Source organism: Stenotrophomonas maltophilia (assembly GCF_047497515.2).
In the GTDB taxonomy this organism is placed as follows: Bacteria; Pseudomonadota; Gammaproteobacteria; order Xanthomonadales; family Xanthomonadaceae; genus Stenotrophomonas.
Window position 1 is genome coordinate 1 of sequence record NZ_JAXAXL020000016.1, and the last position, 52979, is coordinate 52979.

45 protein-coding genes are annotated in these 52979 nt (G+C 67.4%); 26 read left to right on the forward strand and 19 right to left on the reverse strand.

Annotated features, from left to right (window positions below):
- Positions 1-157 precede the first annotated feature (157 nt).
- Complete coding sequence (locus ACMZPQ_RS18240; RefSeq protein ID WP_197584264.1) at positions 158-1093, reverse strand: TIGR03571 family LLM class oxidoreductase; 936 nt, start codon at positions 1091-1093, stop codon at positions 158-160.
- A gap of 66 nt (positions 1094-1159) precedes the next feature.
- Here ACMZPQ_RS18240 and ACMZPQ_RS18245 point away from each other — a divergent pair, with 66 nt between their 5' ends.
- Positions 1160-1609 carry a GNAT family N-acetyltransferase gene (locus tag ACMZPQ_RS18245; RefSeq protein WP_197584267.1) on the forward strand — a complete coding sequence of 150 codons (450 nt, stop codon included), beginning with the start codon at positions 1160-1162 and terminating at the stop codon, positions 1607-1609.
- Positions 1610-1621: 12 nt separating this feature from the next.
- Here ACMZPQ_RS18245 and ACMZPQ_RS18250 read toward each other — a convergent pair whose 3' ends face one another.
- Positions 1622-2386, reverse strand: a complete 765-nt coding sequence (locus ACMZPQ_RS18250; RefSeq protein WP_197584269.1) for an SDR family oxidoreductase — start codon at positions 2384-2386, stop codon at positions 1622-1624.
- A 38-nt stretch (positions 2387-2424) separates the two neighbouring features.
- Between ACMZPQ_RS18250 and ACMZPQ_RS18255 the strand changes: the two genes are divergently transcribed.
- From ACMZPQ_RS18255 to ACMZPQ_RS18275, 5 genes are all read left to right on the forward strand, one after another.
- Complete coding sequence (locus ACMZPQ_RS18255) at positions 2425-3399, forward strand: LysR family transcriptional regulator (protein WP_414486236.1); 975 nt, start codon at positions 2425-2427, stop codon at positions 3397-3399.
- 105 nt (positions 3400-3504) lie between these two features.
- Positions 3505-5028, forward strand: a complete 1524-nt coding sequence (locus tag ACMZPQ_RS18260) for a thioredoxin family protein (protein WP_197584274.1) — start codon at positions 3505-3507, stop codon at positions 5026-5028.
- Between the two features lie 165 nt (positions 5029-5193).
- Positions 5194-5823: a superoxide dismutase gene (locus ACMZPQ_RS18265; protein WP_197583657.1), complete on the forward strand. Its 630-nt coding sequence runs from the start codon at positions 5194-5196 to the stop codon at positions 5821-5823.
- Positions 5820-6395, forward strand: coding sequence for a flavin reductase family protein (locus ACMZPQ_RS18270; RefSeq protein ID WP_197583656.1), 576 nt, complete (start codon positions 5820-5822; stop codon positions 6393-6395). Before ACMZPQ_RS18265 ends, ACMZPQ_RS18270 begins: the two co-directional genes overlap by 4 nt.
- On the forward strand, positions 6395-6730 hold the full coding sequence (locus ACMZPQ_RS18275) for a tetratricopeptide repeat protein (RefSeq protein WP_197583655.1): 336 nt from the start codon (positions 6395-6397) through the stop codon (positions 6728-6730). The genes ACMZPQ_RS18270 and ACMZPQ_RS18275 overlap by 1 nt, the downstream gene beginning before the upstream one ends.
- Before the next feature lie 5 nt (positions 6731-6735).
- Here ACMZPQ_RS18275 and ACMZPQ_RS18280 read toward each other — a convergent pair whose 3' ends face one another.
- Together ACMZPQ_RS18280 and ACMZPQ_RS18285 are read right to left on the reverse strand one after the other, a co-directional pair.
- Positions 6736-7884, reverse strand: coding sequence for a fatty acid desaturase (locus ACMZPQ_RS18280; RefSeq protein WP_197583653.1), 1149 nt, complete (start codon positions 7882-7884; stop codon positions 6736-6738).
- 11 nt (positions 7885-7895) lie between these two features.
- Positions 7896-8966 (reverse strand): ferredoxin reductase, encoded by a 1071-nt coding sequence (locus tag ACMZPQ_RS18285; protein WP_197583652.1) that lies wholly within the window; start codon positions 8964-8966, stop codon positions 7896-7898.
- A gap of 92 nt (positions 8967-9058) precedes the next feature.
- Between ACMZPQ_RS18285 and fabR the strand changes: the two genes are divergently transcribed.
- The 3 genes from fabR (at position 9059) to ACMZPQ_RS18300 (ending at position 12626) form a co-directional block, all read left to right on the forward strand.
- Positions 9059-9715, forward strand: coding sequence for an HTH-type transcriptional repressor FabR (gene fabR / locus ACMZPQ_RS18290; protein ID WP_008267228.1), 657 nt, complete (start codon positions 9059-9061; stop codon positions 9713-9715).
- A gap of 216 nt (positions 9716-9931) precedes the next feature.
- Positions 9932-12091, forward strand: a complete 2160-nt coding sequence (locus tag ACMZPQ_RS18295) for a TonB-dependent receptor domain-containing protein (RefSeq protein ID WP_197583651.1) — start codon at positions 9932-9934, stop codon at positions 12089-12091.
- Entirely contained in the window at positions 12081-12626 is a 546-nt protein-coding gene (locus tag ACMZPQ_RS18300) for a thioredoxin-like domain-containing protein (protein WP_197583650.1), read from the forward strand. Before ACMZPQ_RS18295 ends, ACMZPQ_RS18300 begins: the two co-directional genes overlap by 11 nt.
- Positions 12627-12734: 108 nt before the next feature.
- Here ACMZPQ_RS18300 and mntR read toward each other — a convergent pair whose 3' ends face one another.
- Positions 12735-13199, reverse strand: a complete 465-nt coding sequence (mntR, locus tag ACMZPQ_RS18305; protein WP_197583648.1) for a manganese-binding transcriptional regulator MntR — start codon at positions 13197-13199, stop codon at positions 12735-12737.
- A 117-nt stretch (positions 13200-13316) separates the two neighbouring features.
- On the opposite strand from mntR, the gene ACMZPQ_RS18310 reads away from it, so the two are divergent.
- Positions 13317-14648, forward strand: a complete 1332-nt coding sequence (locus tag ACMZPQ_RS18310; protein WP_197583647.1) for an Nramp family divalent metal transporter — start codon at positions 13317-13319, stop codon at positions 14646-14648.
- A gap of 178 nt (positions 14649-14826) precedes the next feature.
- Here ACMZPQ_RS18310 and ACMZPQ_RS18315 read toward each other — a convergent pair whose 3' ends face one another.
- The 4 genes from ACMZPQ_RS18315 to ACMZPQ_RS18330 all read right to left on the reverse strand — a co-directional run bounded on the left by ACMZPQ_RS18315 (position 14827) and on the right by ACMZPQ_RS18330 (position 19083).
- Positions 14827-15153, reverse strand: a complete 327-nt coding sequence (locus tag ACMZPQ_RS18315; protein WP_197583645.1) for a thioredoxin fold domain-containing protein — start codon at positions 15151-15153, stop codon at positions 14827-14829.
- A complete protein-coding gene (locus ACMZPQ_RS18320) occupies positions 15125-15646 on the reverse strand; it encodes a flavodoxin (RefSeq protein ID WP_197583644.1) in 522 nt (173 codons plus the stop codon). The genes ACMZPQ_RS18315 and ACMZPQ_RS18320 overlap by 29 nt, the downstream gene beginning before the upstream one ends.
- Entirely contained in the window at positions 15618-16658 is a 1041-nt protein-coding gene (locus ACMZPQ_RS18325; RefSeq protein WP_197583643.1) for a ribonucleotide-diphosphate reductase subunit beta, read from the reverse strand. The genes ACMZPQ_RS18320 and ACMZPQ_RS18325 overlap by 29 nt, the downstream gene beginning before the upstream one ends.
- A gap of 61 nt (positions 16659-16719) precedes the next feature.
- On the reverse strand, positions 16720-19083 hold the full coding sequence (locus tag ACMZPQ_RS18330; protein ID WP_197581371.1) for a ribonucleoside-diphosphate reductase subunit alpha: 2364 nt from the start codon (positions 19081-19083) through the stop codon (positions 16720-16722).
- A 432-nt stretch (positions 19084-19515) separates the two neighbouring features.
- On the opposite strand from ACMZPQ_RS18330, the gene ACMZPQ_RS18335 reads away from it, so the two are divergent.
- Together ACMZPQ_RS18335 and ACMZPQ_RS18340 are read left to right on the forward strand one after the other, a co-directional pair.
- Entirely contained in the window at positions 19516-20493 is a 978-nt protein-coding gene (locus ACMZPQ_RS18335; RefSeq protein WP_197581368.1) for a zinc-binding dehydrogenase, read from the forward strand.
- A gap of 209 nt (positions 20494-20702) precedes the next feature.
- Complete coding sequence (locus tag ACMZPQ_RS18340; RefSeq protein ID WP_197581366.1) at positions 20703-23330, forward strand: TonB-dependent receptor domain-containing protein; 2628 nt, start codon at positions 20703-20705, stop codon at positions 23328-23330.
- Positions 23331-23387: 57 nt separating this feature from the next.
- Here the strand turns inward: ACMZPQ_RS18340 and betT are convergent, their stop codons facing one another.
- Both betT and ACMZPQ_RS18350 read right to left on the reverse strand, forming a co-directional pair.
- Positions 23388-25367: a choline BCCT transporter BetT gene (gene betT, locus ACMZPQ_RS18345; RefSeq protein ID WP_197581364.1), complete on the reverse strand. Its 1980-nt coding sequence runs from the start codon at positions 25365-25367 to the stop codon at positions 23388-23390.
- A gap of 146 nt (positions 25368-25513) precedes the next feature.
- Positions 25514-25894, reverse strand: coding sequence for a VOC family protein (locus tag ACMZPQ_RS18350; protein WP_197581362.1), 381 nt, complete (start codon positions 25892-25894; stop codon positions 25514-25516).
- Positions 25895-26043: 149 nt separating this feature from the next.
- On the opposite strand from ACMZPQ_RS18350, the gene ACMZPQ_RS18355 reads away from it, so the two are divergent.
- The 3 genes from ACMZPQ_RS18355 to ACMZPQ_RS18365 all read left to right on the forward strand — a co-directional run bounded on the left by ACMZPQ_RS18355 (position 26044) and on the right by ACMZPQ_RS18365 (position 30519).
- Entirely contained in the window at positions 26044-26562 is a 519-nt protein-coding gene (locus ACMZPQ_RS18355) for a sigma-70 family RNA polymerase sigma factor (RefSeq protein ID WP_101765637.1), read from the forward strand.
- Positions 26559-27503: a FecR family protein gene (locus tag ACMZPQ_RS18360; protein ID WP_414486117.1), complete on the forward strand. Its 945-nt coding sequence runs from the start codon at positions 26559-26561 to the stop codon at positions 27501-27503. The genes ACMZPQ_RS18355 and ACMZPQ_RS18360 overlap by 4 nt, the downstream gene beginning before the upstream one ends.
- A gap of 67 nt (positions 27504-27570) precedes the next feature.
- Positions 27571-30519 carry a TonB-dependent receptor domain-containing protein gene (locus tag ACMZPQ_RS18365; protein WP_197581357.1) on the forward strand — a complete coding sequence of 983 codons (2949 nt, stop codon included), beginning with the start codon at positions 27571-27573 and terminating at the stop codon, positions 30517-30519.
- 125 nt (positions 30520-30644) lie between these two features.
- On the opposite strand, the gene ACMZPQ_RS18370 is transcribed toward ACMZPQ_RS18365, so the two are convergent.
- Together ACMZPQ_RS18370 and ACMZPQ_RS18375 are read right to left on the reverse strand one after the other, a co-directional pair.
- The gene (locus ACMZPQ_RS18370; protein WP_197581354.1) at positions 30645-30968 is read right to left on the reverse strand and encodes a DMT family transporter; all 324 of its coding nucleotides are present in this window, start codon (positions 30966-30968) and stop codon (positions 30645-30647) included.
- A complete protein-coding gene (locus tag ACMZPQ_RS18375) occupies positions 30968-31321 on the reverse strand; it encodes an SMR family transporter (protein ID WP_006450325.1) in 354 nt (117 codons plus the stop codon). Before ACMZPQ_RS18375 ends, ACMZPQ_RS18370 begins: the two co-directional genes overlap by 1 nt.
- 160 nt (positions 31322-31481) lie before the next feature.
- Between ACMZPQ_RS18375 and ACMZPQ_RS18380 the strand changes: the two genes are divergently transcribed.
- Positions 31482-32333 (forward strand): LysR substrate-binding domain-containing protein, encoded by an 852-nt coding sequence (locus ACMZPQ_RS18380; RefSeq protein ID WP_197581351.1) that lies wholly within the window; start codon positions 31482-31484, stop codon positions 32331-32333.
- A 166-nt stretch (positions 32334-32499) separates the two neighbouring features.
- Here the strand turns inward: ACMZPQ_RS18380 and ACMZPQ_RS18385 are convergent, their stop codons facing one another.
- A complete protein-coding gene (locus ACMZPQ_RS18385; protein WP_197581348.1) occupies positions 32500-33420 on the reverse strand; it encodes a M14 family metallopeptidase in 921 nt (306 codons plus the stop codon).
- Between the two features lie 131 nt (positions 33421-33551).
- On the opposite strand from ACMZPQ_RS18385, the gene ACMZPQ_RS18390 reads away from it, so the two are divergent.
- The 3 genes from ACMZPQ_RS18390 (at position 33552) to ACMZPQ_RS18400 (ending at position 38287) form a co-directional block, all read left to right on the forward strand.
- The gene (locus ACMZPQ_RS18390; protein WP_197581346.1) at positions 33552-35633 is read left to right on the forward strand and encodes a TonB-dependent receptor family protein; all 2082 of its coding nucleotides are present in this window, start codon (positions 33552-33554) and stop codon (positions 35631-35633) included.
- Positions 35634-35695: 62 nt separating this feature from the next.
- Positions 35696-37468 (forward strand): chloride channel protein, encoded by a 1773-nt coding sequence (locus ACMZPQ_RS18395; RefSeq protein WP_414486116.1) that lies wholly within the window; start codon positions 35696-35698, stop codon positions 37466-37468.
- Between the two features lie 102 nt (positions 37469-37570).
- Positions 37571-38287 carry an MgtC/SapB family protein gene (locus ACMZPQ_RS18400; protein WP_024957423.1) on the forward strand — a complete coding sequence of 239 codons (717 nt, stop codon included), beginning with the start codon at positions 37571-37573 and terminating at the stop codon, positions 38285-38287.
- Positions 38288-38343: 56 nt separating this feature from the next.
- Here ACMZPQ_RS18400 and ACMZPQ_RS18405 read toward each other — a convergent pair whose 3' ends face one another.
- Entirely contained in the window at positions 38344-38751 is a 408-nt protein-coding gene (locus ACMZPQ_RS18405; protein ID WP_197581341.1) for a MerR family transcriptional regulator, read from the reverse strand.
- Between the two features lie 63 nt (positions 38752-38814).
- On the opposite strand from ACMZPQ_RS18405, the gene ACMZPQ_RS18410 reads away from it, so the two are divergent.
- On the forward strand, positions 38815-39642 hold the full coding sequence (locus ACMZPQ_RS18410) for a methyltransferase domain-containing protein (RefSeq protein ID WP_197581338.1): 828 nt from the start codon (positions 38815-38817) through the stop codon (positions 39640-39642).
- A gap of 77 nt (positions 39643-39719) precedes the next feature.
- On the opposite strand, the gene ACMZPQ_RS18415 is transcribed toward ACMZPQ_RS18410, so the two are convergent.
- From ACMZPQ_RS18415 to ACMZPQ_RS18430, 4 genes are all read right to left on the reverse strand, one after another.
- A complete protein-coding gene (locus ACMZPQ_RS18415) occupies positions 39720-39983 on the reverse strand; it encodes a DUF6959 family protein (protein ID WP_006450485.1) in 264 nt (87 codons plus the stop codon).
- Between the two features lie 148 nt (positions 39984-40131).
- Positions 40132-40977: an OmpA family protein gene (locus ACMZPQ_RS18420; protein WP_197581335.1), complete on the reverse strand. Its 846-nt coding sequence runs from the start codon at positions 40975-40977 to the stop codon at positions 40132-40134.
- A 61-nt stretch (positions 40978-41038) separates the two neighbouring features.
- The gene (locus ACMZPQ_RS18425; protein WP_197581332.1) at positions 41039-46099 is read right to left on the reverse strand and encodes a YadA-like family protein; all 5061 of its coding nucleotides are present in this window, start codon (positions 46097-46099) and stop codon (positions 41039-41041) included.
- A 235-nt stretch (positions 46100-46334) separates the two neighbouring features.
- Complete coding sequence (locus ACMZPQ_RS18430) at positions 46335-47315, reverse strand: helix-turn-helix domain-containing protein (RefSeq protein ID WP_197581330.1); 981 nt, start codon at positions 47313-47315, stop codon at positions 46335-46337.
- A 685-nt stretch (positions 47316-48000) separates the two neighbouring features.
- Between ACMZPQ_RS18430 and ACMZPQ_RS18435 the strand changes: the two genes are divergently transcribed.
- The 6 genes from ACMZPQ_RS18435 to ACMZPQ_RS18460 form a co-directional block, all read left to right on the forward strand.
- A complete protein-coding gene (locus ACMZPQ_RS18435) occupies positions 48001-48189 on the forward strand; it encodes a Flp family type IVb pilin (protein WP_197581327.1) in 189 nt (62 codons plus the stop codon).
- A 104-nt stretch (positions 48190-48293) separates the two neighbouring features.
- On the forward strand, positions 48294-48839 hold the full coding sequence (locus ACMZPQ_RS18440) for a prepilin peptidase (protein WP_197581324.1): 546 nt from the start codon (positions 48294-48296) through the stop codon (positions 48837-48839).
- Positions 48836-49312 carry a TadE/TadG family type IV pilus assembly protein gene (locus tag ACMZPQ_RS18445; protein ID WP_197581322.1) on the forward strand — a complete coding sequence of 159 codons (477 nt, stop codon included), beginning with the start codon at positions 48836-48838 and terminating at the stop codon, positions 49310-49312. The genes ACMZPQ_RS18440 and ACMZPQ_RS18445 overlap by 4 nt, the downstream gene beginning before the upstream one ends.
- Positions 49313-49335: 23 nt before the next feature.
- A complete protein-coding gene (gene cpaB, locus ACMZPQ_RS18450) occupies positions 49336-50376 on the forward strand; it encodes a Flp pilus assembly protein CpaB (protein ID WP_197581319.1) in 1041 nt (346 codons plus the stop codon).
- 18 nt (positions 50377-50394) lie between these two features.
- Positions 50395-51765, forward strand: coding sequence for a type II and III secretion system protein family protein (locus ACMZPQ_RS18455; RefSeq protein WP_197581316.1), 1371 nt, complete (start codon positions 50395-50397; stop codon positions 51763-51765).
- A gap of 27 nt (positions 51766-51792) precedes the next feature.
- Positions 51793-52979 (forward strand): CpaE/TadZ family protein (locus ACMZPQ_RS18460; protein ID WP_495495852.1); only part of this gene is annotated, 1187 nt, incomplete at its 3' end.

Consider the following 52979-nt stretch of genomic DNA (forward strand, 5'->3'; position numbering starts at 1 on the left):
GATCGAAAAGACCTAGAGCCGAACGGTCGTCCGCGCCGGGCTCTCGGCACCTAAGGTGCCAGAGTCGGAAGAGATAAGAGTCGAGCCACGCTCGACTGCTTCTGCTCGAAGGAAACATCGGCTGCAACGGCAATCTCGTGTCCACCAAGGTGGACACCTACCGAAGCAGGTCCGGCAGGACGTGCTCGCCGATCTCGCGCAACACGCGGCCCATCGGCCGCCCGTTGTCGACCAGGTTGAACATCACGTGCGCCACACCCTGTGCATGCACCCGCAGCAGATAGTCGCGCAGACCATCGCGCCCCACCTTCAGGCCCAGCGGCAGTGGCTCCGGCGGTGCCTTAGGGTCTGCCTGCAGGTCCAGCAGCATCGACTGCACGAATGGCTTGCCTGCCCCGCCGCCCTGCACGAGCGCCTGCTGCCACAGGCCGATGCGCCCTTCCTGCGCAGCCTCTTCGCGGTGATAGGTGGCCCAGCCTTCGGCCTCGCGCGCGATCCACTGCAGGCTCTGCCGCGCGGTGCCCACCACCAGCATCGGGATGCGCGTGGCCGGTGCCGGCAACACGTCAAAGCCGCCGGTCGCCCGCAGCACCTCGCTCCGCTCAGCGGCGTCGGGTGACAGCGCCGCGCGCAGCAGCGACCAGCGCTCACGGAACGTCGCCGCCCTGCCCTCCAGGTCTTCGCCGAACGCGGCGAATTCTTCAGGCCGATCGCCCGAACCCAGCCCCAGCACGAAGCGTCCATCGCTGATCCGATCCAGGCTCAATGCCGACTTCGCCACCTGCAACGGCTGCCGCAACGGCAGCACGATGGCCGCACTTCCAATCGCGATTCGCGGGGTTGCCGCAGCCAGCATGCCCAGCCACAGGAACGGATCGTCCAATGCGCTGGCGGTGGCATCCGGCCCTTGCGGCACCATCAGCGGCACGTCGCGCGTCCACAGCGCGGCGAAGCCAAGATCATCGGCCAGCCGTGCGCTGCGTCGTGCCGCGCCCGGATCGGCCAGCCCATGCGCAGCCACCGGCGTCATCAGGCCCAGGCTCAGGCCTTGCTTCGGAAATACCAACGCGTGCGCAGCATTGAATTCACTCATGCCGACAGCTTAGCGTGCAGGGCGGCGGCGGCGATGACGCGCCGGCCACCACAGGAAGAACACTGCATGCCGAGGATCCGCCCCGCCCACGTCGATGACCTGCCCGCGACCAGCGCGATATGCCTGGCCGCCTTCACTGCCGCGGTCGCGCCGTCACTCGGCAAGGCCGGCATCGCCACCTTCGAAAGCGTCGCGGCCGCCGATGCATTCGCTGCGCGCCTGCACGGCGACAACCACATCCTGGTGGCCGAGCACGAAAACCGCATCGTCGGCGTGGTCGAACTGAAGGAAGGCCGGCACCTGGCGATGCTGTTCGTCGACCCCGCCTGCCAGGGCCGGGGCATCGGCCATGCCCTGTTCGAGGCGATACTGTCGAAGGTGCGCGAACCGGTACTGACGGTACGCGCGTCGTTGAATGCCGTAGCCACCTACCAGCGCTACGGCTTCGTGCTGGACGGCGACGTCGGCGAGTTCAATGGCCTGGTGTACCAGCCCCTCAGCTACGCCGCGCCCTAGCAGCTGCGGCGATCAGACAAACATGCCACCGGAGGCTTCCACGCGCTGGCCGTTGACCCAGCTCGTGGACGGTGACAGCAGCGCCACCACCACCGGACCGATGTCATCGGGCCGGCCGGCACGACCCAGCGCGGTGATCGACGACACCATCGCATTGACCTGCGCATCGTCGCGCACGCGGCCACCACCGAAGTCGGTCTCGATGGCGCCCGGCGCCAGTGTGTTGGCGCTGATGCCACGCGCTCCCAGCTCCTTGGCCAGGTAACGGGTGAACACCTCGATGCCACCCTTCATCATCGCGTAGGCCGAGCTGCCCGGCAGCGAGAAGCGGGCCAGGCCGCTGGACACGTTGAGGATGCGGCCACCATCGGCGATCAAGGGCAGCAATGCCTGGGTGAGGAAGTACGGCCCCTTCAGATGCACGGCCACGGCATGGTCGAACTGCGCTTCGGTGGTGTCGGCGATGGGCGCGTACAGGCCCTCGCCGGCGTTGTTCAACAGCCCCTGCAAGCTGCCGGTGCCCCACGACTGCAGGGCATCACGCAGGCGGGCGGCAAATTCAGGGAACGCCGCGCTGTCGGCCATGTCCAGCGGCAGCGCCTGGGCACGACGGCCCAGCGCCTGCACCTGCTGCACCACCTCGGCCGCCGCCTCGGCCTGCGCGCGATAGGTGATCACGATATCGGCACCGTCGGCGGCCAGCGCCAGCGCGGCATTGCGGCCGAGGCCGCGGCTGCCGCCGGTGATGAGGACGACACGGGAAGAGGAAGCAGTCATGGCCAGGCACCTGGAAAAGAGAAGGTGCGGTCAGACTATTGGGATTGCAGGTGCGCATAAATCGCGCGATTCTGATTTTACTGTTCAATCCAAGCAAACAATCCATGGACCGCCTCGACACCCTGCGCGTGTTCCTGCGCGTCGCCGAACTGGGCTCCTTCACCCGCGCCGCAGACAGCCTGGGCCTGCCCAAGGCCAGCGTGTCGCAGGCGATTTCCCGGCTGGAGGCAGAGCTGGGCACCCAGCTGCTGCACCGGACCACCCGCCGCGTGCACTTGACCGCCGACGGAGCCCAGCTCCAGCAACGGGCGCACGACCTGCTCGACGACATGGACGAGGTGCAGAACCTGTTCCGCCGCCAGCCCAGCGAACTGAGCGGGCGCCTGCGGGTGGACATGCCCGGAAGCATGGCGCGCAACGTGGTGATCCCGCAGCTGCCGGCCTTCCTGGCCCTGCACCCGGGGCTGGAGATCGAACTGAGCGCCACCGACCAGCGCGTGGACGTGGTGCGCGAAGGCTTCGACTGCGTGCTGCGGGTGGGCACCCTGGACGACAGCAGCCTGGTCGCCCGGTTGCTCGGTCACATGCGCATCGTCAATGTCGCCAGCCCCGGCTACCTGGTAGCGCACGGCGTGCCGCGGGTGCTCGCCGACCTGGACCGCCACGCGCTGGTGCACTACGTCGGAACGCTCGGCCAGCGCTCGCCCGGTTTCGAGTATTTCGATGGCCAGCATTACCGCAACTGGCCGATGCAGGGGGCGCTGACCGTCAACAGCGCCGATGGCTACAGCGCCGCTGCACTGGCCGGGCTGGGCATCATCCAGGTGCCGGAAATGGGCGCGCGCGAAGCGCTGCGCAGCGGCACCCTGGTGGAAGTGCTGCCCGACTGCGTGGCTGAGCCGATGCCGGTCAGCCTGGTCTACGCGCAGCGCCGTCATCTGCCACGCCGCGTCGATGCGTTCATGACCTGGCTGGCCGGGCTGCTGGCCACGGAAATGCAGCGCCAGCCCTGAGAGAGACGCTCGGTCACATGCCGCGCGCCACGCCGCTCATAAGCAAATTGCATCAACACCCGGCACCGGCCTTCCTACAATGCCGGCTTGCCCCGCCTCTTCGAGATGCTGCCGATGCGCGCTGCCCTTCCCCTGTTGTTGCTGGCCACCGCACTGAGCGCCTGCTCCCCGGCCCCGGCACCGCTCGCCGCGGCAAAGGCTGCCGAGGCCGCGCCGGCCACCGCCATCGCCTGGCGCCAGGGCGACGTCGACGATGCCTTCGGCGAGGCGGCCGAGAGCGGCAAGCCGGTGTTGCTGTACTGGGGTGCGGTCTGGTGCCCGCCGTGCAACCAGCTCAAGGCCGGCCTGTTCAAGGACCCGGCCTTCATCGCGCTGACGAGCAAGTTCGTACCGGTCTACCTGGATGGCGATGAGGAAGGTGCGCAGGCCTGGGGCGAGCGCTTTGGCGTGCGCGGCTACCCGACCCTGATCGTGCTCGATCCACAGCGCAACGAAATCACCCGCGTGGCAGGCGGCAACGATGCCGCTGAACTGACCCGGGTGCTGACCGTGGCCGCCGGCCGCCGCAGCGCGGTTGCCGCCACGCTGGCCAGCGCACTGGCGACGCCGGACAAACTGACGTCCGACGACTGGCAGGTGCTGGGCGACTACGGCTGGGAAGTGGATGCCAACCGCCTGGCGGGCGAGCGCAAGAGCGAAGACGTGCTGCATCAGCTGTCCCGGAGCGCACCGGACGCGGCATTGAAACACCGCTTCGCGCTGCTGGCGCTGGCCACCGCAGAGAAGCCGAGCGCGTCGCCCACCGAAGTACGCCAGCTGCTGCAGGCGGTGCTGGCGCAACCGGCCGAGGTCCGCCGCAACCGCGAACTGCTCGGCTATGCCGGCGCCGCGCTGGTGAAACAGGCCAGCGCCGGCCCCGCCAGCACGCACTCGCTCGGCCAGCAGCTGCTGGTGGCGCTGGAGCGTGCAGATGCCGAACGTGGTGACCGCGCCGACGATGCGCTGTCGCGCGCACTGACCGAAGTGTCACTGGCCCGCGAAGCGCAACCGAAGGGCGCGCTGCCGGATGCGCTGGTGGCGCGGGTCAAGCAGCGCGTGGCCGCCGCCGACGCCGCCGCCAGCGACGCGCATGCGCGCCAGGCCACCATCAGCAGCGCGGTGTACGCGTTGCGCCAGGTCGGCGACGATGCGGGCGCCGAGGCGTTGCTGTTGGCCGAACTGAAGCGCAGCGAACAGCCCTACTACTACATGCCCGAGTTGGCCGAACTGGCCGAGCAGCGCGGCGACACCGCCGGTGCGCTGGAGTGGCTGAAGCGCGCCTACGACGGTGCGCAGGGCCCGGCCACCCGGGTGCAGTGGGGTGTGCTGTACGTGGAAGGCCTGCTGCGCCTGGCCCCGGAGGATGCCCCGCGCATCGAACAGGCCACCACCGCGCTGATCGCCGAACTGGACGCGCAGCCGTCCGGCTACCACCAGCGCACGCGGCAGCGTTTCGAGCGCTTGGCTGGCCAGTTGAAGACCTGGAGCGGAAAGCACCAGGGCGCGGAGACGCTGGCGCGGCTGCAGCAGCGGATGCAGCAGGCCTGCGGCGAGCAGGTCGATGGCGCGTGCAAGGAATGGCTGAGCTGATTGCGGTAGCGCCGGCCGCTGGCCGGCATCCCGACCCTCTCTGATTGCCGGCCAGCGGCCGGCACTACCACGCCTCCACGCCGCTCTTGACCTCAACCAATGTTGAGGTGCGATAACGATCTCCCCACGGCCAGCCCCCTGGCCTTCCCTACGGAGATCGTTTCAATGTCGTACTCGCTTCCCCCGCTCCCCTACGCCTATGACGCCCTCGAGCCGCACTTCGATGCGCGCACGATGGAGATCCATCACGGCAAGCACCACCAGACCTACGTCAACAACCTCAATGCCGCCCTCGAGCAAGCCGGCATCGCCGCACAACCGGTCGAGGCGCTGATCGCCAACCTCGATGCCGTGCCCGAAGCACAGCGCGGCGCGGTGCGCAACAATGGCGGTGGCCACGCCAACCACAGCCTGTTCTGGACCGTACTCAGCGCCAGTGGCGGCACCCCTGATGACGAACTCGGCGCGGCCATCGATCGCGATCTCGGCGGCTTCGATGCATTCAAGGAGGCCTTCAGCAAGGCCGCACAGACCCGCTTCGGCAGTGGCTGGGCATGGCTGACCACTGATCGCGATGGACGGCTGCAGGTTGAAAGCAGCGCCAACCAGGACAACCCGCTGATGGGCACCACGGTTGGCCTGTCCGGCAACACCCCGATCCTGGCGCTGGACGTCTGGGAGCACGCCTACTATCTGCATTACCAGAACCGTCGCCCGGACTACATTGGCGCCTTCTTCAACATCATCAACTGGGCCGAGGTCGGCCGGCGCTACCGCCAGGCCCGGGCCTCATGAGCGGCGAGACACTGCCGTATGCCGGGCCGTGGGCGGGGGTGTTCCCGGCCCCGGCCCCGGCGCCGTCGGTCGAGATGCCGCCGCGTGCACTGCGGCGGCTGCTCGGCCATTTCCCCACGGGGGTGGCGATCGTCTGCGCGCGCGATGCGCAGGGCAAACCGGTTGGCCTGACCATCAACTCGTTCGTGCCGGTATCACTGCATCCACCGCTGGTGCTGTGGAACCTGGCACTGCACGCGCAGAGCCTGTCCACCTTCCAGCGCGCCACCCGCTTTGCGATCAGTGTGCTGGCGGCCGACCAGGAAACGTTGGCACTGCGCTTCGCCGACCCACAGGTGCGCGACCGTTTCGACGGCCTGCCGTTGCTGGAGGATGACGTAGACGCCCCGCCGCGCATCGCCGGTGCGGTGGCCCACCTCACCTGTACCCGCCACGCGCAATGGCCGGTGGGCGATCACCTGCTGCTGGCCGGCCGCATCATCGATGTCAACGAGAACGGGGGCGCGCCCTTGCTGTTCCATCGCGGCCGTTTCCAGCCGGGACCGGAAGAACTGCTGCAGGAGGTGCGTTGATGAACATCGAGGCCCTGGAATGCATGCTGGCCAACGGCAAGGACGGCGCGCTGCTGCGCTTCGGCCTGGGCAAGGGCTGGCTGGATGCCGGCAACCCGCTGCGCGCGGCGACCCATCTGGGCCGCTGCGTGGTGCTCGATCCGCACTACTCGGCGGCCTGGAAGCTGCTGGGCAAGGCCTGGCTGGCCAGTGGCCAGCCGCAGGCGGCGCGCGAGGCGTGGCAGCGCGGGCTGAGCGTGGCCGGCAGCAAGGGTGACCAGCAGGCGCGCAAGGAAATGCAGGTGTTCCTGCGTCGCCTGGACCGCGAACAGGCGGCCCTGGCGAAGGCGGGCTGAGTGGATCAGCCCGCGTTGGCCGATGCCGGTGCGGACATGATGTCCGCCATCGGCAGGCGGCGCGGCTTGCTCGGGAACGCGTGGCGCAGGATGCGCCAGGCCACCTGGCCGAACTGGCGCGGCAGCGAGCCGTTGTTGTAGTGCTGGCCGTAGCGACGGCAGATGTCCTTCACTTCCTTGGCGATGGCTGCATAGCGGTTGGCCGGCAGGTCCGGGTAGAAGTGGTGCTCGATCTGGTGGCTGAGGTTGCCCGACAGCACGTTGATCAGGAAACCACCGCTGATGTTGGACGAGCCACGCAGCTGGCGCAGGTACCAGTGGCCGCGCGATTCATTGCGCAGGCATTCCTTCGGGAAGGTTTCCGATTCGGCGGTGAAGTGGCCGCAGAAGATGATGACGTAGGTCCAGATGTTGCGCAGGCCGTTGGCCACCATGTTGCCCAGCATCACGGTGAGGAAGAACGGGCCGGCCAGCAGCGGGAAGAACACGTAGTCCTTCAGCACCTGGCGGGCCATCTTGCGTGCCACCGGGCGGGTCTGCAGCCACATCGCGCGGGCACTCATGCGGCCCTTCAGCCAGCGGCCCAGGCGCAGGTCCTGCGCGGCCACGCCCCACTGGAACAGCAGTGCGAAGATCGGCGCGATGATCGGCTGCAGCAGGTAGAACGGCTTCCAGCGCTGTTCCGGGAAGATGCGCAGCAGGCCATAGCCGATGTCATCGTCCATGCCACGCACGTTGGTGTAGGTGTGATGGCGGAAATTGTGGGTCTTGCGCCAGTTGTCGGCGGTGGCAACGATATCCCACTCATAGGTGTTGCCATTGAGCTTGGGGTCGCCGGTCCAGTCGAACTGGCCGTGCATGACGTTGTGGCCGAGCTCCATGTTCTCCAGGATCTTCGACAGCGCCAGCAGCAGCGTGCCGGTGATCGCGGCCGGCCACAGCAGCGGCATCCAGAACAGCGGCGAGAACGCGGCCAGGAACAGCAGGCCACGGCCACCCACGCCAAACCAGCGCACGGCGGCGGCCACGCGGCGGATGTAACGGGTATCGGAGGCGCCCAAGCTGCCGATCACACGGTCGCGGATCGCGTCGAGCTCCTCGCCAAAGGCATGCATCTCGGCAGTACTCAGGGCACGGTCGGTAGCGCGGGTCATGGCAGGCGTCCTCAGAGATCCAGGGTCAGGTCGGTGGTCGGCGCACTCACGCAGATCCGCACCGGCTGCGCCGATTCGGACTGCAGGTCGCCGGTGCGCAGGTGGCGGGTAGCGCCACTGACGCGATCACAGGTGCAGGTGTTGCAGATACCCATGCGGCAGCCGTGCTTGGGCTTGATGCCGTGGGCTTCGAGGCTTTCCAGCAGGGAGCGGCTGCGCGGCACGCTCAGCTGGCGGCCACTGCGTGCCAGCGTCAACGACACTTCGCCTTCGCTGCTGGCGCCAAGCAACGGCGCCGGCGGGGTGAACGCCTCGGCCTGGAAGCCCGCCACCTGATGCGCCAAACGTTCGCGTGCAGCGGCGACGAACCCATCCGGGCCGCAGGCCAGCACATGGCGCTGTGCCAGCGGCGTGTCATCGCCGGCCACCTGCAGCCCATGGCTGCCGATGCGCGCGGCCGGGATGTCGCCTTCGCGGGTGGTCAGCAGATGCACGCGCAGATTCGGCTGCGCTGCGGCCAGCGCCTGCAGTTCATCACGGAACTGCAGGTGGCCAGTGGTGCGCTCCCAGTAGAACAGGTCCACCGGCGCCGCCAATGGACGCTGGCAGGCCTCGCGCAGCAGGCTGCGCATCGGCGTGATGCCACTGCCGGCAGCCAGCAGCAGCACCGGTGCGGCGGCGGGCATGTGGAACTCGCCGAACGCGGCATCGACACGGAACAGCTCGCCCGGCCGAGCATGGTTGACCAGATGCTGGCTGACCCGCCCGCCCTCGACCGCCTTGACGGTAATCGCCAGTTCGCGCCGCCCCACCACGGTGGGGCTGTAGCTGCGCTGCCACACGCGACCTTCAATTTCCACGCTCAGGGTCACGTGCTGGCCGGCGCGCATGCCGGCCCAGTGCCGGTTGGTGCGCAGCACCAGGGTTGCCGCGCCCTCGCCGGCCGGCTCACGCCGTACCAGGCGGGCCATCGGCTCACGCAGGGTCCACAATGGATTCAGCTGACCTGCCCAGAAATCGAACAGCGTCGGCGACACCCAGCGGTGCGGGGAAAACAGGGAAGGACGGACGACAGCGCTCATGGGGGCACTATACGGGCGCACATACACCTGTGTATACATGTGTATATTGAACCGGATTGGGTATGATTCAGCCTTGCCCCACCGGAACACCCATGGCCGCCGCCACCGCCCTGACGCCGAACGAAGATGCCAACAGCCCGACCCGCCGAACGGTGAGCCGCGAGGATCTGCTGGCTGCCGCGCTGAAGCTGATCGGGCCGCACCGCAGCCTGTCCACGCTGAGCCTGCGTGAAGTGGCCCGCGAGGCGGGCATCGCGCCGAACAGCTTCTATCGGCAGTTCCGCGACATGGACGAACTGGCCGTGGCCCTGATCGACGTGGCCGGCCGCTCGCTGCGCACCATCATCGGCGAAGCCCGCCAGCGCGCCACCTCCAGCGCCACCAGCGTGGTGCGCGTGTCGGTGGAGACCTTCATGGAGCAGCTGCGTGCCGACGACAAGCTGCTGCACGTGCTGCTGCGCGAAGGCGCGGTCGGCTCGGACGATTTCAAGCACGCAGTCGAGCGTGAGCTGCACTATTTCGAGGAAGAGCTGCAGCACGACCTGGTGCGCCTGGCCGCCCTCGATGGCGCGGTCCTGCACAAGCCGGAACTGGTCTCGATGGCGATCACCCGCCTGGTGTTCGCGATGGGCGCGTCGGCCATGGACCAACCTCCGGAAAACGACCCGGAACTGGTCGAACAGATCTCGACGATGATCCGCATGATCATCGTCGGCGCCCGCACCCCCGCTGCCTTCCGCCGCGGCTGATAAGACTCGAATCGTGCATCGCGGTACATGACCACCGGCAGGGTCGCGGCCTCGATATGTAATGTTATAACACTTGCATGATCCACCCGGATGCCTGTTGCGCCCAGAATTGCTGAGGCTTCGATATATAGCACTTGCTATATCTATGAGCCGCTGCTTTCATATGCCCCAGCCAGGTCGCCCTCGCCGCCTTTCCTCCCCAAGGACGACGCCCTCATGCACGTTGCCACCCCGCTTTTCCATCGGCTGCCCCTGGCCGCCGCCATCGCCCTGATCCTGCCGCTCCCTGCGCTGGCCGCCTCGCCGAAGCCGACCGAACTGGACCGCGTGCAGGTCAAGGTCAGTACTGCCACCCGCAGCGAACGCCTGCTGTCGGACGTACCGATCCGCACCGAGGTCCTGCGCAAGGAAGACATCGCGCTGCGTGCGGCCACTGACTTCTCGCGTGCCGCCGAACTGATCAACGGCCTGCGCGTAGAGAGCAACTGCCAGAACTGCAACACCAGCGAAGTGCAGCTGCTGGGCCTGCCCGGCGCCTACAACCAGCTGCTGTTCGATGGCATTCCGCTGCTGTCCACACTGGGCAGCGTGTACGGGCTGGAACAGATCCCGGCCGGCTTCGTCGACCGCATCGAAGTGGTCAAGGGCGGTGGCTCGGCACTGTACGGCCCGGGTGCGGTTGCCGGAGTGATCAACCTGATCCCGCCGCTGCCGGCGCGCAGCGGGGGGCACGTGCAGGCCGGCGTGGATGTATTGAAGGGCACGCCGCAGAAGAATGCCGACGTGCGCCTGGATCTGGTCGCGAACGATGCCGACGCCGGGCTGTCGGTGATTGCCCAGCGCAACTGGAACAGCGGCATCGACTACAACGGCGACGGCTATACCGAGATCACCCGCAAGAACCTCAAGGTCGGTGGGCTGCAGGCGTGGTACGCACCCACGCCGGGCACGCGGCTGCGCCTGGACCTGCAGGTGACCGACGAAACCCGCCGCGGCGGCAACCGCCTGGACCAGCCCGAGTACCTGGCCAATATCGCCGAATCACTGGACACGAAATACCGCCGCGGCAGCGTGTCCTGGGACCAGGAAATCAACGCCGACGTCGACTTCCGTCTCGCCTACGCGTTCGCCGACATTGATCGTGACAGCTTCTATGGCGGCCTCGGCGACGTGGTCACCGATCCGACGGCGCCGGGCTATGACCCGTCGCAGCTGGACCCGAACGTGGCCGACAGCGCCGCCTCGCGTTCATGGCGCCAGTACGGCCGCACCCACAACCCGCTCCACTACATCGACAGCCAATTGAACTGGCGGCTGGGCGCGCATGCGCTGGCCTTCGGCGTGCAGTACAAGCACGAGGCGCTGCGCGACGACAACCGCAACGGTGCCGGGCAACGTCTTGCCGTACTGGAGGATGCGACCTTCCATAACCTGGGCGCATTCGTCCAGGACGAGTGGAGCCTGCGTGACAACGTGGACCTTGTACTCGGCGCGCGCGTGGACAAGAGCTCGGAGCTGGACAACGCGGTGTTCTCGCCGCGCATCGCGCTGGCCTGGCAGGCCACGCCGGACCTGAAATGGCGCGCAGGCGTTGCCACCGGCTTCCGTGCGCCGGAGATCTTCGTCGAAGACGTGCATGTGGATACCCTCGGCGGCGAACAGGTGCGCGTGCGCAACAACGACGGCTTGAAGGAAGAGCGCGCGTTGACCACGCTGTTCGGCTTCGACTGGCGTTCGGACCCGGCCAATCCAGTGTGGAGCTGGGATGCCACCGCCTCGTATGCGCGCATCCGCGACACCTTCGCGCTGGGCGAGATCCAGCGCGGTGAAGACGGCCAGCTGAGCCAGCTGCGCTACAACGCCTCCGGCTCGAACGTGCTGGGCGCGGAAACCAACCTTGGTTGGCAGCCTTCGCCGCAGTGGCGTTTGACCGCTGGCGCGTCATGGTACCGCTCGCGCTTCCGCGAACCGCAGCGCATCTTCGACGACACCGGCGAGGGCGGCGACACCGTCATCGAGAGCCGCGACTACCTGAAGACACCGCGCTGGACCGGGCTGGCCCAGCTCAGCTGGATGCCGGCCGAGCCGTGGGAGACCTTCGTGGCACTGCGCCACACTGGCCCGATGTCAGTGCTGAACAACCGCCTGGGCGAACTGCACCGCACGCGTGCGTTCCTGGTCACCGATCTCGGTGCGCGCTGGCACCGGCATCTGGGCGCACAGGCGCAGCAGGAAGTGTCGGTCGCGGCAGGCGTCAAGAATGTGTTCGACCAGCGCCAGAAGGACCTGGAAACCGGTGCACTGCGTGACAGCGATTACGTCTACGGCCCGCGTTTTGCGCGCTCGTGGTACGTCAACCTGCGCTATGCGTTCTGAAGTATTGCGAGCGCTGTTGCTGGCCGGCGCGCTGCTGCTCGCCGTGCCGGCGATGGCGACGGACCTGCACGCCCAGGTTTCGGCCTCGTTGATGCGGCCCGAGCAGCGATCGCTGCAGCCCACGCACTGGTCTCCGCCACCGAAGCTGGTCGCGCTGTACTTCGGTGCCGACTGGTGCGCACCCTGCCATGCCTTCGTACCGACCCTGCGCAGCGTGCGCGATGCCCTGCGCGAAGCCGGCGCCGATACCGAAGTGGTGTACGTCAGCCTGGACGAAAGCGAGGCCGCGCTGCGCCGTTACATGCAGGCGCAGGACATGCCGTGGCCAGTGCTGGACCCGCGCCGCGCCAAACGGATGCCCGCGCTGCAGGCACTGGCGGGGCTGGGCCCACCCAACCTGGTGCTGCTCGACGCCGATGGCAAGGTGCTGGCCAATGGCTGGCAAGGGCGACGCTATGACGGCCTGCAGGCGGTGTTGAAGGAATGGACGAAACAGGCGTGCGCACAGCAACAGGCGCGCTGCCCGCCCAGGTAGATCCACGCCATGCGTGGATACCCCCTGTCATCCTGCGAACAGCAGCCGAAATCACGTTCACGAGTAGATCCACGCCATGCGTGGATGCTCTTGCCGGGAACCCCTGACTCAATCGCCCTCGGCCTTGCGCACGAACGCCTCGAACAACGCCAGCGTCTGTTCGCTGACATGGTGTTCGATGCCCTCGGCATCGCGGCGCGCGGTATCCGCGTCCACGCCCAGCGCCAGCAGGAAACGTTCCACGGTCTGGTGGCGTTGGCGGCTGGCGTGGGCCAATGCCTCGCCTTCCGGTGTCAGGAACACGCCACGGTACGGCCGCTGCACCACCCAGCCGTCGCGGGCCAGCCGCCGCAGCATCTTCGCCACCGTCGGCTGGGCCACGCCCAGGCGCGTGGCGATGTCGACCTGGCGGGCCTCGCCGCCGTCGGCCAGCAGGTCCGAGATCAGCTCGACATAGTCCTCCACCAGCTCCATCCGGTGTGCCTCGCGCACTTGCCGGAAGCTCTCGACCTGGCGCTCGGCCTCGATCAAGGGGGTGCTTTTCAGCGATGTCGAATCGTCGGTCTTGCCCACGCCTGCGCCTGTCCTTCCGGTGTACTCCGGTGTTGAACCTGAATTCTGGACCAGTAACGCGATAAAGACGATTGTTTCACATTGCTAACGACTATAGCAGGAGCTATATTCGGACCCATGAACACCCTGGCGCCCCGCGACCCTTCGGCCTCCACTCCGGCCAGCCTGGGCGCGCTCAACGCGTCGGTAGCCGTGCCTGACAAGGGCCACTGGTGGTTCCGCCTGCTGGCCTTCCTCGGCCCGGGCTACATGATCTCGGTCGGTTACATGGACCCGGGCAACTGGGCCACCGATCTGGCCGGCGGGTCGCGCTTCGGCTACCTGCTGCTGTCGGTCATCCTCATTTCCAACCTGATGGCGGTGATCCTGCAGGCGCTCTCGGCGCGGCTGGGCATCGCCACCGGTATGGACCTGGCCCAGGCCTGCCGCGCGCGCTACCCCAAGCCGGTGAACCTGGCGCTGTGGGCGCTGTGCGAGGCGGCGATCATCGCCTGCGACCTGGCCGAGGTGATCGGCACCGCGATCGCGCTGAAACTGCTGTTCGACCTGCCACTGCTGTGGGGCGCGGTGATCACCGCGCTGGATACGCTGCTGGTGCTGCTGCTGATGAACCGCGGCTTCCGTGCACTGGAAGCGTTCGTGATCGCGCTGCTGATGGTGATCTTCGCCTGCTTCGTGGTGCAGATCGCAATGGCCGCGCCACCGGTGATGGCGGTACTCGGCGGCTTCATCCCGCGTGCGCAGGTGGTGACCGATCCGCATGCGCTGTACATCGCCATCGGCATCATCGGCGCCACGGTGATGCCACACAATCTGTACCTGCATTCGTCCATCGTGCAGACCCGCGCCTACCCGCGCACCGATGAAGGGCGTCGCAGCGCGTTGCGCTGGGCGGTCACCGACAGCACCATTGCGCTGACCCTCGCGCTGTTCATCAATGCCAGCATCCTGATCCTGGCCGCGGCGGTGTTCCACGCCAACGGCCGCTTTGATGTGGAAGACATCGAGCAGGCGCACCAGTTGCTGGCACCGATGCTGGGCGTGGGCGCGGCGGCCACCCTGTTTGCGATCGCCCTGCTGGCCTCGGGGCTGAACTCCACGGTGACCGCCACGCTGGCCGGGCAGATCGTGATGGAGGGCTTCCTGCACCTGCGCCTGCCGCCGTGGCTGCGGCGCTTGATCACCCGGGCGCTTGCGATCATTCCGGTGGTGGTGGTGATCGTGCTGTTCGGCGACCAGGGCGCGGTGAAGCTGCTGGTGCTGAGCCAGGTGGTGCTGTCGATGCAGCTGCCGTTCGCGATCATCCCGCTGGTGCGGATCGTGACCGACAAGGTGACGATGGGTGCACTGGTGGCACCGCGCTGGCTGGGAAGCATCGCGTGGGTGATCGCGCTGGTGATCGTGGCACTGAACGTGAAGTTGCTGCTGGATACCTTCAGCGGAGCCTGACGCCAAACGCACGGCGCCTGCCCCGGTAGATCCACGCCATGCGTGGATGTCCTTGTAGAGTCGAGCTATGCTCGACTCATCGCGCACCGCGCGAACGGCAGCCGAGCATGGCTCGGCTCTACAAAAAGCGGGGCGCGCGAAATGCCGCCGGGCCTGGCCCGCCCCCGCCACCTCCGCGCTACAGGTGCAACGCGATCGCGGCTTCGATCTGCTGCGGCGACTGGAAACCGGCCAGACGCGTGCGTTCGTCGCCGTCACGGAACAGCGACAGCGTCGGCGTCTGCCGCAGCCCCAGCTCTCTGAAGAACGCTTCGCCCAGCACTTCCAGCTGCACGCGCAACAACGTGGTTCCCTGCCCCGCCCCACTGTTCGCCACGCGATGCAGCGACATCTCCAGCATCCGACAACCCGGACACTGATCCTTGTGGAAATCCACCAGCACCCGTGGATGCTCGGCCAGCAACTGCTGGAACTGCTCAGGCGTGGTGGCGTCGATGATCTGCATCGGTGTTGCTCCAGTAATGGGCCAGGACCGCATCGGCCCAGGCTTCGATGGCCGCGGCATGGCGCTCGCCATGCGGCATCTGTTCGATCTCCAGCGGCGGGTAGTCGCTGCGGAAGTAACGGATCAAGCGATGCACGGCACCGCAGTAGTACTCCTGCCCCCACTGCGTCTCGCCGGTACCGAACACCGCCAGCTGCCGCGGCCGCTCGCCGCGCTCGGCAATGCCGGCCACCCACGCCTTCATTTCCGCAGGCGTGCGACCGGCGTTGTCGGTCCAGCAGCCCAGCAGCACCAGATCGGCCTCGTCGGCCGCCAGCGGTGGCGCCTGGCGCAGGTCATCCGCCTCCTGCCAGTGAACGACATGACCCGCAGCCCGGCAGCGCCCGGCAATCTGCCGGCCGAGCTCCCGGGTGTTGCCACTCAGCGAGGCCACCACCAGCAGGATGCGCAGCGCGGCGCCGGGCTCAGAGATCGTCGAAGCCGTTGTCGACATTGGTCTTCTTGTAACTTGCATTGCGCATCTCGAAGAAGTCGGTCTTGGTCTCGGTGAAATTGTCGGCGTAGGCCTTGATCCACGGCATCACGTTGTCGGTGGTGTCGCTGTACAGGCGCTCGATGCCGAGCATGCCGGCCATCTTGTTGGCCCGGTACTTCACGTAGCGCGTCATTTCCTCCACATCGATGCCATCGATGCCATCCAGCACTTCCGAGGACCACTCGGTTTCCAGTTCGATGGCATGCTCGAACGCCTGGTGCACATAGGCGGTCAGCTCATTGGTCTGCAGCTCCGGGTTCTCGCCGATGATCGCGCGGATCAGCTCACTGATGAACTTGGTGTGGGCCAACTCGTCGCGGTTGATGAAGCTGATGATCTTGCCGGTGCCGGTCATGCGGTTCTGCCGCACCATGTTGTAGAAATAGGCGAAACCGGAATAGAAGTTGATGCCTTCCAGGATCGAGGACTGGATCAGCGACTTCAGCAGGGTCTCGGCGGTCTTCTCGCGCATGAAGTCGTCATACGCGCCCATTATCGGTGCGTTGCGCTTGATGATGGTCGGATGGGTGCGCGCCAGCTCGAACACGCGGTTCTGGTTCGGCAGGTCGGTGATCGAGGCCAGCACATAGCTGTAGCTCTCGTTGTGGATCACCTCCTGCTGGCCGATGATCGCCGCGTTGGCATGCGCGGCCGGGTCGGTGATGTACTCGGCCACGTTGTAGATGAAGCGGGTCTGCGGCGAATCCAGCGTGGCAAGCAGGCCGATGATCGAGTCGTAGGCGTTCTTCTCGCGCCCGGACAGCTCACTGTACTGGCGCGCGTCGGCCTTCATGTCGACTTCGTCGGGGATCCAGAAGTTGGTCGACAGTTCCTTGTAGGCCCGATAGAACGACGGGTACGGAATGTCGTTCCAGTTCAGGATGCCGCTGGTGCGGCCGTTGATGATGCCGGTGCTGCGGTTGGGATGACGCGGTTCGAGGATCTTGATGCGGTCGAGGGGGGTTGCCATGGGTTTCTGCCTTCGTTTTCTTTCTGGGGGGTGGCCGGCCGGGGGCCGGCACTACCGTTGATCAGCTGGCGCACCACTCGCATTCGCTGATGTCGATGTCGTTGGAGCGCACGTAGTAGGTGGTCTTCAGGCCTTCGCGCCACGCGCTGAGGTGCAGCTCCAGCAGCGTGCTGGCGCGGATCGTGCTGGGCACGTACAGGTTGAAGCTGATCGACTGGTCCACGTGGCGCTGGCGGCGTGCGTTCTGGCGCACGCTGGCGAACTGGTCGACCTTGTAGGCGCCCTTCTCGTAATACGGCCAGGTCTCCAGCGACAGGCCTGGCGCGGCCACCGGCCGCCGGAAGTCCTTCTTTTCCTCGTAGTAGAACGCGCTGTAGATCGGATCGATCGATGCGGTGGAACCGGCAATCTGCGCGGTGCTCATGTTCGGCGCCACCGCCAGCAGCCAGCCGTTGCGCAGGCCATGTGTGGCGACCTCGCGGGCCAGGCTGTCCCAGGCCGCGCCGCTGTAGCCACGGTCAATGAAGTAGCGGCCGTTGTGCCAGTCGCTGCCGGCGAACATCGGGTAGCTGCCCTTTTCCCTGGCCAGTTGCGCACTGGCCTGGATGGTCAGGAAGTTGATGCGCTCGTACAGGCGGTCGGCCAGCTGTTCGGCGTCCGGCGATTCCCACTGGATTGCCTGCTGCGCCAGCAGGTGGTGCCAGCCGAAGGTTCCAAGGCCGATGGCGCGGTACTTGCGGTTGGTGATCGTGGCCTGCGGCACCGGCAGTGCGTTGAGGTCGATCACGTTGTCGAGCATGCGCACCTGGATCGGGATCAGGCGCTCGAGCACGTCGGTGGCCAGCAGGTCATCCGGCGCGCTGATCGCACGGCCGAGGTTGATCGAAGACAGGTTGCAGACCACGAAGTCGCCCGCGCGGCGGGTGGTGACGATCTGGTCGCCGCTGACGATCTCCTGGATCATCCGCGTCGGGCTCATGTTCTGCAGGATCTCGGTGCACAGGTTGCTGGAATAGACCATGCCCGCGTGCTTGTTCGGGTTTTTGCGGTTGACCTCGTCGCGGTAGAACAGGAACGGATTGCCGGTCTCCAGCTGGCTGAGCATGATCCGCTTGAACAGGTCGATCGCCTTCACCGTGCGGCGGCTGATGCGCTCGTCGGCCACCAATTCGGCATAGCGGTCGCGGAAGCTGCCTGAGCCGCGCTTCTCGTCATAGAAGTCCTGCAGGTACCAGCCCTTGGCGCTCTTCACTTCGTGCGGGTCGAACAGGTACCAGTCGGCGCGGCGCTCGACCGCCTCCATGAACAGGTCGGGCACGCACACCGAGGTGAACACATCGTGCGCGCGCAGGCGCTGGTCGCCATTGTTCAGGCGCAGATCGAGGAAGGCCTCGATGTCGCGGTGCCAGATGTCCAGGTACACCGCCACCGCGCCCTTGCGCTGGCCGAGCTGGTCGACCGACACGGCCGTGTTGTTGAGCTGCTTGATCCACGGCACCACGCCACCGGAGGAATTGGGCACGCCACGGATCGGTGCGCCACTGCTGCGCACGTAGCCCAGATAGGCGCCCACACCGCCACCGTGCTTGGACACGCGGGCGATATCGGTGTTGGAGTCATAGATGCCCTGCAGGCTGTCATCCACCGTGTCGATGAAGCAGCTGGACAGCTGGCCACCGACCTTGCCGGCGTTGGCCAGCGTCGGCGTGGCCACGGTCATGTACAGGTTGGACAGCGCCCAGTACGCCTCGCCGACCAGCTGCATGCGCCGCTCCCGCGGCTTTTCTTCCTGCATCAGGTACAGCGCGATGGTCAGCCAGCGCTCCTGCGGCAGCTCATAGACCTCGCGGCTGCGATCGCTGGCCAGGTAGCGCGTGGCCAGCAGGTACAGGCCGTTGTAGGCGAACAGGCGATCGCGCTCCGGCTCGATCATCTCGCCGGCCTGCTGCAGCTCTTCCTTGGAATAGCAGCGCAGGATGTCGTTGCTGTAGATGCCACGGTCGGCCAGGCTTTCCTGCAATCCCACGTAGGAGCCGTACTTCAGGCTGACGTCGTAGAACCGGTTGCGGCTGGCGCGCTTGTACAGGCGGCGCAGGTAGATGCGTGCAGCGAACTGCTCCCACTCCGGCGCGACCAGGTCCACGCGCGATTCGGCCTCGCGGATCAGCAGGTCGACCAGATCATCGGCACTGAGGCTCGGCTTGCGCTCGACCATCGCCTGCACCACGCGGCGATAGTCGCTTACATCCAGCTGCGGAAACTCCGCGTGCGCCGTATCGATGCTGCGCTGCAGGCGCTCGGCGTCGAACGGCAGGCGGCGGTTGCCGGCCTCCTTGGTGATCCAGGTCGGCACGCGCTCGCCACCGGCGCGCAAAGCGTCGCCGGCGCCGGCCAGATCGGCCGCGCGGTAGGTGTTGTCGGTCATGGTCCTGCGTCTCCAGGCTCGCACGCACAGCGGCGTCGATGCCGTGGCAGCCCTGCACGCGATACCGGCGCACGGGGCGATCGGGGTGGGATGCCAACGCACGGGATCATCAGGTCGTCGGCATGCGCCTGCGCCTGCGGCCGGTATCCGGGCCGTGGGGGCGACCTGTGTCCGCGCGATGGCGGCCGCGTCGACACGGCAAGCCTTCAGGGGCGGGCCGCGGGACGTTTGCTGCATGTCCGGCGGCGGCGGCTGACCGGGAGTGACGGCCACAACATAGTGGGGATACTCCGAGCCGTCAACACAAGATGAGGTAATCACGACATGACGCGACGATCCGTCGCAGGATGCCGTGTTGCAGCGGCGACGCCTTGACGACAGCGCCTGCGTCCCCAGTTCGGTACAACCTCCACTTTCCCCGGAACACTGCCCATGCGCGCTGCCCAGTACGCTTCCTTCGCCGACCCGGCCGACGTCCTCGCCGTTGCCGATGTGGCCCTGCCCGAGCCCGGCCCGGGCGAGGTGCGCATCCGCACCATGCTGGCCTCGATCCACAACCACGACCTGCTGACCGTGCGCGGCCTCTATGGTTACAAACCGACCCTGCCGGCCATCGCTGGCAGTGAGGCACTGGGCGTGGTCGATGCGCTTGGCGAAGGGGTCGACGGCCTGCAGATCGGCCAGCGCGTTGCCGCCGCCTCGGTGCACGGCACCTGGGCCGAAGCCTTCATCGCACCGGCGCGGATGGTGATTCCGATGCCGGACGCCATCGCCGACGAGATGGCCGCACAGCTGATCGCGATGCCGCTGAGCGCGCTGATGCTACTGGAATTCCTGCACGTCGAGGCCGGCCAATGGATCGTGCAGAACACCGCCAACGGGGCCGTCGGCAAGTCGCTGGCGATGCTGGCGCGGGCGCGTGGCGTGCACGTGGCCAACCTGGTGCGCAATGCCGACGCGGTCGCGCAGCTGCAGGCACTCGGCATCGATCACGTATTCGATACCTCGGTGGACGGCTGGAAAGATCGCGTGCGCGCCGCCACCGGCGAAGCACAGGCGGCGGCCGCGGTGGATTCCATCGGTGGCGATGCCAGCGGTGACCTGGTCGACCTGCTCGGCCACCACGGCACCCTGGTGTCGTTCGGGGTGATGAGCGGCGAGCCGATGCGCATTCCCGCCGGCGGCCTGATCTACAAGGAGGCCACGGTGAAGGGCTTCTGGGGCAGCAAGGTCAGCCAGGCGATGGCGGTGGAGGACAAGCGCCGGCTGGTCGGCGAGCTGCTCAAGCGTGCGGCCAGTGGTGAGCTGACGCTGCCGGTGGAGCAGGTCTTCGCACTGGACGACATCGCCCAGGCAGTGACGGCAGGCGCGGGTTCGGGTCGCAACGGCAAGGTGTTGCTGCGGCCTTGATGGTCTCCGGGTCGGATCCCTTTCCAGAATGGAAAGGGCTCTGACCCGCCAGGAGCGTGCGGACCAACGGTCCGCACCCACCAAGAGCAAGGAGCATTCATTTCGTTAAGAACCTGTGATGTATAACTGAATGCGCTTTCGTCATTGGAAGGCGTGTGCGGTCGCGTGCGGTACTGACGACTCCTCCCCCGTTCGGCGTTGTCGCTTCCATGTACCGCACCACCCTGAACCTGCTTGCCGGCGCCATCGCGCTGGGCCTCACCGCCGGCGCTGCCGGCGCCGCTGAAACCGCCGATACCGGCAAGGACAGCACCACCCTCGGCACCGTGCTGGTGACCGGCTCCAACATCAAGCGCAGCGATACCGCCGGGCCGAATCCGGTGCAGATCGTCAGCCGCGAACAGATCGAGCAGACCGGCCGCTCCACCCTCACCGACGTGCTGCGCAACCTGTCGGCCAACGCCGGCAACAGTTTCGACGAGCAGTACACCGGCAGCTTTGCCGCCGGCTCGGCCTCGATCGGCCTGCGTGGCCTGTCGCCGAAGAACACGCTGGTGCTGGTCAACGGCTACCGCGTCTCCAACTTCGGTTTCGCGCTCAACACGCAGGACACCTTCGTCGACCTCAACGCGTTGCCGATCAGCGCGGTCGAACGCATCGAAGTGCTGAAGGACGGCGCCTCGGCGGTGTACGGCTCCGATGCCATCGCCGGCGTCATCAACATCATCCTGCGAAAGAACTTCCAAGGCGTGGAAGTGGGCGGCGGCTTCGGTACTGCTACCCAGGGCGGCCTGGACGAACGCAAGGCCAACCTGCTGGCCGGCTTCGGTGACCTGGAACAGCAGGGCTGGAACGTGCTGTTCGGACTGGACCTGCTCAAGCGCGACCGCCTCGACGCCGATCAGCGCGCCTACACCCGCAGCGGCGACTTCCGCGACAAGCCCGGTGGCCGCCTGGCCGGCTGGTCCACTGCCGGTGGCAACTGGCTGGGCAACCCGCGTGCGCCGCAGCCGTTCAGTCCCTGCCCCGATGGCAGCCAGCTGCGCCCCTACAGCGATTTCGGCAGCACCCTGCCCGGCCAGGCCTGCGCCTTCAACGCGCAACCATTCAAGACCCTGCAGCCCGGCGCCGAGCGCCTGCAGGCGTCGTTGAGTGCGACCTACCGCTTCACTGACAGCGTCGAAGCATTCGCCGACGTGCTGTACAGCCACAACAAGGCCGACCAGATCTTCAGCGCGCCACTCACCGTCGGCCCCGGCCTGCGTGCCTACAACCCGGCCACCGGCACCCTGATCGACGTGCCGGCGGTGCTGCCGGTCGGCCACCCGAACAACCCGGGCAGCGCGCCGCTGCCGTTCGAGTACACCTTCTTCGATCTCGGCCCGCGCCTGAAGGACAACACCCAGGTGTTCTACCGTGCTCTTGCCGGCGTGCGCGGCAGTGGCGAGCGCTGGGACTGGGAAGTGGCGGCGCTGACCTCGCAGAGCGCACAGCGCGAGTACGTCGACAACTTCGTCAACCGCTACGCCTTCGAACAGATCCTGCGCGATGGCAGCTACAACTTCCTCAACCCGTCCAGCACGCCGGGGGCGCTGGATGCCCTGCGCCTGCAGACCAAGCGACCGGGCTGGTACAAGCTGCACTCATTGAACGTCAAAGCATCGACCTCGCTGTGGGAACTGCCGGCCGGCACGGTCGGCTTCGCCTGGGGTGCCGAGTTCCGCAAGGAATCGCTGGACGCGCGCACCAGCGCGCAGGTGCTGTCGGGCACCGAACTGCGCCCGGCCATCAACGTGGTCAACGGCGAGCGCCAGGTCAGCGCCGCCTACGCCGAACTGAGCGTGCCGCTGCATCGCACGCTGGAGCTGCAGGTGGCCGGTCGCGGCGATCGCTACGACGACTTCGGCAAGGCGTTCTCGCCGAAGGTGGCGCTGCGCTGGCAGCCGCTGGACAGCCTGTTGCTGCGCGGCTCGTTCTCGCGTGGCTTCCGTGCACCGTCGCTGCCGGAGATCGCGCCGGGCCAGACCGTCAGCTACGGCTCGGTGATCGACCCGTTGGATCCACTGCAGCCCGGTGGCAGCCGTGGCGTGACCAACATCCGCACCGGCAACCCGGATCTGAAGGCCGAGCGCTCGCGCAACTTCAACGTGGGTGCGGTGTGGTCGCCGGATGGCGACACCAGCATCGGCCTGGACTGGTACCGCATCGAGCAGGACAACCTGGTCAAGCCGGACAGCGCGCAGTTCATCGTCGACAACCCGACCCTGTTCCCCGGCCGCGTGCAGCGCGATGCACAAGGCCGCATCCAGTTCATCACCAACCAGTACGCCAACCAGGGCGAGCTGACCACCTCGGGGCTGGACCTGGACGCCACCCGCACCTTCCGCACCGATGGCTGGGGCAACTTCACCGTGGCCGGCAGCTGGACCCACCTGCTCAGCTTCAAGCAGCCCCTGGTGGCCGGCCAGGCGCCGTATGACGGTGCCGGCAACAACCGCCACGGCGCACTGCCGCGCACCCGCGGCACCACCTCGCTGAACTGGGCGGTGGGTGACTGGAGCAGCACGTTGAGCCTGCAGTACGTGAGCGGCTACGACCAGCGCGTGGCGACGGCGACCAGCAATCCGGGCCTGCGCGACCGCGTCAAGCCCTATCACCAATTGGATCTGTACGTGGCGTACGAAGGCATTGCCAACACCACGCTGTCGCTGTCGGTGCTGAACCTGACCGACAAGGACCCGCCGTTCGACCCGGCCGGTGGCTCCAACGGCTTCGACATCAGCCAGTACAACCTGCGTGGGCAGTTCGTCTCGCTGGGGGCGCGCTACCGGTTCTGATGCGGTGCTACAAGGGTGTGCGGACCAACGGTCCGCACCCACCACAGCGGTCGTGCATCAACGGCTCAGGTGCAGGAACTGCAGGTGCCGTTCGTACTGGCTGATGATGTCGTTGATGATCTGCTTGCGGCTGTAGCCCACCAGGTCGTAGTCCTGGCTGCCCTCGAACAGATGCACCTCGGCACGGTAGTAGCGCTGGTTGCGCAGCTGCTGCGCGGCGAACGACGGCGTCAGGTAGCCGCTGAGGATCACCCGGTACAGGAAGTCCTGCTGCTCGCCGTGGTTCACCGACAGCTCCATGTCACCCGCTTCAAAGCGGGTGGCCACATCCCAGCCCTGCCCGCGCAGCTGCTCGGCCACCGCCTCCATCGCCGGCTTCACCGTGTCGTCCATGAAGCGGTAGACCTGGTCGCGCACCGGGAAGTGCATGGCCTGGCTCAGGCGCTGGCGCCAGCCCTGGTGGTGGCGGTCGTCACCGATCAGCGGCGACGGCCGGTACTGCAGCGCGCGCTTGCGGTGCGATTCGTCACTGAAGGCACGGGTCAGGCCCCACATCATCAGCAACAGCACCGCCGAGAACGGCAGCGACGCCAGTACCACCGCCGATTTCAGCGCGTCGATGCTGCCGGCCAGCAGCAGGCCGGCGGTCAGCACCGCAATCACCGTGCCCCAGAACACGCGCAGCCAGCGCGGACCGTCATCCTCCGGCGCACCGCCGTGCGAAGACAGCGTGGACAGCACCACCGCCCCCGAATCGGCCGACGTCACGAAGAACACGAAGCTGACCAGCACCGTCACCGCGATCACCGTGCGGCTCCAGGGGTAGCCATCCAAGAGCGCATACAGCACGGTGGGTGGATCATCCACCGCCAGTTGCGCCAGTTGCTGCTGGCCATGGTGCAGCACCTGGTCCAGCGCGCTGTTGCCGAAGATCGAGAGCCACGCCAGGGTGAAGCCGAGCGGTATCAGCAGCACGCCGAACACGAATTCGCGGATGGTGCGGCCACGCGAGATGCGCGCGATGAACAGGCCGACGAACGGCGCCCAGCCGATCCACCAGGCCCAGTAGAACACCGTCCAGCCGCCCAGCCATTCCGGGCGGCCACCATAGGCGTACACGTCGAAGCTCTTGCCGACCACGCTGCCGAGGTAGTCGCCCAGGTTCTGCATCAAGGTGCTGAGCAGGTACTGCGTGGGGCCGGCGCACAGCATGAACAGCACCAGCGCGATCGCCAGCAGCATGTTGATGTTGGCCATCCAGCGCACGCCCTTCTCCACCCCGGAGACAGCCACGGCCACCGCCGCGCCCATCATGCTGACCACCAGGATGATCTGCACCAGGTTGGAGTGCGGGATGTTGAACAGGTGCGACAGGCCGGCATTGAGGTGCAGCACGCCGAAGCCCATGTCGGCACCGATGCCGAACACGGTGGCGACGATGCCCAGTGCATCCACGGTGTAACCGATCGGGCCATTGATGCGCTTGCCGATCAGCGGGTACAGCGCCGAACGCAGTGCCAGCGGCAGGTTGTGGCGGTAGGCGAAATAGGCCATCGCCATCGCCGCCAGCGCGAACACCCCCCAACCATGCAGGCCCCAATGCAGGAACAGCAGCTGCATGGCCTGGCGCGCACCGGCCTCGCCGGCTGCCGGGTCGCCCTGCGGTGGCTGCAGGTAGTGGGTCAGCGGTTCGGAAACGCAGAAGAAGAACAGGGTGATGCTGATACCGGCGGCGAACAGCATGCCGGCCCAGGACAGATAGCTGAACTCCGGCTCGTCATGGTCGGCACCAAGCTTGATTCCGCCATATTTGGACAGCGCCACGCCGACCACGAACACCAGGTACAGGGTCATCGCCAGCAGGTAGTACCAGCCGACATTGAGCGCGGCCCAGTCCTGTGCCTTGAGCAGAAGGCGGCCCGCACCCAGCGGGAACAGGCTGACAAACAGCGCGAACGCCACGACGACGATCGCCGCGAAGGCGAACACAGGCCGAAGGGTGCGCACCGGGGATTGTTGCGGCTCCAGTACTTCCATGGGGCGGCGTTCTCCGGCAGATCAAAGGATTAGCCGACCAATTCTGGATGAACCGCAGTGGACAGAGCATGAAGTTGTGGCCCGGAGTCACAGCCCGCGCGCGCGGTTTCGTGCTATCACGCGCGCGCCGCCGTGCCTGCCCTGTATCACGACATCACATGCACCGCGCACAGCTTGTTGCCGTCCGGATCGCGCAGGTAGGCCAGGAACAGCTGGCGTCCGGCCATGTTGCGGATGCCGGCCGGATCTTCGATGGCGGTACCCCCATGGGCCACGCCCGCATCCTGCCAGCTCCGCACGGCCTCGGCACTGTCCAGGGTGAAGCCGATGGTGCCGCCGTTGGCATGGCACGCCGGCTCACCGTCGATGGGGGCGGTGACGATGAACATCCGGCCGTCCTTGAAGTACACCAAGCGGCCCTTGTCATCGAACACCCCCGGGCGCGCACCCAGGGCGGTGAACAGGGCCTCGTAGAAGCGATGCGCGGCCTCCATGTTGTTCGTTCCAACGGTGATGTGACTGAACATGCGGGCACTCCTTGTGGAAGGACCGCAGTGTCGGCGAGCGCGGGGGCGCATCGCAAATCCACCCTCCTCGTGCCCTGGCTGCGCGCCGTTTGTCGAGTGACGCGCGATCATTCTATAATGGGAATCATTCTCATTAATGATCGATGCCGATGGCCGTGCCCGCCGCCTCCAGCACTGCGCTGGCGGGGTTCTACCGCGAACACCATGGTTGGCTGCTGGGCTGGCTCCGTCGCCGCACGCACAACGCAGACTGCGCGGCCGACCTGACCCAGGATACCTTCCTGCGCCTGCTCAGCCGTCGCGTCGATCCGTCCGAACTGCGCCTTCCGCGTGCCTACCTCAGCACCATTGCGCACGCCCTGCTGGTCAACCACTGGCAGCGCGCCGACCTGGAGCGCGCCTATCTGGCCGCGCTGGCCGCGCAACCGGAGCCGGTGCACCCGTCTGCGGAAGAGCGCACGCAGGCATTGCAGCTGCTGCATGCCATCGCCGACATGCTGTCCGGCCTGGCCGAGCGACCGCGGCGCGCCTTCCTGCTGGCACGACTGTCCGGACTCGGCTATGCGGAGATCGGCCAGCAGCTGGGCGTATCGGAGCGCATGGTCAAGAAGTACATGGCGCAGGCGATGCTGCATTGCCTGCGCTTGTCCGGCGATGCCACGGCATGAGTGCCGCACTGGCCAGCCCGGCGCTGCAGCAGGCTGCGGAATGGTTCGCGCTGCGCGAGCAGGGATGGAGTGACGGTGACCAGCAGCGCTGGCGCGCATGGCTGCACGCCAATGCCGGCCACGCCGATGCCTGGCAGCGCGTCGAGTCGGTCTGGCAGTCGTTCGCGCCATTGTCGGCCCCGGCGGCAGCGAAGGCGCTGGATACCGCTGGCCGTCGTCGCCGGCAGGCACTGCGTGGGCTCGGCGGCGCGCTCGGCCTCGGCGCCTTCTCGTTACTCGGCCTGCATGCGGTGCAGCTGCAGCGCGGCCTGCAGACGCAGCGCACCGCGGCCGGACACACGGGGCATTGGACGCTGACCGATGGCAGCCGGCTGTGGCTCAACGCCGACAGTGAAGTGTCGATCGACTTCGGCAACGGCCGCCGCGACCTGCACCTGCTGCGCGGCGAACTGCTGCTGCAGACCGGGCACCTGCCTGCATTTGCCCATCTGCCGCTGTCGGTGCATGTACCGGGCGCGCGCCTGCAGCCGATCGGCACTCGCTTCGCGGTCGGCCGCCAAGCACAGGACAGCCGCCTGGATGTGTTCGAGGGCGCGGTGCGCTGCGTGCCGCTGTTGGGTGCGGGGCTGGATGTAGCCGCGGGCGGAGCAGTACGGATCGGTCCAATGGGCGGACTGTCGGCGATCAATGCCGATCCGCTGCGTGGCGACTGGCAGGACGGCCGACTGCAGGTGCAGGACGTGCCCCTGATCCGTGTCATCGACGAGTTGGCCCGCCACCATCGCGGCTACCTCGGGTGTGATCCGACGCTCGCCGCATTGAACGTCACCGCGGTCCTGCCACGCCTGGACAGCCTGCAGGCCCTGCAACTGCTGGCCCGCGCCCTGCCGATCCGCATCGAGCAGCGTTGGCCGTGGTGGACCGTCGTGCGTCCGGCGTGATTCGTGGTTCCCTTTCTGCGCGCTCGGCGGGCACTACAAAGGAACCCATTGCGGATGTTGCCGCCCCATGAAACTGCTCTGCCCCTCCCCTCGCCCGCTGGCCATCGCACTGTGCCTGGCCCTGGCGTCCCCCTGCCTGCTGCCAGCGACCGCCGCAGCCCAGGACACCGCTGCTTCCGTTCGCTGGCACATTCCTGCGAGCGCGCTCGACCAGGCCCTGACCGCGTTCGGCCAGCAGTCCGGCCTGTCCATCGCCGCCGATGCGCGCCTGACCCGTGGCCGCCACAGCAACGGCGTGCAGGCCACGCTCGGCGCGGATGCCGCACTGGCGCAGCTGCTGGCCGGTACCGGCCTGACCTTCCAGCGGGATGCCAGCGGTGTGGTGCTGCAGGCGGCACCCAGCGCTGAAGCCGGGGTGCGCCAGATCGGCACCCTGCGCGTAGCCGGCCAGGCCAGCGAAGGCGCTTCGCCGTGGGGCCTGGCCGATGCCGATGCGGTCTACCGTGACAGCGGCTCGCGCGTGCACCTGGACCGCCAGCAGCTGGAGCGCTTCCGCGGCCAGTCGATCGGCGACGTGTTGGCCGGTGCGGTCGGCGTGCACACCGCCGACGTCCGCAATGGCGGCGCGCTGGACGTCAACATCCGCGGCCTGCAGGGCCAGAACCGGGTGCCGGTGATCATCGACGGCGGCCAGCAGGCCATCGACGTGTACCGCGGCTATGCCGGCGTGCAGCAGCGCAGCTACCTCGATCCGGACCTGATCAGCGCGGTCAGCATCGAGAAGGGACCGAGCCTGGCCGCCAATGCCGCCAGCGCGATCGGCGGCGTCGTGTACATGGAAACGCTGAACGTCGATGACATCCTCGACGACGGGCAGGACTGGGGCCTGCGCGTGCGCGGCGGTGTGGCCGACAACAGTATCGACCGCACCCGCACCTTCAAGCAGATCGCACGCGGCAACGACAACCGCAACAGCCTGCGCGACCCGCGTGACTGGAACGGCAGCCTGGCCTTCGCACAGCGTGGCGAGGACTGGCAGCTGGTGGCCGCCTATGCACAGCGCCGCCAGGGCAACTACTTCGCCGGCAGCAACGGCGCGCATCGCTACGACGACCAGCACCTGTCCAGCGGCGGCACCGGCATGTCCAGCCAGGCGGTGTCCAAACTCTTCCATCCCGGTGACGAAGTACTCAACACACATACCGACAATGAATCCGCACTGCTTAAATTCACCTGGACGCCCAGTCCGGACCAACGCCTGGAGCTGAGCCACCGCTACTTCAATTCGAGTTTCGGAGAAATCATGCCGTCGGCGATCGGTCGCGTGGGCGAATCCAACGAATGGGTGACCTACGTGGACAAGGCCAACACCATGTTCCAGTTCGAGCCGGGGAAGATGCGGGTCAACGCCACCTCGCTGCGCCATCGCTACCGGCCCGAGGCACACCCGTGGCTGGACCTGAGCAGCACCCTGTGGTTCACCACCGCCACCAGCCGCATGTTCAACAGCAACATCGCCAACACGCCGCTGTTCAAGAACTATCCGGGCGACGCGATGCCCGACACGCTCGGCGAGACCTACGGCCCGGGCCTGCAGTCGGACGTGAAGACCCAGCGCTGGGGCGTGGACAGCAGCAACACCACCCGCTTCAGCAATGATCTGGGTGAGTGGACGCTGCGCTACGGTGCCGCCTTCCAGCATGAGGACACCGCGCCGAATTCACCGGTGCTGCCGGTGGACTACAACAACAACCGCTACCTGCGCTCGGGCACGCGCCGCGAAGCCAGCGTCGTCGCCTCGCTGCAATGGCAGCCGTGGGACTGGCTGTCGCTGACCGCGGGCGGGCGCTTCATCGACTACCGCACCCGTGACCGCAACCGCGTGGCCTTCGTCAGCGAATCGCGCGACCTGCGCTACACCTTCGCGCGGCTGAGCAAGGGCGGCCAGCTGCTGCCGGGCTGGTACAAGGAGTGGTACCCGGACGCACAGGGCAACTACACGTATGACTCGCTGCGCGCCACGCCCTATGGCGACAGCACGCTGGGCCAGGCCTACGACTTCGATGGCTTCATTCCCGATCCGCGCGGTGACAACGGCTTCTACACCAAGCAGATTCCCACCGCGTGGGGCTACAAGCCGGCGATCCGCCGCTCCGGCCATGGCTTCGCGCCGTATGCCGAGGCCCGCTTCAACCTCGATGCGGACATGTTCTTCTACGTGAAGTACGCGCAGGGCTGGAAGATGCCCAGCCTGTTCGAATCGACACTGGGCAACAGCACCTCGGCGCCAGTGGCCGACCTCAAGCCGGAGAAGAACCGCTCCTGGGACATCGGCTTCAGCCTGCTCAAGCAGGACTTCTGGCGTGACGGCGACCGCCTGGCGTTCAAGGTGGCCTGGTTCAAGAACGATATCGACAACGCGATCACCCGCCGCTTCGATTCCAGCAACTGGGCGTTCTACGTCGACAATGTCGACAACTACACGGTGTCCGGCTACGAGCTGCAATCCGGCTATGACGCCGGCATTGCCTACCTGGACCTGTCGGCCAGCTACTACCAGCGCGCGCGCACCTGCGACGCGGCCACCGCCAAGCGCCTGCGCGAAGACCCCTATGCGAAGTGGAGCAAGCTGGATACCACGCCGGACTGCGTGGACGGCGGCTTCGGCACCTCGTTCGTCAATGCCCAGAATCCGCCGAAGTACTCGATCCACAGCACGCTGGGCGTCCGCCTGTTCGACCGCCGCCTGGATACCGGCATCCGCCGCACCTACAACAGCGGCCCCACCCACGAACTGGACAAGCCCTGGAACACCACCGGCTCGACCGGCCTGCAGAACATCTACCTGCCCACCGCGATCTATGACTTCTACGCGCGCTGGCAATTCACCCCGAAGGCCGAGGTGGAACTGGTGGTCAGCAACCTGCGCAACACCTACTACATGGACACGCTGGCGATGAGCCTGATGCCCGGTCCCGGTCGCACCACCCGGCTGAACTTCACCGCACGCTTCTAGGTCCTGCGGATACGACAGCGCCCCAGGGAGGTCCTCCCCGGGGCGCTTGCTCGCGGCGGCCCATGCTCTGGTAGCTGCCAACCGTGGTTCTGGTAGGCGCCAACCTTGGTTGGCGCAGCGACGCATCACTTCGCGGTACTGAGCAGCAGCACCGCGAACGTGACCAGCGCGATACCGATCCAGCCGATCGGACGCAGGCGGTTGCCGAACAGCAGGCGGCCGCAGGTGGCGGTACCGATCACGCCGATCGCGCCCCACATCGCGTAGGCGGTGGCCAGGTCCATGTAGCGCACCGCCTGGCCCAGCAGGGCGAAGGCGATCCAGACCATGACGATCGCAGCGACGCCCCAGCGCCAGCGACGGAAGCCTTCCGACTTGGCCACCATCATGTTGGCGGCGACGTCGATCGAGGCCGAACAGATCACGAAAAACAGGGCCAGGGTGTTCATCAGTGCGCCTCCCCGAGGGTGACGCAGACGATGCCCACCACCGCCAGCACCAGGCCGGCCAGCTGCTGCAGCGACAGGCTCTCGCCGAACACGGTGAGGCCGACCACGGTCAGCAGGGTCAGGCCAAGCCCCTCCCATACCGCATAGGCCACGCCGACTGCAATGCGACGCACCGACAGCGCCAGGAAGTAATAGGACAGCGCCAGCGCGCCGGCCATGACCAGATAGCCGGTCCAGCCGCCATCACGGGCGGCATGGGCCATGAACGAGGTACCGACCACTTCGGCGACGATCGCCACGGTCAGGCAGGCCCAGGCGACCAGCGCGCCTCGGGCGGGAACAGTACGGGACATGTGAAACTCCTTGCAGGGCGAGGACCGCGCCCCGCCATCAGTAGATCCACGCCATGCGTGGATGATCCGGAACGCCCCGCAGACAGGGGCGACGGCGGCCAGTATCATCGCCTTTTACGGTGGGATCAAAATGGATTCCATCGACAGGAGCGATGGATCAATGCCCTACTCCCCTGAATCCCTCCAAGCCTTCGTGGAAGCCGCGGCGCTCGGCTCGTTCTCGGCGGCAGCACGTCGCCTGCACAAGACCCAGTCGACGATCAGCACCGCCATCGCCCACCTGGAAGCGGACCTGGGGGTGAGCCTGTTCGACCGCAGTGGGCGCTACCCGCAGCTGACCGAAGCCGGCCGGCAGGTGCTCGGCCATGCCCAGGAGATCCTCGCCGCCGATGTGCGGCTTCAGCAGTTGAGCGTGCGCCTGGCCGCGCCGGTCGAAGCGCGCCTGACCCTGGTGTTCTCCGATGTCTACCAGCTTGATCCGGAGCTGCGGGTCCTGCAGCGGTTTGCGGAGGCGTTCCCGGAGATCGAGCTGGAATGGCTGGACGCCGAGGGCGAGGACGTGCTGGAACTTGTATGCAGCGGCCGGGCCGGTCTGGGCCTGCTGCCCAGGCAGGAACGCTATCCCGATGAACTGGTGGCCCGACCGCTGGCCCACCACAGCGAACTATCGGTCTATGTGGCGCGCGGCCATCCGCTGGCCGACGCCGGCCGTCGCGCGGCAGCCCAGCTGGCGCGGTACCGGCAGGTGCGATTGAGTGCGGAGGTCGACCACGCGCGCGCGGCTACCGGGTTGGCGTGGACCGCCACCGACTATCTGATGGTGATGGAGATGGCCGAGGACGGCATCGGCTGGGCCGAACTGCCGCGCGCGCTGGTACAGCGCTATGACCGTGGGCAACTGGTGGAACTGAGCCTGCCCGGCTGGCCGCGGCGCATCCACAGCGACCTGCTGTGGCGCCGCGACACGCCGCCGGGTCCGGCCGCCCTGTGGTGGGCCGACGCGCTGGGGTGACACACCCATCATCGCGCCATCCACGCATGGCGTGGATCTACTGAGAGCCCGGTAGATCCACGCCATGCGTGGATGGGAAGAGTACCTGGTAGATCCACGCCATGCGTGGATGGAAAGAGGACCTGGTAGATCCACGCCACGCGTGCGTGGGATGCCGGTTATCCGATCAACGCTGGGCCAGCGCGTAATCCAGCGCCGAGCACACCGCGGCCACCTGTGCGTCGTTGCACTGCTGCGGGGTGGCGCGCGGGCTGTCCGGGTAGACCTCGGTGGTGGTGGTGTACTTCGCACCGGTGATGCCCGCGCACAGTGCCAGCTTCTCCAGCGGGTACTCGATCACGCCATGGGCGACCACCGGCGAACCGATGATCTCGCCCTTGTCGTCGGCCGGGGCGATGTGGGTGACCTTTTCCACCGCGGCGATCACCGCCTGCTGGAACTCCGGCTGCGGGTTCGCGCTGTCGTCGACCAGGTAGAAACCATCCGGGATCAGGCCCGGCTCGAACGGCTTGCCATCACGCGCCGCCAGGGCCGGACGGAACTCGCTCTCGTCGCTGTCGGTGGTTTCATGCAGGTCGATGTGCAGCGCGAACTGCCCCTGGTAGGGCGCGATCAGTTCGATCACGGCGGTCGACTCGCGGGCCGGGCCGTCGGCGCGGAAATTACGGTTGGGGTCGACCGCATCGAAGTTCCAGCGGTTGATGCGCTCGAAGCCCCACGGGTTCACGCACGGCGCCACCAGCAGGTTGGCCTTGCCGGCATAGTCGGCGGCGTGGTTTTCGAGGAATTCCAGCGCACCCATCACGCCGCTGGTCTCATAGCCATGCACGCCACCGGTGACCAGCGCGGCGGGCAGGGCCGGATTCCAGTCGCGGCTGCGCAGGGCAAACAAAGTGTAGGTCTCGCCCGCGTAGTCGAGCTGGCCATAGGCCACCTTGTCGAAGCGCGAGGCCAGTGCCTCGATGCGCGGCAGCACCTCTTCGTCATAGCGACGCAGGCGCTGCTGGCGGCCACGCCACTGTTCCCGTTCCGCCGCTCCCCACGGCTGGCCAGGGGTTCCGACGGGGTAGAAGGCGGCTTGGGACATGGCGGATCTCGGCGAGTCAGGAAGCAATCGATCACTCTACCACCCGGTCATCGGCATGAACCGCAGACGCATTCCATTGGCGAATGGAAGCAGCAATAATTCTCATTTACGACCTTCCACGACCTGCACCGATGCCCATCAACGCCCCCCGACCGGCCCGCCTGCCGCTGGCCGCCGCCCTCGCCCTGTGCCTGCTTCCAGCCGCCAGCGCCTTCGCCCAGGACGGCGCCACCACGCTGGACAGCATCCAGGTCTCCGGCAGCTGGCTGGGCACCGGCCTGCACGACAGCGTCAAGAGCTTCGCCGGCGCACGCACCGTGGTCGACCGCCAGCGCATCGAGGCCAGCGGCGCGGCCAGCATCGGCGATGCCATGCGCCGTATTCCGGGTGTGCAGGTCACCGACAACTCCGGCACGGCCGGCAGTTCGGTGTCGTTGAACATAGGCGTGCGTGGCCTGACCGGCCGCTACTCGCCGCGCTCGACCGTGCTGCTGGACGGCGTGCCGCTGGCGGTGGCGCCGTATGGACAGCCACAGCTGTCGTTCGCGCCGACCAGCCTGTCCAACATCGAATCGATCGACGTGGTGCGCGGCGGCGGGGCGGTGCGTTACGGGCCGCAGAACGTCGGCGGCATCATCAACTTCAGCACCCGCGCCATTCCCACCGGCGCCGGCCTGCACGGTGAGGCCGGTGTGCGCTACACCGCCTACGATCACGGTGGAGGCAACAGCACCCAGTACAACGCCTTCCTCGGCGGCACCGGCGACAACGGGCTGGGCGCCGCCCTGCTCTACTCCGGCCAGGACGGCCGCGGCTGGCGCCAGGGCAGCGATGATCGCTTCAACGATCTCGCACTGAAGTTCGCCTACGCCATCGACGAACGGCAGGAACTGCGTGCCAAGCTGTCCTACTACGATGTGCGCTCGCTGACCCCGGGCGGCCTGACCCGCGCGCAGTACGAGGCCGATCCGTTCCAGAACACCCGCCCGACCGACTTCTGGAAGGGCCATCGCACCGGCATCGACCTGGGCTACACCAACACGCTCTCGGCCAACAGCGAGTTCGAGGTGCTGGCCTATTACAACGAGAGCAGCCGTGCCAGCTCGCTGATCAATGCCGCCAACACCCAGCTGACCGTGCAGCCGCGCGACTACCGCGTGCTCGGCATCGAGCCGCGCTACACCCAGCGCCTGCACTGGGGCAGCACGGTGCATGACATCACCGCCGGTTACCGCTTCCTGCGCGAGCGCGGCAACGATCGCAGCTACACCGTGACCCGCCGCACCGGTGCGGCCAGCGCCACCACCCGCTTCGACAACGCCACCGACGCCCACGCGTTCTACATCGACGACCGCATCGCGGTTGGCCAGTGGCGGATCACCCCCGGCGTACGCATGGAGTGGATCGACATGGACCGCCGCCAGTCCGGCGGCAGCGCGACCTTCAGCAGCCGCAATGACAAGGCCCTGCCCTCGCTCAACATCGCCTATCTGCTGACCCCGCAGCTGACCGTGTTCGGCAACTACACCACCTCGTTCGGGCCGGTGCAGAACATCCAGCTGAATTCGCAGACCGCCAGCAACCCGCTGAACCCGGAAGTGGCAAAGACCGCCGAACTGGGCGCGCGCTGGCAGGACGGCGCCCTGCGCGCGGAAGTGACCGTGTTCAAGATGCGCTTCGACAACCAGATCCTGCAGGTGCCGGGCATCACCCCGCCGACCTTCCAGAACATCGGCGCCACCGACCACAAGGGCGTGGAAAGCGCGCTGGAATACCACTTCGCCGAGGGCGGCGCGCTGGCCGGGCTGGAGCTGTACGCCAACTACACCTGGACCAAGGCGATCCAGCAGTCCGGCGACAACCGCGGCCTGGACGTACCGTTCTACTCGCGCGACACCGACAGCGTCGGCGCCCGCTACGCGCTGGCTGGCTGGACCTTCAATGTCTCCAGCACCCACCAGAGCGGCCAGTTCTCCGATGCCGCCAACACATGGGAAGAAACCGCCGATGCGCGCGTGGGCCGCGTGCCCGGCGTGCGCCTGTGGAACGCGCAGGTGGCCTGGCAGGTGCCGGGGCTGGGCGACAGCGAGATCGCGCTGGGCGTGAACAACCTGGCCGACAAGCGCTGGTACACCCGCAACGTCGACGGCAACGCCGGGCGCATGGTGGCCGCGCCGCGCACCTTCTACGTGCAGGGCCGCTACCGCTTCTGAGGCGGTAACCGCCCGATGCAGTGACGGTGGCGCTCACGGTGGCGGCGTATCATGCCGCCACCATGTCACTGCCCGTTTCACCATCGCGCCTGCATCTGGCCTTCCAGGGCCTGCGCCTGCGCCTGCGCGGCAGTGACCTGTGGTTCATCGCGCTGGCGCTGCTGGTCGGCCTGATCGCCGGCTACCTGACCCTGCTGCAGTCGGGCATCGCGCGCTGGCTGCAGGGTGCGCTGTACGGCCTGGACGAAGGCATGCGGCTGAGCTCCCTGCCCTCGCTGACCTGGACCGCGCTGCTGGTACTGCCGCTGGGTGGCCTGCTGGTGGGGCTGGTCAGCCTGGCCGCGACCCGGCTCAAGCGTCCCCTGCTCGATGCGGTGGAGGCCAACGCCCTGCACGGCGGCCGCATGTCGATGCGCGACAACCTGATCGTGCTGACCCAGACGCTGCTGTCCAACGGCTGCGGCGCCTCGGTCGGGCTGGAGGCGTCGTATACGCAGATGGGCGCCGGCAGCGGCTCGCAGTTGGGGCGGGTGATGCGCCTGCGCCGCAACGACGTGCGCATCCTGGTCGGCGCCGGCGCCGCCGGTGCCATCGCCGCCGCCTTCGGAGCCCCTCTGGCCGGCGCGTTCTACGCCTTCGAGATCGTCATCGGCGCCTACACACCGGCTGCACTGGCGCCGGTCGCGGTCGCCGCCTTGGCCGGCGCGTTCGTGGCCGACCAGGCTGGCATCGAGGCCTACCTGCTGCCCGCCGCCTCGACGATTGATGTCCGCGCCGCCGACTACGCCATCTACGGCCTGCTCGGCTGCTGCTGCGCGATGGTCGGCATCGCGGTGATGCGGCTGATCGCCTCGATCGAAGGCACGGTCAAGCGCAGCCCGTTGCCATTGTGGGGCCGGCCGGTGGTGGGCGGCCTGCTGCTGATTCCACTGGCGCTGGCCAGCCCGCAGGTGCTGTCGTCCGGGCATGGCGCGCTGCACCTGGACCTGACCACGCACCTGCCGCTGATCTGGATCGGCGGCCTGTTGACCCTGAAGTGCCTGGCCTCGGGCATCTCGCTCGGGTTCGGCTTCCGCGGCGGCCTGTTCTTCGCCTCGCTGTTCATGGGAACCCTGGTCGGCGCCCTGTTCGCCGGCCTGCTGGCCATGGCCACCGGGGTGCCGGTGATCGACGCCACCTCGGCCGCGCTGGCCGGGATGGCGGCGCTGGCCGCGGCGGTGGTCGGCGCGCCGATGACCATGGCCATGCTGGTGCTGGAAGGCACCCACGACTTCCTGCTGACCAGTGTGGTGATGAGTGCGGTGCTGGTGTCCAGTACGCTGGTGCGGCAGTGGTTCGGCTACTCGTTCTCGACCTGGCGCATGCATCTGCGCGGCGAGACCATCAAGAGCGCCCGCGACGTGGGCTGGGTGCAGAACCTCAACGCCGGCCGACTGATGCGCAAGGGCGTGGCGACCGCACCGGCCGGCTTGGACGCTGCCGCGTTCCGCCAGCGTTTCCCGCTGGGTTCGGGCAGCCGGGTGGTGCTGATCGATGGCGAAGGCCACTACGCCGGCATCGTGCAGATCCCGCGCGTCTATGGCGATGGCGTGAAGCCGGAGACCGCGATCGGCGAACTGGCCGAGAACCGTGACGTGTCACTGTCGCCGGCCGCGGACGTGGTCAGCGTGATGCAGCGCTTCGACCAGACCCAGGCCGACGAACTGGCCGTGGTCACCGCCGACGGCCAGGTGCTGGGCGTGGTCTCCGAAGCCTTCGTGCGCAAGCGCTACGCCGAGGAACTGGACAAGCGCCAGCGCGAACTGATGGGCGAGCGCGTCGAGGACACCGATTGACCTCACAAAAAGGGGACGGAGGGGATTAAGTCGTTTCCGGCACATCTGGATGTCCACGCAGGGCGTGGATCTACTGTCACCTCGACCGGGTAGACTCGGGCCATGCGCTTCATTGAAACCTTCCAGGCCGGCCCCTTCGCCGACACCGTGGTCAGCCTGCTGGCCGCCTTCGTACTGGGCACGCTGATCGGCGCCGAGCGGCAGTACCGGCAGCGCACCGCCGGCCTGCGCACCAACGTGCTGGTGGCCGTGGGGGCCGCCGCCTTCGTCGACCTGGGCATGCGCATCGCCGGCAGCGCCGAAGCGGTGCGGGTGATCTCCTACGTGGTCTCCGGCGTCGGTTTCCTCGGTGCCGGCGTGATCATGAAGGAAGGCATGAACGTGCGCGGCCTGAACACCGCCGCCACCCTGTGGTGCTCGGCGGCGGTCGGCAGCTGCACGGGCGCGGACATGCTGGCCGAGGGCGTGCTGCTGACGGTGTTGATCATTGCCGGCAACACCCTGCTACGGCCGCTGGTGAATGCGATCAACCGCATCCCGATCAACGAGACGGCGACCGAAGCGACCTACGAGGTGCGCCTGAGCGTGGATGCCGAAGCGGTGCCGCGCGTACGCGAGCGGCTGGTCGATGCGCTGGAGGCCGCGCAGTATCCGGTTGGCGATGTGCAGGTGGTCGAACATGCCGACGCGCCCACCGATGTGATCGCGGTCCTGGTCAGCACCGCGGTCAGCGCCGATGAACTGGACGTGGTGCTGGCACGGATGGAGCATGTGCCAGGCGTGCTGCACGCTACCTGGGAAGTCAGTACCCGCGATTGATGCATCCACGCATGGCGTGGTGCAGTAGATCCACGCCATGCGTGGATGCGCTTCTCTCACCCTCCCGCGATGTGCTGCTGGGCCCGCAACAACTTGCGGAATGAGCCGCACTGTCGCGCATCCTGCGCCTCCGGGCAGGCCGCCGCCCGCTGCAGGTGCCGGCGTATCCGCTGCAACTGGTTGATCTGCCGCTGCAGGACATCGGCCTGCGCCAGCAGGGCCTCCCGGTCCAGCGTGAGGCATCCACGCAGGGGCGGCAGCGATACCCCGATCTGCTGCAGCGACAGCCCGGCCGCCTGGCCGAGGCCGATCAGCGCCAGCCGTTCCAGCACCTGCTCGTCGTACTGCCGGCGCATGCCGCGACGGCCCAGGGCCTGCAACAGCCCCAGCTGTTCGTAGTAGCGCAGTGTCGAGGCCGGCACGCCACTGCGCTTGACCACCTCGCCGATATCCAGTTCACGCATGGGCTTGACCTCAAGTCGCCTTCAAGCGCCAACCTAGGGGCAACTTCCCTGCAAGGCAAGGCCATGGCCAGCACATCCCCGGTTGATCAGAACGCGCTCTGGAATGGCCCTGGCGGGCAGGTATGGGTCGCGCAACAGGCCATCCTCGATGGCCTGTTCCAGCCGATGGCCGATCTGCTGGCCAGCGAACTGCCGGAAACCGTCACGCAACTACTGGACGTCGGCTGCGGCACCGGCGCCAGCCTGCTCGCGTCCGCCGCGGCGCGACCGGCGGCACACTGCACCGGCCTGGACATCTCCGCGCCGATGCTGGCGCTGGCCCGGCAACGTGCCCAGGCGGCGGGACTGGACGCGGACTTCATCGTGGCCGACGCACAGCAGCATCCGCTGCCGCTTGCGCATTACGACTGGATCCAGTCGCGACTGGGCGTGATGTTCTTTGAGGACAGCGGCGCGGCCTTCGCCAATCTGCATCGCGCCGCACGACCCGGCGCCGGTCTTCGCTTCATCGCGTGGCGCAGTGCTGCAGAGAATCCGTTCATGACCACTGCCAAGCGCGCCATCGGCGATGCGTTGGAACTACCGCCACGCGTGCCCGGCGCTCCGGGACAGTTCGCCTTCGCCGGTGGCGAACGCGTGCGGCACGTATTGCTGGCTGCCGACTGGAGAGACGTCGACGTGGTGCCGGTGGACCTGCCCTGCTCGATCGCCCGCGACGACCTGCCGACCTACGTGGGACAGCTTGGCCCGCTGGGACTGGCACTGCGCTCGATGCCGGAAGCCCGCGCCGCCGCCCTGCGCGACAAGGCGTTGGCCGCATTCGCGCCGTTCATCGAAGGTGACCGCGTTCGCGTGGATGCCGCCTGTTGGCTGGTCCGCGCCCGCGCATAAAAAAAGACGGAGGGGATCAAGTCGTTCTTGCATCAGCACTGCCCAGAACGACTTGATCCCCTCCGTCCCCTTTTCAGTTACAGCGCCTCGCCGGCATCGGCCAGGCGCGATTCGATCAGCGCGTACCACTGCTGCAGGACGTCGATCAGCATGTCGAGCTCGGCATCGGTGCGCTGGGCACGCCCACTGCGCAGGCAGGCCTGGGCTTCCTGCAGCTGGGCGAGGAACCCGGCCACGGTATCGGCCTGCAGGATCAGCCCCGGCAAGCGCCGGCCGGGAATGCGTACCACCGCATGGTTGCCGAGCTGGCCGTACACACTCAGTGTGGTTTCCGTCTTCATGGAAAGAGGCAGGAATTGGGCATTCATCGCGTGCACCGTGGAAAACCTGAGCCGCCGGCAGGCGTGGACGACGGGGGAGACGTTGCCACGTCCTGCCGACGGTCAGGGGGGACTCGGAATGCCGGGGCCGTGCCCCGGCGCGGGATTCTCAGCGTGGTTGGGCCATTCCGGCGATCTGCACGCGCCGGTTCGGTGCCAGGCAGGCGATCAGCTCGCGGCGGCTGCGCTGCTCGCACTGCACGATCGGTTCGGCGGCACCGCGCCCTTCGGCGCTGATGGCGCTGGCAGGCACCCCACCCTGTACCAGGGCAGTGCGCACCGCCTCTGCGCGGCGCTGCGACAGCCGCTGGTTGTAACTGGCGCTGCCGATTCGATCGGTGTATCCGGTCACCCGGATCGACTGCACCTGCGCCGCTTCGCGCACCTGCGCCAGGATGCCCTGCACCGCATGCTGGCCTTCGGCACTGAGCACGGCGCTGTCGAACCCGAACAGCGCGTCGGCCGACAGCCGCAGCGGCTGTTCCGGCAATGGCGCGGGAGCCGGCGGCGGCGGCGGCGCCGGTGGCCGCGGCGGCTCCAGCACGGCCGCGCACGACTCCGGCTTCCAGTAGCCGGCCTGGGCGATGCCCTTGCTGTCGAAGCGCACCTGGAACTGGCAGGTGAAGTACTCCGCACCCTGCGCGGTGCGGAAGTTGAACAGGTAGTTCCACTCGCGCACGCCCCACATGCCCTCATTGAAATGCGGCGTCCCCAGCAGTGTGTACAACTGGCGCTTGCTCATGCCCGGGGCGAAGCGGCGCAGGTCGGCGACGTCGGGGTAGATGCCTTCCTTGAGCGAGGCCTTGGAGGCTTCCGGGAAGTGCACGGCGGTGGCTTCGGCCGGGCCCTCGGCGGCCGGCGCATGGCTGCGGCAGGCGGCCAGCAGTCCCACCGTCAGGACCAGGCCCAGCGTAGCGGCGAGCTGGCCGGCGTGGGCAATGCGATGCTGTTTCATGTCGTTCCCCCTGTAGACGTTTCCGCGATGCCGGGCCGCCTCTGCGGCCCGGCCGCGCTGATCACCACTGGATGCCGGCACCGACGGCCACACCGGCCTCGCCACGGCTGTTGGTGGAACCGCTGAACTTGTAGATCCAGCGGCCTCCTTCGGAGACACCGGAGATACCCAGCGCCACGCCCGACTCGCCGTTGTAGCTGCCGGCGGCGATCGAGGCCATGCTGCGGCCCGCCTCACTGGGCTGCGGCAGTGCCGCGGTGGCCATCGCCGAAGCGATACCGGCCGAGGCGCGGTTGTCGGTCTTGCGCAGGTCACGCTCGAAACCGCCCATGCGCTCGTCGGTGTAGGCCTTGGACCAGTCCAGGGTCTGCGCCATGCCCGACTTCAGCTGGTCGACATTGACCGCATCGGTGCCGGCAGTACCGGCCGCAACATTGCGCACCGTGGTCGGGCCGCTGCCGGTGCTGCCCAGGGTGACGCTGTTGTAGTTGGTGGCGCCGTTGACCGTGGTGTCGTAGCGGATGGTGCCCTGCTGCGAGGCCTGCAGCTGGCGCACGTTGACCGCGTCGGTGGCCTGCGAGCCGTCGGCCACGTTGACCACCTGGCGCTCGGCACCGGCGGCACCGACCGAGACCGTGTTGGCCCGGTTCGCCACCGAACCCGCACCCAGTGCCACCGAGTTGTCGGCCTGTGCCTGTGAACCGTTGCCCAGCGCCGTCGAATTGGCACCGGCAGCGGTCGAGCCTGCACCACCGGCGGCCGAGTTGGCACCGCTGGCGGACGGATCTGCCAGGTTGTTGGTGTTGTTGGCGCGGAAGCTGCCGGCCACGTTGGTGATGTTCTGGATCTTCTGGTCCGTGTAGGACTTGGACTGGTCGATGGCGTAGTTCACGCCGTTCTTCAGCTGGCCGACGTTGGTCGCATCGTGGTCATCGGAACCATCGGCAACGTGGGTGATCTTGCGTTCGCTGCCGGTGCTGCCGACTGACACTTCGCCGGCCGAGTTGCTGGCGCCGGTCTGCCCATACGCACCGGTGTAACCGCTCTGCGCGCCGACGCTGGCCACCGAACCGGCACCCAGCGCCACGCTGTTGCCGGCACTGCTGCTGGCACCGTTGCCGACCGCCACGCTGTTGGCACCCGCCGCACTGGCCTGCGGCCCGACCGCCACCGCTTCGGCACCGGCGGCGGTTGCAGCCGCCGCCGTCGAATTCACCGCCAGGTAGGCGCTGCCACCGCCTCCGTTGGTGATGCGCTGGTTGAGGATCTTCAGCGAGCCATCCACTGCGGTGAAGGCGGCGGTGACATTGTTGTAATCGCCGCTGGTGAAGCTGCCATCGGTAGCGATGCTGGAGATGCTGAACGTCGGCGCGGTCCACACGTTGGTGGCGCCGTTGTAGGCGGTGGTGCCGCCGAAGTAGTTGGCGATGGTGCTGTGGGTGCTGAACAGCTGGTCGCCGGTGACGGCATCGCTGCTGCCGGCCTGGATGCTGCCGGCGGCGACGTTGGTGATCTTCACCGCGCCGGTGCCGGTACCCGTGAGCGTCACGCTGTTGAGCACGTTGCCCGCGCCATCGACGTCGTACTTCACTGCCAGCTTGTCGATCTCGCCGGTCTGGTCGGCCACGTTGGCCAGCGAATTGCTGACCGCATCGAAGGCGGTGCCGACGTCGTTGTAGCTGCCCTTGGTGATCGTGCCGTTGGCGGCGATGTTGTTGATCGAGTAGGTCGGCGCAGTCAGCACGCCGCTGGCATTGACTGCGGCACCACCGCCGAGATGGGTGGCCACGGCCTGGTTGGCGGCAAACAGCTGGGCGCCGTTGATGGCTTCACTGCTGGCGGCACTCACCTGGCCCGGGCCGAGGTTGCGCAGCGTGGTGGCGGTGCCGCCCTGGCCCAGCGTGGCGCTGGCGTAGTTGACGCTGCCATCGCCGTTCAGGTCGTAACGCAGCGCGCCCTGCTCCGATGCCTGCAGCTGGCCGACGTTGACCGCATCGGTGGCGGCGGTACCAGCAGCCAGGTTGGTGACCTGGCGTTCGGCACCGGCGGCGCCGATCGAGACACTGTTGGCGCGGTCGGCCAGGCTGCCAGCGCCGACGGCGATACTGTTGGCGGCGGTCGCACGGGCGTTGGTGCCGACGGCAATCGAATCGGTGCCGCTGGCCAGCGCCTCGGTACCGGTCGAATTCACCCGCAGGTACTTGGTCCCGCCGTTGCGGATGTCGGTGATCTGCGTATTGAGGTTGACCAGCGAACCATCAACGGCCGCGAAGGCATCGGTGGCGTTTTCGTACAGGCCCTTGGCGATGGCCCCACTGGTGGAGATCGTGCTGATCTCGAACAGCGGCGCGGTGAAGGCGCCACTGGCCGGGTCGAAGGCCGCACGGCCACCGAAGAAGCTGGCGATGGCGGCGTTGGTACCTGCCAGCTGGCCGCCGTTGACCGCCTCCAGGCTGCCGGCGGTGATCGCGCCGCCCGCAAGGTTGCCGATGGTGGTGGTACCGGTGCCCGCGCCCAGCGTGACCCGGCGATAGTTCGGATTGCCGGTGCCGTCGAGATCGTAGGTCACTGCGACATCGGCCACGCCATTGATCAGGCTGATCGCGCCCTTCAGCTGGGCCACGTTGACCGCATCGGTGTTGATGCTGCCGGCCGCGACGTTGGTGATCTGACGCTCGCCGCCACCAGCGGTACCCACGGACACTTCGCCGGCCGAAACCTGCGGCGCGGTGAGGCCATAGGCGCTGTAGCTGGCCTGTGCACCGCGCAGTGCGGCCGAACGGTAGCCCAGTGCGACCGAATTGGCCTGGTTGGAGGTGGATTCGGCACCCAGCAGGGTCTGGCCGTTGGCGGTGCCCACGGCACTGTCGCCGACGACCACCGAGTGGCCCATGCGTGCCGCATAATCGGCCGTCGGCACACCGGTCGGATTGCTGGGGTCGTTGACCCCGTCACCCGGGAAGGCGACGTTGGCATCGACCTTCGGCAGCTCATGGCGTGCGTTGGCACCGATCACCACTTCCTTCGAACCGTTGGCGAACGCGCCGTCGCCCATCAGCACCTGATAGTCCTGCGCGGCATTGACCGCCCAGCACGAGATGTCGGCCAGTGCGATGTCCAGGCACTTTGCCGCCCACGCGGGCGAGTCCTTCGGCAGCAGCAGGCCGAGCAGGCCACCCGGGTTGCCGTTGTTGATGTTGTAGATGTAGCTGTCGGAGGTGACGCCACCAATCAGGGTCAGGTGCGAGCTGCCGCCGGTGGCGGCGCCACCCAGCCCGTTGAGGGTGCTGCCAACGGGCGACAGGTTGACCACCGGCAGGCCCAGCACGTTGACCGTCGAATAGGTCTGCATCACGTTGGCGTTGCTGAGCTTGAGGTTGCCGTTGCTCAGGTAGCCGTTGCCGCCAAACAGGCTGGTGGTGGTCGGACCGATCAGCTGGCCGACATTGCCGACCAGGCCACCGGTGCCGATGATCAGGCCCGCATTCGGATCGGCCGCCGCCGGCGCCTTCGGGCTGGTGGGCGGAATCGCCGAAGGTTTGGTCAGGCCGAGACCGCCCAGCGTGCCGCCGACCAAGCCCCCCACCGCACTGCCCAGATTGCCCAGGGTGCCGTTGAGGTTGCCATTGAGCAGGTTGCCCACGGCGCTGCCGACGGTACCGACGGTGCCACCGACCGCACCCACCGTGTTGTTCAGCGTGCCACCGACGGCATTACCTACGCTGCCGACGGTGCCATTGAGCGCGCCACCGACGGTGCTGCCAACTGCGCCGACCGCGCCGCCCACCGCGCCCACCGTACCGTTGAGCGCGCCGCCGACTGCACTGCCCACGCTGCCGACGGTGCCATTGAGGGCGCCACCGACGGTGCTGCCAACTGCGCCGACCGTGCCGCCCACCGCGCCCACCGCACCGTTGAGCGTGCCGCCGACTGCACTGCCCACGCTGCCGACGGTGCCATTGAGCGCTCCACCGACGGTGCTGCCGACCGCGCCGACCGTGCCGCCTACCGCGCTACCGACATTGCCGACAGCGCCTCCCACCGCCGCAACGGTGTTGTTGAGCGTGCCGCCCACGGCACTCCCGACATTGCCGACCGTGCCATTCAGTGCGCCACCCACTGCGTTCCCTGCAGAGCCGACCACGCCACCCAGCAGCCCGCCGACACCCAGCGCACTGTTCTGCGCCGCGACCGTCGCCTGGCCGGCGAGTTTCAGATTGCGATCGGCAACCACCTCCTGGCCGCCGGGTGCCTGCACGCGCACCTTGCCGGCCACGCCACTATCGAAGGCTGCGGTGATCGCTCGATCATGGGTTTCTCCCGGCAGCTCCTCCTTGGCGGGCAGCGTGACCGCGGCCGTCGCCCGGGCCTGGCCCTGCCCTTCGATCTGGTGACCGGCTACCTTCAGTTTTGAATCCAGCGCACCGTCCACCGAAGCCTTCACGCCCGACAGCGTTCCGGCCGACGCACCACTGATGCCGGCGCCAACCTTGGCACTCTTCTCGATCGCCGCGATCTGCTTGCCGGCAACGCCGACGTTGGCTTTCGCGCGCGCGTCCGCAGTCACGCCCAGCGGCGCCTGCGCGGCCGGTGCAACCTGCGCGGCCAGCGACGCATCCACCTGCGCGGCGCGGCTGGCGGAGTTGCCCAGGCCTACGCTGGCGCGCACATCGGCCGCAAGACCCGGCACCGCAACCTGGGTCGGTGCGCTGTTGGCCACCAGCTTCACCTGCACGGTGGCCGGCAACACGTTGCGCACCACCGGCAATGATGCCGTGCTCAGCTGCAGGCCGACGCGTGCATCGGCGCTCAGTGCGGGCGTGTTCTGCGCCTGTCGCGAGGCCGCGGCCAGGGCCACCTCTGCATCGACCTTGACCGGCATCGGCTGTGCGTACTTTGCCGCCAATGCCTGCAGGTCACGCAGTGATTGATTGGATTCGGCTGCCCCCGCGTGACCGCTTGCCAGCGCACACAGCAGGGCCAGTGCCAGAGTGGTCGGCATCAGCAAGAAGGCGCGCGGGTCCCGCGCGGCACTGCCACCGCTGTCGCCGGTGGCCAGTTCGGAGGCCACAACCAGAGCATTGAGTTGGCGGTTCCATACACGCCGGTAGATGCGATTCATGAGCACTTCCCCCGTTGGCGAACAACTGGAATGTCAGTGGACTTGCCGTTTGGCAGGTGACTGACATTTCAGCGTCCGCAGCGACGGTGGCGCACTTCATTCCGGCACGGCAATCGCGCATTCCGGCAAATCCACGGCCGGAATCGGCAGGCGGTTATGCAGAAGCGGCAACGATATCGGCAAACGGATGGGCAATTCCGGCAGAAACAGGCCTGGAGCCCTTGTGCTGCTTGGCTCAGGCGGGCTGACCGAGCTGCGCGGGCGCGCGCATCAGCGTATCCCTCGGCAGTTCGCCGAAAACCTTGCGGTAATTGTCGGCGAAGCGCGAGAGATCCCACAGACCGCAGCTGAGCGCGATGGCCTTGACCGAACGACGGCTGGAATCGGCCATCGACAGACTGCGGCAGGCAGCGCACAGGCGCAGCATGGAGAGATAGCGGTTGGGCGAGGTTCCGAACAGATCTTCGAAGGCGTAACGCAGGCCACGCTCACTGACCCCGGCCGCGTCGCATATTTCATTCATGTAGATATTGCGGCGCAGGTTGAGTCGCATGAAGTTCTCCGCCCGCTGCGCAATCAGATAATGCGTGCGGCGCGCCCGACTGCAGCCAGGCCGATCGGATGCTCCGGCCCCAAGCAGGGCCTGCACGTGTTCGTGCAGCAGGTGTTCGGTTTCCTCCGGCTGCAGGCTGCCGCCCTGCCCCAGCTGCACGTGCAACTGCTGATAATGGCGCGCCAGGGGCACTGCCTCGCTGGCAAGATTGAACAGTGAGAGCGCCTGGCCCGCCGGCGGCGTGCTGCGCAGGCTCAGTTCGGTCAGCTTGCGCTGCACCTTCGCAAGCGGCACCAGCATCAGCGTCATATGCGTGCCGGGGCTCAGCGTGAACTCGCTGATGCCTTCCGGCATCACGGTCAACGCCATGCCCGACGTGAGCGGCACGCCATGGCACCAGCTCAGGGTCTCATCGGTCGCGTGCAGGTATCCGAGCATCGCCCAGTCCGGCGGCAGCATGAAGCGGCCACGGCAATGGAAGCCGCAGCTGATGCTGCAGAACAGGGCCTCTTCATGTACCCGTGAAGCAAATGCCGCCCTCGGTCCATTGCCATCAAGCAGCAGCAGTTCGACATCGCAGACACGAAGTACGCCGCTCAGCGTCGCCAGATCGATTGATCGCAGGCCGCTGTCGTCGTTGTCTCCTACCCCACCATCGACCATGACAGTGTCGTCCCCGCGTTGATCCGCCACACGCTGCAGCCCCCACTGCCTGACAGGGCCACACCATTCCAGGAACTTCTGCCGTTGCCGGGAAGGCTGCGGTCAATGCCACGCAATCCAACCCGGAAAATACAGCTGCGTTGAAACGAGTATGCCCGATAATCCTCGCCGGTAAACCCGCAGTCTGAAATGAAGAAAATAGATACACAGGTGAAGAGAATGTCGTCGCCAGTGGCATGGTTTTCGCATGCCGCGAAAATGGAATCACATTATCTACACGTCGATGAACCGTTTTGCCCGGGAAATGATTTGCGTCACAGAATCCGCCTGAAGGTTTAAGGCTGGGGCATTTTCTGCCGAATTTGCATATAGGTTCCGGTTGCAGCCAACCGCCATTCAGGCAAAGTCGATAACACGGTGACAGACCATTCCAGAATGGTCGCGCCCGGGGGAGAAAATGACCATGTCCGCATTGCACGAGCTCTCGGCCACCGGCCTTTCGCCGCGCGGTCCTCGTTGCGCGCCCGGCATCCTCCCTGCGGCGATCACCCTGCTTGAGCACGGCGGGCAATCCCCGTCGTACCTCCCCCGCAAGGACGTGCGGGGGTCCACGGACGATCCCGGCGGAGCCGGGCCACCGCCCAACAGGTGTCCTGTAGAAGACAGGTAAAGGGAGACAATCGCCATGAACGCATCGATCCGTAAATTCCTGAAGGAAGAAGATGGCGTGACTGCGCTTGAGTATGGGTTGCTGGCCGCCGTGATCGCCGGTGTCCTGATCGTGGTCGGCAGAGCGCAGATCACCCTGTTCTTCACCACGCTGTTTACCCGCCTGCAGGCGATCGCTGCCGACGCCACCGGCGCAGCGACGTAATCCTGGCCCGCTGCGGCGATGCCCGCTGACCGCCCATCGCGCGACGGTCAAGCGGCCCGCCAGGCGGGCTGCGAACGAATCGGCCATGGGCAACGGAGTGTGTGATGACATTGCTGGGACTGCTGGCCATCGGCATATGTCTGCGCATCGCGATCAGTGATCTGTATGCGCGCCGGGTTCCCAATGCCTGGTTGCTGGCGGCCTGCGCGCTGGCGGTCCCGCTGTTGATCGCCGGGCAGTTCACAACACCGCGCCTGCCGTGGCTGTCCCACGTGTGCGGCGCAGCCCTCGGCCTGGTGGCCTTGCTGCCGTTCTATGCGGTGCGCTGGATGGGCGCGGGCGACGTGAAGTTCTTTGCGGTGCTGGGGCTGTTGCTGGGCATGCAGGCCCTGCTGCCAGTCTGGGTGGTCGCCAGCCTTGCCGCCGGGCTGCATGCCCTGGTGGTACTGATGTCGCGCCGCCTGGGTTCGATGCTGCCGATCGGCCTGCAACTGCAGGTCTCGCGGGCCAGCTCGCAATGGCAGGCACATCCTGCGCTTCGCGAAATGCAGTGTGCCCGACAGGGCCGTCGCGGCATCCCCTACGCAGCCTATCTGGCGATAGCCGCCATCGGCTGGATTCTGATCCGCGCCTACGGAGGTGTGTCATGAACGTCCGCAGCTCCCGCCTGCAACGGGGCGTGGCCAGCATCGAGTTCGCACTCATGCTGATGCTCGGCCTGCTTCCGCTGCTGCTGTTCACCTTTACCGGTGTAATGATCATGGCCGCGCAGCAGACACTGGCGACGGCGTCCGCCGAGGGAGCGCGTGCATCACTGCGCTACGGCACCACGGCCGAACGCCGCACCGCGGCCTGCGTGGCGGCACGCAATTCGATGCAGTGGCTGCTGCAGTTTTCCAGGCAGGACGTGAACTGCAGCGCCGGTGGCAGCAATGCCATCGTCGTCGCCGCACCTGCCCCCTGCACCGGGTTGGCCAGCGCCCAATGCATCACGGTGACCGTCAGTTACGACTATGCCAGCCACCCCTTCCTGCCCGGCACCGCCACCCTCTACGGGTGGGTGATGCGGGCGCCCATCCGCAGCGTCGCGGTCGCCCAGCTCGACCTCGGCAGCGGCACCTGACGCTCGGTAAAGGAGACGGTTCCATGCTCAAGTTGACCCGCATCGCCGCCGTCGCCCTGATCGGTTTGGCCGTGCTGCTGGCCGTGATCGCATTGATGATCGGACGCAAGCCCGATGCGCCGACCCATGTGGCACCGGTTGCCAGCGCGGATTCACAGGCAATCACGGTGGTTGAAGCGGTTGCGCGGCTGCCCGCCGGAGAGCCGATCACCGCCAATGGCCTGCGCCTGGCCCAACGCACTACGGCGGTCGCGGGCGCCGCCACCAGCATCGCTGCAGTGGTCGGCAAGGTGCCGGTGCAGGATATCGCTGAAGGCAGCCCGATCAGCACATCGGCCCTGGCCCAGGGCTTCTCGCTGCAGCTGCGGCCAGGGGAGCGCGCGCTGGCGGTACCGGTGGATGAACTGGTCGGCGCGGGAAATCGCATCCTGCCGGGTGATTTCGTCGATGTCTTCCTCAACCTGCGCACTGCCCAGCCCAGCGCCAGCGGCCCGGGAGACACCGCGCAGACCCGCCTGCTGTTGTCACGCCTGCGCGTGTTGAGCTATGGCCAGCAGGACATCGTGCCCGCGACCGCCGATAGCGTTACCAGCAGCAGTGGCGAACAGCGCAATGACCCGCGCGCGGCGGACATCACCGGCAGCAGCAGCAACGCCAGCGGTTCCAGCGGCGATGCCAACCAACCGGCCCGCAGCGCGGTGCTGGCGGTTCCGGTGGCCGACGCCAACCGGCTGCTGCTGGGTGCCCAGCAGGGCAAGCTGTTCCTGGCGCTGCGCAACCCTGCCGATACCGGCCTGCCCGATCTGGCGTTGTTCCCGCAGCCACGCGGCGTGATCGATCCGCTGCGCGGGCTGGATGCCGAACAGCAGCTGGCCCTGCAGCGGCCGGAAAACAACGCCTTCGCCGGCATCGATGGCGACGCACTGGCTGGCCGTGGCAATGCCCCGGCACGCACCAACCCGCAGGCACCGGTACGTGCACCTGCCGCACGCCACAGTGCACCGCGCGCCTCCGGCATCGAAATCATCCGTGGTGACAGTTCCGCACCCCGTGGCTCCCTCTGACCTGACCCGAGCGCATCCATGACCCGACGTCGCCCGTCTCCACGCCCCTCCCCTCGCCAGCGCTGGCTGGCCCTGATGCTGGTGCTGCTGGCACCGGCAACAAGCGTGGCGGCCGACGACCTGGTGCTGCAGGCACGCGAACAGCGGCCCTGGAGCCTGCCGGCCGATCTGGAACGGGTGGCCATTGCCGACCCCGGCGTGGCCGACATCGTGATGCTGCGCGGCCAACGCCAGGCCCTGCTGGTGGGCAAGGCACCCGGCACCACCACCCTGCTGCTGTGGCACCGCAAGCAGACCGAGCCGCAACGCGTGCAGGTGCGGGTGCAGAGCGCGGTGCAGGGCGCCGCCGGTACCGGCAGCGGCGGCCTTGTGTTCACCCAGCAGGACGGCCAGGGGCTGCTGCAGGGCAGCACCGACAGCGTGCTGTCGCACATGCAGGAACAGCAGACGGCCGCGATGGCGCTGGGCAAGGACGGCCAGCTTGCCGATGCATCGACGGTCAGCAGCGGTGGCGTGGTGCAGGTCGAGGTCAAGGTGGTCGAGTTCAACAAGACGGCCCTGAAGCAGATCGGCATCAGTTTCCAGAACCGCAACGGCGCCTTCGCCTACGGCATCGCCCGCCCCGGCGGTGGACTGCCGGGCAACAGCGGCCGGCTTCCGGGCGAAGTCAGCACGGGCGGCACCGGCGGCACGGGAAGCGATTCGGAATCGCCCATCTCCTCGGCGTTCCGGTTGGTGTTCGGCTCCACCAAGGGCCTGTGGAACGCCGATGTCGACCTGCTGCAGAGCAATGGCATGGCACGCGTGCTGGCCGAACCGACCCTGGTCGCACTGTCCGGGCAGAGCGCCAGCTTCCTGGCCGGCGGCGAACTGCCGATCCTGGAGCCGCAGGGCCTCGGCACCACCACCATCACCTACAAGCCCTTCGGCATCGGCCTCACCGTCACCCCCACCGTGCTGGCGCCCAACCGCATCGCGCTGAAGGTGGCACCGGAGGCGAGCGACCTGGACTACAGCAATTCGATCTCCCTCAACGGCGTGCAGATTCCCTCGATCACCACGCGCCGCGCCGACACCACGGTCGAACTGGGTGACGGCGAGAGCTTCGTCATCGGTGGCCTGGTCAGCTCCAACGTGGTGTCCAGCGTCAACAAGATTCCCTTGCTCGGTGACCTGCCGATCATCGGTTCGTTCTTCCGCAACTTCGACTACAAGCGACAGGACAAGGAGCTGGTGATCATCGTCACGCCCCGGCTGGTACAGCCGTTGGCGCGCAATACCGAACTGCCGTTGCCCGGCGAGCGAGAGGCCAAGCCGAACCTGCCCGAATGGGGTGCGTGGCTGCTGGGTCCGATCAGCCGCGATCCGGTGCCCGGCTTCTCGCGCTGATTCCATGATGCCTGCCAGACCACGACCATGCCCTACGCCACTGCCCAGCCGCTGCATCCCCAGGCCCCTCCCATGAATCTGGTCCTGTACGGCATGGATCGCGAGCTGTTGCCCCGGTTGGCGGCCAAACTGCCACCGACCACCGTGCTGCACTGGCAGGACAGCAGCCTTCCGACCTCCGCGCAGGACCTGCAGCGCGGGCCGCAGAGCCTGGTGCTGCTCGACTTCCGGCCCGAGCACGCCGACGCATCGAGCGCACTGGCGCAGCAGCTGCAGCAGACCCAACCGGACCTGGCGCTGGTGGCTGTCGGTGCGACGAGCGCTGGCCAGGTCGAAGGCGTGGTGCTTGCCCTGCGCGCCGGCCTGCGTGACGTGCTCGACCTGGACAGCGACAACGCCGGCATCGAAGCCGCGTTGCGCCGCGCCCTGTCGCCGCGGCCGGCCGCGGCCGCGCAACATGCGCACAAGGCACGCCTGATCGTATTGCTGGGCGTGCGTGCCGGGGTCGGCACCAGCACCCTGGCCGCTCACCTTTCCGTGCTGGCGCAGCAGACCCGTGCCCTGGCCCAGGGCGAAGCGCTGCAGCACGACGGCCTGCTGATGGAGCTGGCGCAGCCGTCCGGCGACCTCGCGCTGTACCTCAACCTCGACAGCCGCTTCCATTACGAAGATGCGTTGCGCAACGCCAGCCGGATCGACGCCACCCTTGCCCGCACCGCGATGGCCCGCCACGATTCCGGGCTGGTGCTGCTCGACCGGGCCAGCGGCAGCGACGCGGTGCCGCCGTCCGATCCCGGCGCGCTGCTGCAGCGCCTGCGTGGCGTGTTTGCCAGCGTGCTGTGCGATGCCGGTGGCTGCCCACTGCGCCAGCTGCCACCGCTGTTGCTGGACCAGGCCGACGAGATCTGGCTGGTCACCGATGCCTCGATCGCTACCCTGGTATCGCTCGACCACGCCCTGAAACACCTGTCCGGCCAGCGCGAGCGCGAGAAGCGCCTGCAGCTGGTGATCAACCGTCACGACGACAGCAGCGGCATGAGCCCGGAACAGATCGCGCGCCGCTTCGAGGTGCCGTTGCTGGCGACGCTGCCCGAACGTCCGCGCGTGCGCCTGGCCGCCAGCCAGGGCCACCTGCTGCTGCAGGATGCGCCGCGCGACCCCTATCTGCGTGCCCTCGCCCCGCTCGTCCCGCGCCTGGATCCGGCTGCCAGCCC

Bases quoted from the DNA above. Each gene is read 5' to 3' on its own strand.
- ACMZPQ_RS18395 (WP_414486116.1), top strand. From the start codon at position 35,696: ATGTCACTGCCCGTTTCACCATCGCGCCTGCATCTGGCCTTCCAGGGC.
- ACMZPQ_RS18315 (WP_197583645.1), bottom strand. From the start codon at position 15,153: ATGCAGATCATCGACGCCACCACGCCTGAGCAGTTCCAGCAGTTGCTG.
- ACMZPQ_RS18330 (WP_197581371.1), bottom strand. From the start codon at position 19,083: ATGACCGACAACACCTACCGCGCGGCCGATCTGGCCGGCGCCGGCGAC.
- ACMZPQ_RS18340 (WP_197581366.1), top strand. From the start codon at position 20,703: ATGTACCGCACCACCCTGAACCTGCTTGCCGGCGCCATCGCGCTGGGC.
- ACMZPQ_RS18400 (WP_024957423.1), top strand. From the start codon at position 37,571: ATGCGCTTCATTGAAACCTTCCAGGCCGGCCCCTTCGCCGACACCGTG.
- ACMZPQ_RS18265 (WP_197583657.1), top strand. From the start codon at position 5,194: ATGTCGTACTCGCTTCCCCCGCTCCCCTACGCCTATGACGCCCTCGAG.
- ACMZPQ_RS18350 (WP_197581362.1), bottom strand. From the start codon at position 25,894: ATGTTCAGTCACATCACCGTTGGAACGAACAACATGGAGGCCGCGCAT.
- ACMZPQ_RS18245 (WP_197584267.1), top strand. From the start codon at position 1,160: ATGCCGAGGATCCGCCCCGCCCACGTCGATGACCTGCCCGCGACCAGC.
- ACMZPQ_RS18295 (WP_197583651.1), top strand. From the start codon at position 9,932: ATGCACGTTGCCACCCCGCTTTTCCATCGGCTGCCCCTGGCCGCCGCC.
- ACMZPQ_RS18455 (WP_197581316.1), top strand. From the start codon at position 50,395: ATGACCCGACGTCGCCCGTCTCCACGCCCCTCCCCTCGCCAGCGCTGG.
- ACMZPQ_RS18320 (WP_197583644.1), bottom strand. From the start codon at position 15,646: ATGTCGACAACGGCTTCGACGATCTCTGAGCCCGGCGCCGCGCTGCGC.
- ACMZPQ_RS18375 (WP_006450325.1), bottom strand. From the start codon at position 31,321: ATGTCCCGTACTGTTCCCGCCCGAGGCGCGCTGGTCGCCTGGGCCTGC.
- ACMZPQ_RS18380 (WP_197581351.1), top strand. From the start codon at position 31,482: ATGCCCTACTCCCCTGAATCCCTCCAAGCCTTCGTGGAAGCCGCGGCG.
- ACMZPQ_RS18280 (WP_197583653.1), bottom strand. From the start codon at position 7,884: ATGACCCGCGCTACCGACCGTGCCCTGAGTACTGCCGAGATGCATGCC.
- ACMZPQ_RS18275 (WP_197583655.1), top strand. From the start codon at position 6,395: ATGAACATCGAGGCCCTGGAATGCATGCTGGCCAACGGCAAGGACGGC.
- ACMZPQ_RS18430 (WP_197581330.1), bottom strand. From the start codon at position 47,315: ATGGTCGATGGTGGGGTAGGAGACAACGACGACAGCGGCCTGCGATCA.
- ACMZPQ_RS18260 (WP_197584274.1), top strand. From the start codon at position 3,505: ATGCTGCCGATGCGCGCTGCCCTTCCCCTGTTGTTGCTGGCCACCGCA.
- ACMZPQ_RS18425 (WP_197581332.1), bottom strand. From the start codon at position 46,099: ATGAATCGCATCTACCGGCGTGTATGGAACCGCCAACTCAATGCTCTG.
- ACMZPQ_RS18435 (WP_197581327.1), top strand. From the start codon at position 48,001: ATGAACGCATCGATCCGTAAATTCCTGAAGGAAGAAGATGGCGTGACT.
- ACMZPQ_RS18355 (WP_101765637.1), top strand. From the start codon at position 26,044: ATGGCCGTGCCCGCCGCCTCCAGCACTGCGCTGGCGGGGTTCTACCGC.
- ACMZPQ_RS18385 (WP_197581348.1), bottom strand. From the start codon at position 33,420: ATGTCCCAAGCCGCCTTCTACCCCGTCGGAACCCCTGGCCAGCCGTGG.
- fabR (WP_008267228.1), top strand. From the start codon at position 9,059: ATGGCCGCCGCCACCGCCCTGACGCCGAACGAAGATGCCAACAGCCCG.
- ACMZPQ_RS18370 (WP_197581354.1), bottom strand. From the start codon at position 30,968: ATGAACACCCTGGCCCTGTTTTTCGTGATCTGTTCGGCCTCGATCGAC.
- ACMZPQ_RS18325 (WP_197583643.1), bottom strand. From the start codon at position 16,658: ATGGCAACCCCCCTCGACCGCATCAAGATCCTCGAACCGCGTCATCCC.
- ACMZPQ_RS18420 (WP_197581335.1), bottom strand. From the start codon at position 40,977: ATGAAACAGCATCGCATTGCCCACGCCGGCCAGCTCGCCGCTACGCTG.
- ACMZPQ_RS18445 (WP_197581322.1), top strand. From the start codon at position 48,836: ATGAACGTCCGCAGCTCCCGCCTGCAACGGGGCGTGGCCAGCATCGAG.
- ACMZPQ_RS18250 (WP_197584269.1), bottom strand. From the start codon at position 2,386: ATGACTGCTTCCTCTTCCCGTGTCGTCCTCATCACCGGCGGCAGCCGC.
- ACMZPQ_RS18365 (WP_197581357.1), top strand. From the start codon at position 27,571: ATGAAACTGCTCTGCCCCTCCCCTCGCCCGCTGGCCATCGCACTGTGC.
- ACMZPQ_RS18310 (WP_197583647.1), top strand. From the start codon at position 13,317: ATGAACACCCTGGCGCCCCGCGACCCTTCGGCCTCCACTCCGGCCAGC.
- ACMZPQ_RS18300 (WP_197583650.1), top strand. From the start codon at position 12,081: ATGCGTTCTGAAGTATTGCGAGCGCTGTTGCTGGCCGGCGCGCTGCTG.
- ACMZPQ_RS18405 (WP_197581341.1), bottom strand. From the start codon at position 38,751: ATGCGTGAACTGGATATCGGCGAGGTGGTCAAGCGCAGTGGCGTGCCG.
- cpaB (WP_197581319.1), top strand. From the start codon at position 49,336: ATGCTCAAGTTGACCCGCATCGCCGCCGTCGCCCTGATCGGTTTGGCC.
- ACMZPQ_RS18270 (WP_197583656.1), top strand. From the start codon at position 5,820: ATGAGCGGCGAGACACTGCCGTATGCCGGGCCGTGGGCGGGGGTGTTC.
- ACMZPQ_RS18410 (WP_197581338.1), top strand. From the start codon at position 38,815: ATGGCCAGCACATCCCCGGTTGATCAGAACGCGCTCTGGAATGGCCCT.
- ACMZPQ_RS18335 (WP_197581368.1), top strand. From the start codon at position 19,516: ATGCGCGCTGCCCAGTACGCTTCCTTCGCCGACCCGGCCGACGTCCTC.
- ACMZPQ_RS18390 (WP_197581346.1), top strand. From the start codon at position 33,552: ATGCCCATCAACGCCCCCCGACCGGCCCGCCTGCCGCTGGCCGCCGCC.
- ACMZPQ_RS18415 (WP_006450485.1), bottom strand. From the start codon at position 39,983: ATGAAGACGGAAACCACACTGAGTGTGTACGGCCAGCTCGGCAACCAT.
- ACMZPQ_RS18360 (WP_414486117.1), top strand. From the start codon at position 26,559: ATGAGTGCCGCACTGGCCAGCCCGGCGCTGCAGCAGGCTGCGGAATGG.
- betT (WP_197581364.1), bottom strand. From the start codon at position 25,367: ATGGAAGTACTGGAGCCGCAACAATCCCCGGTGCGCACCCTTCGGCCT.
- ACMZPQ_RS18285 (WP_197583652.1), bottom strand. From the start codon at position 8,966: ATGAGCGCTGTCGTCCGTCCTTCCCTGTTTTCCCCGCACCGCTGGGTG.
- ACMZPQ_RS18240 (WP_197584264.1), bottom strand. From the start codon at position 1,093: ATGAGTGAATTCAATGCTGCGCACGCGTTGGTATTTCCGAAGCAAGGC.
- ACMZPQ_RS18440 (WP_197581324.1), top strand. From the start codon at position 48,294: ATGACATTGCTGGGACTGCTGGCCATCGGCATATGTCTGCGCATCGCG.